The sequence below is a fragment of the Romboutsia sp. MSSM.1001216sp_RTP31141st1_G3_RTP31141_220114 genome (genome assembly GCF_039031195.1).
GTDB classification, from domain to species: Bacteria; Bacillota; Clostridia; order Peptostreptococcales; family Peptostreptococcaceae; genus Romboutsia_C; species Romboutsia_C hominis.
The window spans coordinates 599681-657351 of the sequence record NZ_JBCIUO010000001.1 but is presented as its reverse complement, the minus strand read 5'-3'; the positions used below and the strand labels follow the sequence as shown (position 1 = coordinate 657351).

Sequence of the window (57671 nt, the reverse complement as noted above, 5' to 3'; positions counted from 1 at the left end):
TGATGAGCTTTATTTGATGGATGTTTTAGATAAAGGTGGATTTATAATTGGTTGTTATGTTGAAGAAACTTTAGTTGCTTCAGCTCTTTGTGAAGCTCCTAGTGGAGATTATTTAGATTATCTTTACGAGCTAGGGCTAGATGATTTAGATATTAATTCTAGCTATGTATCTGGATATGTGATGGTAGACCCTGTTTATCGAGGAAATGCTCTTCACAGAACACTTATGGAAACTAGAATAGAAGAATCTTTACTTAGAGGTAAAGACTTTATAATAACTGCTATAGCTACAGAAAATATTTTTAGCTTAAATACAGTTTTAAAACTTGGATTTGAAATACAATTTGAGAGAGAAAATGAATACGGTATAAAAAGAAATATACTTACAAAAAGATTAGTAGAACTTTCTGAAGAAGAATTTACTGCATAGTACTATTTTATGTACTTATCTTGAAGGCATCTTTATGCAACCTAGTTATAACACTTGGCTATATAAAGATGCCTTTTATTTATCTTAATTTAAAAATTATTTGAGTATTTTAAGTGATAAATGTATATCCTAACTTTATAACTTTTTATTTATGTATATTTAGGTAATAAATGGTATAATAGTTATAATTCTAATCATTTTCAAATATATATGGAGGTATATATGAATATTTTAAAATACTTATTAATTTTCATACCTATAAGCTTTGTAGGTGAATTTATGCATTTCCCACCTACTCTTATGTTTATTTTGGCTGCTTTATCGATAATACCACTTGCTGGTCTTATGGGTGAAGCAACTGAAGAAATTTCTTTTTATACAGGTCCTAAAATAGGAGGTTTTTTAAATGCGACCTTTGGAAATGCAACAGAACTTATAATTTCATTCTTTGCTTTAAAAGCTGGCTTATTTGATGTTGTAAAATCTTCTATTGCTGGCTCAGTTATAGGAAATATATTATTAGTTTTAGGAGCTAGCATGCTATTTGGTGGTATAAAGCATAAAAATCAAACCTTTAATAAAAAGGTTGTAGAAGTATCATCTAGTATGCTTTTATTTGCAGTTATAGGACTTTGTATTCCTGCTGTTTTTACACATACTATTGATCCTTCCCTTTTAAATACTAAATATGAAGGTCTTAGCGTGGTAGTTGCAATAATTATGTTTACTATATATATATTAAGTTTAGTTTTCTCATTCTTTACTCATAAAGATATATATTCTATAAACCATAGTGATGATGAAGGTAGCACTAAATGGACATTAAAAAAATCTATTATAGTGCTTGCTCTAGCTACTATATTTATAGCTATTGAAAGTGAATTTTTAGTTAGTGGTATAGATTCTTTAACTAAAACTCTTGGACTTAGTGAATTCTTTGTTGGTATAATTCTTATACCTATTATAGGAAATGCAGCAGAACATTCTACAGCTATTGTTATGGCTATGAAAGATAAAATGGATGTATCAGTTGAAATTGCAATTGGCTCAAGTTTACAAATAATATTATTTGTTGCTCCAGTTTTAATATTTTTAAGCTTACTATTTACTCCTATGAGCATAGTATTTAACCCTTTTGAATTAGTGTCTCTTATTTTTGCAGTTCTTATTGTTAATAGAGTTGCTAGCGATGGAGAAAGCAATTGGCTAGAAGGGGTCCAATTACTTTCTGTGTACTTTATAATAGCAGCAGGCTTTTTCATATTATAAAGTAGTATGATTGTATTAAAATATAAAAGCACCTAAGTAAGTTTTTAGCTACATAGGTGCTTTTATATTTTAATTTATTTCTATTGATTTTTTTAAGTCAATATCATTTTCAAAATTTTCAATTCTATGAGCATTGGAGAAATCTTTTTCATTTTTTATAATTTCTTTATTTTTATATCCATAATCTTTTTTATTATATTTACCTAAATATCCTCCATTTATTATTGTATATAAAGGGTCTCCTTTGACTATATAGTTTTCTATAAATTTATCATAATTTATAAAAAAATCACTACTTCTCCATTTTTTATCATTAATATCTATAAATCCATCTGATTCTATTGATTTATCAAAAAACTCAATTAATTCTTTTTTATCTTTAATTTTTTCATCTGTTTCTGAGAGTATATCTACATAAGCTGATATATAATATCCTACTAAACTTTTTTTGAGTATTAAGGGTCCATATTCACCTTTTATATGATTAGGATTCATATTATTAGCAGCATTAAAAGTTATTCCTTTTATATTTTTATAACCATTGTTGTAAAGTTCATATACAGCGTATTGAGTTAAAAGTCCTCCTAGTGAATGACCTGTTATATATATTTTATCTTCTTTATTTATAAGTGGAGTAAGAAATTCTATACAAGCATTTCTTTGAGGATGAGGCATAAATTGCGTTAAGAAATTACCTAACCAATCCTTATAATCTTTACTAGCTTGATAAGCTATTATCAAAGCATCTCCATTTTTTAAAGCTATAGCAGAAAAACCTTTAGTATGTCCTGTAGTTCTTATTATAGTAAAATCACTTAAAAGATCATAATTTTTTCCAAATACTTCTTTTACTGTTTTTCCTACTTTCATTTTTTCTATACCTTCATAACTTAACTTACAGCTTTCAAGTAACATCTCACCATTTACTTTTACATTTTTATTTCTAAATCGCGGAGTTATAAATTTATCATTTAATTTTGGATTAGTTTTATATTTTAATTCATATTCATTACTTTTACCATCATTATCAAAATCTTCATCTTTATCTTCTACCCCATTATTATCACTATCTTTTTTATTTGGATTAAGATTTAGTTCAATTTCAATCTTATCATTTAATCCATCTTCATCACTATCTTTTTTATATTTATTACTCCCTATTATTTCTTCAAGCGCATCTGTTATTCCATCATTATCACTGTCAATTCTCCATAAAATATTGTCTTCATCTAATAAATTTTCTAACATTTCTTTATTATTTTTGTTTGTTTTTAATTGCCCATTACCGTAAACTACCGTGCTAATAATAAAAAATAAAATTAAAGTTGCACAAAATATTCTTTTTATCATAGTTTATCACCTATTTTTTATATAATATTATTTTGTTAATATTTTATGCTATTTGTAATTTTTTATATAATAACATTTCCCTACATGTAAAAAGTAGCTGAAAAATCAAAAAATTCTTCAACTACTTTTTAATTTATAGCTTTATAATTTTATTATCACTAATACTTCCACTAACTTTACTTTCATAAGCATATCTAATACCTAGATTTTCAACAAATGATTTTATCCATAATTCTCTAAGATTATATAGATATTCTAAATCTCCTTTACCTAGTTCATAATTAGATTTGTGTATATCTTTATTTTCTTGATATTTTATATATTCTTCATTTTTTTCTATTACAGAGCTTGCTCTATCACAAGGCATACCAGCTAATATATAATTATTTAAAGAAACATATACATTTTCTGGTGTATCTATTTTATTAGATTCATTTTTTGCACATTCTATAGCTTGTTGAGTATATGCATTTTTTGTAAGTTCTACACTATCTTCTACATATATCTCTTTATATTTAGTCACTATATATGCAGTTCTACTTTCAACTTCTTTTATTCTTTCTTGTAACCACCCATGTATATTATCTACATCTATTAATTCTTCTAATGGCTTATTTACTAAATATTTTCCATATAAAGTAACTGCTTCTTCTTGTATTTTTAATGCATCTTTTTGATATCTATCTGCGTGTAATCTTACTATATGTTCTTCTAAATCTTGACTTAATTTTACTTTATTAAATAACCAAGTGTGTATTGGTGCTAAAAATCTACTCATATTTTGTCTCCTTTATTAATTAAGATATTGTTTTTAAGTTTTATTTAACTTTATTTAGTAATCTGTTCATTAATTTTAAAATTAATACTATCAATTTATGTATTTATTATATTGCATTATATACCACCCAATCCGTAACATAAGTTACTGTTTTTTCTATTTTTTAAGAGTATCATATTAAATATACTAAATATCAAAAGGAGTAATAAAAATGCAAGATAAAAATAAAACATTAGAAAAACAATTATGTAATTTTACTATAGAGTATACTTCTATTAGATTAAAAGAGCTTGTACAAAAAGTTAAAGAAAATGAAGTAGGTTTTAACGACAATCTATTGAAAGATCTAACAGAAATAACATTCTCTTATAATTTTTTCAATGAGGTTGAAGAACTTGAATTAGATTTTCCTCTTCATAATAAGGTAGAAAATCTTTTAAATGCTCTAAAAACAATAAAAGAATTAAATAACCTTACTGATAAAGAATGTTACTTAGGTCAAATTTATAATACATATTCTAATTATTGCGATAAGTGCAAAAATGTAGATGATTATTTAAAAAGAGATGAACTAAAAAAATATCTATTAACTAATATTTTAAGTTTCAATGATATAGATCCTTCATCTATTGTAAATAGTAAAATTGAGTCAGTAATTGATTTATGGATTTCAACATTAAGTGATTTTAATTGCAAAAATGAAAATGGAGTTTCTTCAAAATTTCAAGAACAATTAGCTAAACTTTAGGTAGTATGTATATTTTTTTATTTACAATTATAATTTTATTTGTAAATAGTAAAATTTACATAACTAAAAAAGAGATTAAAGTTAAATATAGTATCATAGATATAGGATATTAAGTGTATTATATACTTGTCCTATATCTTTTTTATATAATATAATTATATTAATATACAATTATTATATAATACAGATGAAATTATTGTAAATCAGTGGGGGATAAACAAATGAAATCGAAAGATAGAAAAATAATCATAGGAATAGTTTTGATAGTATTAATTGTATTTGCTGGAATTAAAGTTATAGGTTTTCAATATTCAGGTATAGATAAGAAGGCAATACTTACAATAAAAAATATTACAGAATAATATTAATATAATACAAAATTAAAAAATCCAATAGTTTGTCTATTGGATTTTTTAGTATTGCTATATATGTATAATAAATTTAATATAATATTTATTCAATAGTTATTGCACCTACAGGGCAATTTTCCATTGCATCATTAGCTGATTCTATTTCATTTTCAGGGATATCAGTTGTTACTGGTACAGATTTCCCTTCATCATCCATGCTAAATACATCTGGACATATACCTACACAACCTTCACATCCTATACATGTGTCTCTATCTACAAATGCTTTCATTTTATATCTCCTATTATATCTTCTATCTTTTAAAATATTATTGTAACAAGAATTGAACTAAGCTCTCTTGCTATTACATTATGTTCTACCCTTGCATCAAATGGTAAAAAGTCTCCTGGATTTAAAACGAATTTTTCTCCTGTCTTAAATTCAATATCAACACTTCCACTTATAACTTGAACAGTAGCATATCCATTATGAGTATGATTTGGTAAACCTTTACCTTTTTCAAATTTAAAAAGTATATTTTTGAATTTTTCGTTTTGAACTAATATTTCTCTATTTGTTTCTATATTATTTAAGTTTGTAGCAATTAGTTTCATTTTATCCATCTCCTTTTTTTATAGGAAACTTTTTATATTAAGTAATATTAATTATATAAGTAGTAACTTATATAATTAATATTACTTTTATAACCTATTTTTCTCCTAAGAACATTTTTAAATCATCTTCAACATTAGTTATTCCACCTATACCAAAGTTTTCAACTAAAACTTTAGCTACATTTGGTGATAAGAATGCTGGTAATGTTGGTCCTAAGTGTATATTTTTAACTCCTAAGTATAATAATGATAATAATACTATTACAGCTTTTTGTTCATACCAAGCTATATTAAATGATATTGGTAAATCATTTATATCTTCAAGTTCAAATACTTCTTTAAGTTTTAATGCAATAAGTGCTAATGAGTAAGAGTCATTACATTGTCCTGCATCTAATACTCTTGGTATTCCATTTATATCACCTAATGGTAATTTATTGTATTTATATTTAGCACATCCTGCTGTTAATATAACAGTATCTTGTGGTATAGCTTTTGCAAATTCTGTGTAGTAGTTTCTTGACTTAGCTCTTCCGTCACATCCACCCATTACAAAGAATCTCTTTATAGCTCCAGTTTTTATAGCATCTACTATTTTATCTGCAAGTGCAAATACTTGATTATGAGCAAATCCACCTACTATTTCTCCAGTTTCTATTTCAACTGGTGCTTTACATCTTTTAGCATGTTCTATTATTTGTGAGAAGTCTTTATCATCTTCTGAATTTCCTTTTATATGAGTACATCCAGCAAATCCTGCTGCTCCAGTAGTGTATACTCTATCTTTGTAACTATCCTTTGGCGGAACTATACAGTTTGTAGTCATTAATATTGGACCATTGAAGCTTTCAAATTCTTCTTTTTGCTTCCACCAAGCATTTCCATAGTTACCTACAAAGTGTGAATACTTTTTAAATGCTGGGTAATAATGAGCTGGTAACATTTCTGAGTGAGTATATACGTCTACTCCTGTTCCTTCTGTTTGCTTAAGTAATAATTCTAAATCTTTTAAATCATGTCCTGATATTAATATACCTGGATTATTTCTAACACCTATATTAACTTTAGTTATTTCTGGATGTCCATAAGTTCCAGTATTTGCACTATCAAGTAAAGCCATTGCATCTACCCCAACCTTACCTGTTTCTAGTGTTAATGCAACTAAATCATCTGCTGTTAAAGTGTTATCTAAAGTCTTAGCTAATGTACTTTGCATAAATGCATTTACTTCTTCACTATCATAACCTAGTGCATTAGCATGTTTCATATATGCAGACATTCCTTTTAATCCATATATTATAAGTTCTCTTAAACTTCTTATATCTTCATTTTCAGTAGCTAATACTCCTACTTTGCTTGATTTTTCATCCATTTCTTCTTTAGTTGATGCATTCCATAAAGCTACTTCTGATAAGTTTTCTTTATTTTCTAATGTAGCTAATAATTCTTCTTTAGTTGATAAAGTTTTTGCAACTCTTTCATAGAATACTGAATCATCAAAGTTAGCATTAGTTATTGTTGTAAATAAGTTTATAGTTACTAAATTATTAACTTCATCTGCTACTTTTTTTCCTTCATTTCTAAGTCTAGTTGTAACCTCTGATAATCCTTTAGTTACATATATTAATAAATCTTGCATTCTTGCTAGATCTGGTGATTTTCCACATACCCCAAATTTTGTACATCCTGTACATCCTGCTGTTTCTTGACATTGGAAACAGAACATTTTATTTTCCATAATTATTCCTCCATCACTGTTGTGTTTTCTTATCTTTAGGATACTCCTTATTGGTTATTTTTTCTGTAACGTATGTTACATTTTATAAAAATTTATAAGATTTTTTATTAATATAAATCATGATTAGTTATATCTATCACAAAAGTTGTCTTAAAAAATATAATATAGTACAACTAAATTAGGATGTGATAATATTGAGAAATTTAAATTTATCTAAGGTTAATGTAGTTATAGAACCACCATATACATCTACATCACCTATTAGATTTAGAAGGTATAATATACTTCACCTAGATAATCCAAGAGAAGTTAATTTATCTATTTCACCATACTTTTATAATCTAGATTTATATACTACTAGTACAAACTTAATATATAGTCAATGGTATTTTATATATGGTGATAGGTATCAAATAACTTTTGCAGTATTTGTTGGTGATTATCCTTATGATGTGGCTAAATATCGATATGAAAAGTTTTTAGAGCTTCTTCCTATGTCTATAAGTGCTGTAGCTAATGGAGATAAAGGTCTTCTAGAAGCTAATCCTAGCTTATATGAAGCTCCCGTATATGTTAGATTCATCTCCTCCTACCCTCAATTTAATAAAATAGTTCCTTATAAATTTATTAAAGACTATATTGATGATAAAGTAGATGTATCTGTTAAATAAAAATAATTTTTTAATTTATTGGTATTTATAAAAAATGATTAGTACTTTGTATAATTTATAAAATAAGGAGGAACGAATCGTTCCTCCTTATTTTATTTAAATATCTCAATACTTCTATCTAGTATCCCAGTAAAGTAAGCTATAACTAAGCCATAGTTAGTTATAGGTATATTTTTTTCTTTGCATAGATTTATTTTGTTTATTACACTTTTTCTATTAACCATACAAGCCCCACAGTGTATTACTAAATCATAATTTTCTATGTCATTAGCAAAGTCATAACCTACCTTAAAATCAAAATCTAGCTTACCACCTGCTATTTTTTCTAGAATTTTAGGTATTTTAACTCTACCAATATCCTCATGACTTATATTGTGGGTACAACTTTCACACATTAATACTTTTTGACCTGGTTTTAAGTCTTTAAGTTTTCTAGCTCCATTTATCAAATCTTTAAGCTCTCCTTTTTGTCTAGCAAATAGTATTGAAAAACTTGTAAGCTTCATATCCTTTGGTATCATAGCATCTACTTCTTTAAATGCTTGTGAGTCAGTTATAACTAAATCTATATCTTTTAAATCTTTTATTGCGTCAACTAGTTCAGTGTCTCTTACCACATAAGTCTTTATGCCATGATCTAAACAATCTCTTATCACTTGGACTTGTGGAAGTATTATCCTACCTTTAGGAGCTTCTGAATCTATTGGTACTACTAATACAACTTTAGAACCATAATCTAGTAAGTCTCCTACTATTGGCCTATCTTCTTCTTCAGTTTCTAATTTTTTTATAATAGTTTCTTTTAAAGAATCTATATTAGTATTTTCTTTAGCTGATACATATATTGGATTTTTGAATTCTTTATTTATATTATCTATCTCATTGTTTTTTAGCTTATCTAATTTATTTACAACTACTATATGAGGTATATTATATTTATTAGCTTCCCTCTTCCAAGTCTTATATGTACTTATATCGGGATTTTTACCGTCTACTACATACATAGCAAAGTCTAATCTTTTTAAATAGTCATAGCTTTTTTTAATCCTCATTTTGCCTAATTCACTTTTATCTTCAAGACCTGCTGTATCTATTAATAATACTGGACCAAAAGGAATTAACTCCATAGCCTTTTGAACAGGGTCTGTTGTTGTTCCTTCTACACTAGATACTAGTGATATTTCTTGGCCTAATATTTTATTCATTAAAGAGGATTTACCACTATTAGTATTACCATATATCCCAATATGTTTTCTATTTGCATTTGGAGTATTGTTCATAATTACCTCCTAAAGATAGAAATCTCTTTCTCCAGACTTCATTTTCCCTAAACTTTCCTTTGTATAAGATTTAATATCTTCTCTTTCTATACTTTCGACTTCAGTGTTTATTATTTCTTGTGCTTTATCATATAACTCTTTATCTCCATAGTCTAATGTAAACTCATGAAGTGTCATAAGTGCATTAGGTTCACATACATATTTTATATTACCAGACTTGGCAAGTTGCATAAATCTATCTCCAGTTCTACCTTTTCTATAACATGCTGTACAGTAACTTGGTATATATCCATCATTTAATAATTCTTTTAGTATTTCTATAGGACTTCTCTCATCATTAGTCTTAAACTGTTTAGTTTCTTTTCCTTCTTCTCTTTCCTTATATCCACCAACACCAGTTGAAGAACCTGCAGATATTTGACTTACTCCATATTTTAATAGTTCTTTTCTCATAGCTGGAGTTTCTCTTGTTGAAAGTATAAGTCCTGTAAATGGTACTGCAATTCTAAGTATTGCTACTATCTTTTTAAACATTTTATCACTAAGTAAATGTGGATAATTTTCTAACGTAACCCCCTTAGCTTCTTGAAGTCTTGGTACTGATATAGTATGGAATCCTACACCATATTTTTCTTCTAAGTGAGCATTATGCATCATAAGTCCTAAAACTTCAAATCTAGGGTCTGCTAGTCCAAATAATACTCCAGCTCCTACATCATCTATTCCTGCCTGCATAGCTCTATCAAAAGCTGTTAAATGATAATTATAATCTCCTTTTATAGACTTAGGATGCATTAAATCATATGTTGGCTTATGATAAGTTTCTTGGAATAATATATACGTTCCTATCCCTTTCTCATGAAGAGCTTTATAATTTTCTACAGTAGTCGCTGCTATATTTACATTAACTCTTCTTATTTCTCCATTTGCATTTTGAGTTTTATATATTGTATCTAAACATTCTAATACATAATCTATAGGTGCATTAACAGGGTCCTCTCCAAGTTCTAATGCTAACCTTTTATGTCCCATTTGTTCAAGTATTCTTACTTCTTCTGCTACTTCATCCATTGTAAGTCTTCTTCTATTAAACTTATTATCTCTTTGATAACCACAGTACACACAGTTATTTACACAGTAATCACTTACATAAAGTGGTGCAAATACTACTATTCTTTTTCCATAGATGTCTTTTTTAATTTGCCCTGCTAATGAATATATCTCTTCTAAATCTTTCTCATCTTCAGCTTGAAGAAGTATTGCTATATCTTTATAAGATAATCCTTCTCTTTTTTTAGCTTTATTTAATACTTCTTTTATCTCTTCATTTGAAGGATTTTTAGTTTCCTCTAATATTTTGTATATATATTCATGATCTATAAACATTTAAAACATCTCCTTTAGTTAAATTTAAGTAACATTTATTAATTTGTGCTTTTAAAACTTATACTATTTTCATATTAGCCTCTAAAATCAGGATTATCTCCTCTAGTTATTTCAACTTCAAATCCAGCTTCTTTTATTTTTTCTTCAGTTAATCTTCTATATTCTGCATCTTCATCTAATATGTATGCTTTATTATTATATAGAGAATATTTTTTTCTAACACTCATAGGTGATAAATTTGGCATTATAACATTTCCACCAGCTTTAAGGCCTGCATTTCTTCCATTTTTATCAATACTTGATAAGGCAGTTGTTGCAGGAAGTAATACTTTTGGAAGTAATAATCTAACTATAGCTAAACATATTACAGTTTTTTCTAAGCTCCCATGAGGATAGTCCTTAAGTGGAGTATCTTTATGAGGAATAAAAGGTCCTATTCCACACATTGCAGGTTCAAACTCCTTTACAAACCTTAAATCATTAGCTAAATCTTCATTAGTTTGATTTGGTATTCCTACCATAAATCCTGCTCCTGCTTGATATCCTATTTCCTTTAGATTTTTTAAGCAATTAAATCTAACTTCATAGGGTTCTCCTGGATGAATAGATTCATATAGCTTCTTAGATGCACTTTCATGTCTTAATAAATATCTATCCGCACCTGCTTTAAACATTTTTTCATAAGATTCATAACTTCTCTCACCTAAAGATAAAGTTAAAGCATTATTTGGAAATTCATTTTTTATAGCAGTTATAATTTCTACCATAACATCATCAGTATAATATGCATCTTCACCACCCTGAAGTACAAAAGTTTTATATCCTAGCTTATCTCCTTTTCTAACGCATTCTAAAACTTCATCAATATTTAGTCTATATCTCTCGGCACTTTTATTACTCCTTCTAAGCCCACAATACAAACAATCCTTCTTACAAAAGCTTGTAAGTTCTATAAGCCCTCTTAAATAAACTTTATTTGAATAAGTTCTCATTCTCGTTTCATGCGCTTTTTCTATTAGAAGATTTTTTTCTTCTTCATTTATATTATCAAGTAGATAAAGTAATTCTTCTTTGCTTGCGTCATTTTCACTATATAGTTTATTTATTATATCTATAACATTCATTAATATCACCTCTTTAATTGAGTTAAAATAAAATCTCAATACTACTTAAAATAAGTTTTAAGCACTATTAAAATTTCATTTAATATATTCAAATTAAAATTTTATTATTTTAATTAATTTTCAAAAAATTTTTTAATCAATTTATCAGAGTCTCAAAATGCATAAGTTTTATGAATTAACTATAAAACTCATGTATTCTGAGACATATTATATTAAATATTCCTTTGTACTAAATTATTCATATAAATAACTTTTTATCCAATGCTTTTTTCTTCACTTTTAGCATTATCAACTTTAACATCTCCACGACCTAACATATAATATTTAGAATCAAATTCTGTATGTAAAAGTTCATGAGATACATGAGATAATGGTTTTTCAAAGAATTCATCATAAGCTTTTATAACTTCTGGGTTTTCATAGCTACATTTTACATTTATATGAGCATCTTTATTGTATAATCCTTCTATACGCTTTAATCTTATTTCATTAGTTACTTTCTTTTTAGGCTGTTTAGGTTGTCCAGCCCCACCTATACATCCACCTTTACATGTCATTACCTCTACAAATTGATAATCTACTTCACCACTTTTTATTTTTTCCATTAAAGCTTCCGCATTATTTGTAGTTTGAACAGCAGCAACTTTTATAACTTTATCTTCTATTTGAAGTGTAGCTTCTTTAACTCCTTCAAGACCTCTAACTGGCTTAAAATCTAATAATTCTTTAGTTGGTCTCTCTCCTGTTAATACATGATAAGCTGTTCTTACTGCAGCTTCCATAACTCCACCACTATTACCAAATATAATACCAGCTCCACTACCTTGTCCCATTAGGTCATCAAAGTTAGAACCTTCTAAAGCTTCAAAATCTATATCTTCTTCTCTTATCCACTTAGCTAGCTCTTTAGTAGTTAATATGTAATCATTGTCTCTTAATCCTTCTATATTATTGTATTTGCTAGAAGAATTCATTTCAGGTCTACTTATTTCATATTTTTTAGATGTACATGGTGTTATTGTTACATTTACTATTTTAGCTGGATCTATATTTGCTTCTTTAGCAAAGTATGTTTTTATAGCAGCTCCTTGTATACCTATTGGACTTTTAGTTGTAGATAGATTTGGTATAAACTCTGGGTAGAAAGTTTCTACATACTTAACCCAAGATGGACAACAACTTGTAAATTGAGGTAAGTTCTCACTTTTATTGATGATTCTGTCAACTAACTCATTTGCTTCTTCCATTATTGTCATATCCGCACCAAAAGTTACATCAAATACATACTCTCCACCTAATTTTCTAAGTGCAGCTACCATTTTATCTTCAACATATGAACCTACTTCATATCCAAACTCTTCTCCAAGTGCAACTCTAACTGCTGGAGCTGTATTAAATATTACTATTTTTTCAGGATCATTTATAGCTTCTTTAACTTTTTGATAGTCTTCTACTTGAGTTATAGCTCCTACTGGACATGCTACTGCACATTGTCCACAATGTATACATATAGCTACATCACCTGTTTCCTCTAGGTTAAATCTTCCAGCAACAGCTATATCATTATCACAAGTACGTTTACATAATCCGCACTTTATGCACTTATCGTAATCAATTTGTATAGCTGGATTGTCTAATTCTACTGGTACAACTTTTTCTGTAAATAAATGTTTCATGATTTTTCCCCTCTGCTACTTTATTTTATTGTCTAAAAAAATTTAATCATCTTATATGACAACCCTCTAATATTTATAAGGTTGCCATATAGTGCTTTAAACTTTAAACTATGGTTTTTATATATTAGATTTGCCATTTTTCGACATATCTAATATAAATTTATATACCCAAATTTTTAATTTATTATCATATTTTTTAATTTTTTTTTATTTTTTCTTAAGAAAACATTTCCCATTTAATTACAAATTTGTATATTTTCCATTTTACTTTGACTTATATAGCCATTTTCAATTATAATCTACTAATGAATGGATTTTTTTACATGAGGAGGAAAATATGTCTTTTTTAGAGAAATTTAAAAACAAAAAAGTTATGATTGGGGTAAGTGCAGTAGTAATAATAGCACTTGGAAGCGGTTATTTTATTTATAGGAATAATAAAATAAATAATGAAGTAAATGAGTTAAATGCTCAAATAGAAACTTACACTATAGCAGATAGTGAAAAGGTATTTATAAATGGGGTTATAGTACCTACTCAAACAAAAGACTTTAATCCTTCTACTGAGGGTGAAATAAGCAAGTTAAATGTTACAAATGGTAAGATTGTAAAACAAGGGGATTTATTATTTACAACTAAAAATCAAAATATACTAGATGAAATAGATGGTCTTAAAGCTCAAGTTAATGAACTTAAAAAAGCAAATACAGAAAATGACCCTACTATAAAAACAGAAATAAACAAAATAAATGCACAAATATCAGCACTAGATAAAAAAGCCTATGTAAATACTTATGCACCTTTTGCTGGTAAAGTTTATCTAAATAATAATGAATCTGAAAATAATAATATGCAAGGTCAAACTTCATCATTTATGACACTTATAAGTTCAACATTTTATATGCAAGGTCAAGTAAGTGAACAAGATTTAGTCAAACTTCAAATGGATGATCCTGTAGATGTATTAGTATTTTCAAATAACAAAAATTTAAGTGGTAGAATTAGCTTTATATCAGATAGACCAACTACTAATACTAATGAAATGAATATGGGCAATCAAGGAAATATGTCTTACTATGATGTTAATGTATCTTTTGAAAATCAAGAAGGTTTAGTTAATGGATTCCATGTTCAAGGTTCTGTAAAAGTTAATAATTCATTAGTTAAGGTACCAACAACTGCAATATTAGAAAGTAAAGAAGACGGTACAGCTTATGTATTTAAAGATTTAGATGGAATACTAAAAAAACAAATAGTCGAAATACATGACAAAAATGAAGAATTTAGTGTAATCAGTTCTGGTCTTGAACCAAATGATATAGTTATTAGATATATATCACCTGAAATGAAAGAAGGCGACCCAGTAAATACAGGTAATGCAGGTGCTAATAATACACCTTCAAATGTAGATGATTCTACTGAAACTACTACTGAAGGAGCTGAGAATTAATTTGAGTAATGTAATTAGACTAGAAAATATAGAAAAATATTATAAAGTTGGAAAAGATAGGCTTCATGTTCTAAAATCTCTAAATCTTGAAATAGAAGAAGGAGAATTTGTAATGATAATGGGTAAGTCAGGTAGTGGTAAAACTACCTTACTTAATTCCCTAGGTCTTTTAGATAAATTTGATGAGGGCAAGTATTTCTTTTTTGATAAAGATGTTACTAATCTTAGTGAAAATCAAAAATCTGACTTTAGAAATAAAAATATTGGATTTATATTCCAACAGTTTAATCTAATAGAAAGTTTAGATATTTATCAAAATGTAGAACTTCCATTACTTTATAGCAATCACTTAAATAAGGCTCAAAGACAAGAGATAATACTAGAAAAATTAGATTCAGTTGGTCTTGGTGATAAAGCAAAATCTAGACCTCTTCAATTGTCTGGTGGACAGCAACAAAGAGTAGCTATTGCTCGTGCACTTGTTAACAACCCATCATTAATATTTGCAGATGAACCAACAGGAGCACTTGATAGTGAAACTAGTAATGATATAATGAACGTTTTAAAAAAGTTAAATGAAGAAGGTAAAACTATAATAATGGTTACTCATGATAGTGATTTAATAAAATATGCCACTAAAGTCATAAGACTTAAAGATGGTGTATTATCATCGGAGGTATAACCTATGAATATGATGAAAAATGCATTAACTAATTTAAAAGGACATAAACTTAGAGTCTTTATAACTCTAGTTTGGATAATAATAGGTATTACCTCTGTAATACTTGTAAGTTCTATTGGTAATGGTGTTAAAAAAGAAGTTCTAAAATCAGTTAGCAAAGTTAATCCTAACAAAACTCAAATATACTTTGAACCTACTAACTCTAATATGGCAGGTATGACAAGCTTTTTATCTCCATTTAAACTTAAAGATTTAGAAGAGTTATCATTTTTAGAAGGTGTTGAAAAAATTGGACCTGCTAAAGATGATTTTGCTATGAATTCTATGTTTTATTCTGAAGCTTATTTTGATAAAAAAGCTACATATGTTGATGTTTCACCATTAAAAGATGATACTACTTTAAATCCTCTATATGGAAGAAGTTTTTCTTATGAAGACGAAAATAGAAAAGTTATTATAATAACTCTACAAAATGCAACTGATCTATTTGGAACTCCTGAAGATGCTTTAGGTAAAGGTATAAGTATAAATGGAAATATATATGAAGTAATAGGCGTTATAGACGAAAGTTCCGTTGTTAAAAAAGAAAAGGAAAAATCTAATTCTTTTGAATCTATGTATTATGGAGATATGGATTATCTAACTTCATATATGCCAAAAAAAGCTTTAGATGTGCTAATGAATCAAAATATGTATCCAACTGATATATACCAATTAGATTTAGTTGTATCTAATGGATATGATTTATTTGAAACAGCTTCTAGAGTAACACAAAAACTTCATGAACTTCATCCGGATATAGAAGGAACTTATCAAGTTCATGATCCTAGTGAACAAACTAAAGCACTTGAATCTATGGTAAATAATATAAATATGTTTATAACTGTAATAACTGCTATTTCTATGTTTGTTGGTGGTGTTGGGGTTATGAATATTATGTATATATCAGTAATGGAACGTCAAAGAGAAATCGGTATAAGACGTGCTATAGGAGCTAAACCTCGAGATATAATGTTACAGTTTTTAACAGAATCTGTATTTATAACAGTTTTAGGTGGTATACTTGGTATAATAATAGGATTTATAGTTGTAAACTATGCATCTAGTTACCTACCATTTAAAGCTATAGTTAATATAAACAGCTTATTCTATGCCTTTATTGCTACTATTGTAACAGGAGTTATTTTTGGTATAGTACCAGCTTTTAAAGCATCTAGATTAGATCCTATTAAAGCTATATATAAATAAATACTTTAATTTAACGTATATTTCATACTAACTAAATAATAACGATGTTTAAATAATAAAAAAGGAGCGTCTTTAAAAGACACTCCCTTTTTTATTATTACATGCTTATTATCTTTGCTAATGATACTATTACAATTAAGTGAACTGGATAGAACCAATAAAACATCCACTTTATAAACTTATTAGATATTCCTAATTTTCCATTGTACATAAGTATTGGAATTATTGCAAATACCATCATCCATTGGTAATCCCATAAAAATGCAGCATCTATAAAATCAGGTCCAATCATAGTTACTAGTCCAAGTAAACTAAACACAATGTAAGCTAAGACCATACAAACCTTTTTTTCTCTTAAGAAGTAGAATATTAATACCATACCTACTCCATATAAAGATGCTTCTGTAAAAAATCCTGCTATTCCAAATAAAATAGCTAATAAAATTTTCCAATTTAGAATACTAAATTTATTCGTACTTGATTTTGCATATTCTATCATGCTTAACATACAAACTGCAAGTCCTAATGATAAGAATATATTATTTGGTATCTTAAACACTATATCTACCCCTATCATTAATACAGCCATTGAGAAAAGTCTTTGTATATATTTACTTTTACTTCTTGTATGATAAAAACCTTCAACTATTAAATAGAAAAATATTGGTGCAGCTAACTTTCCTAAATATCCAAACCATATAGGTACTTGATTGTTTAATGCTCCATTCATATAAGTATAAATATGATCCATAGCCATAAATATAATAGCCATAATTTTTAATGTAAAATTACTAAATAATTTCATTTATGTCCTCCTGTATTGATTTGTGATATTATTTTATTATTTTTTGTTAATACGTACCATCGATTTAGATTACATTATACTTACAAATTTGTAATGTAATAGTGTTTTAAGTCAAAAAAATAACATAAGCCTAATATTAGGCTTATGTTATTTTTTATTATATACACTCTTTATCAGATAAACTTAGATTACCATCTACTATAGATATTATTCTATCTGCTTTTTTAGCTATATTTTCATTATGAGTTATCATTATAAGAGTTTGATTATATTTTTTTATAGATGTCTTAAGAAGTTCCATAACCTCCTCAGTAGTTTTAGTATCTAAGTTTCCTGTTGGTTCATCTGCAAGTATTATACTAGGTTTTGATGATAGTGCACGAGCTATTGCTACTCTCTGTTGTTGTCCACCTGATAACTGATTAGGAAGATGTGTTTTTCTATCACTAATTCCTAGTAAATCCATTAAGTCATTTATATATTCTTTATCAACTTTTCTATTATCTAATTTTACTGGCAATTCTATATTTTCAGCTACGTTAAGTACAGGTATTAAATTGTATTGTTGAAATACAAATCCAACTTTTTGTCTTCTATATTTTGCTAGTTCCTTATCACTTAAGCAACATATATCTTTCCCATCTACTTTTATAGTTCCACTACTTGGTCTTTCCAATCCTCCTACTAAATGTAGGAATGTACTTTTTCCGCTTCCACTAGGTCCTACTATTGCAACAAATTCCCCTTTGTTTATCTTTAAATTAGCATCATTTAATGCATGTACAGTTGTTTCTTTTTTTCCATATATTTTACCTAAATTAATAGTTTCAAGTATAACCATAATAAATCCCTCTATTCTATAATATTTATAGCATCTACTATATTAGTTTCTTTTATTTTTCTTGCTGGTAAATATGTAGCAAGTAATCCTATTACTATATTAACTGCTATTATAAGTAGATAAAGTTTATAGTCAATAGCAAACTCTATGCCTATAATTTCAAATCCAAGTCTTTTATACATTCTGATTTGAAGTAGTATACCTAACACTATTACTATAGCACTTGAGAATAAACCATAAAGTAGTCCTTCGTATACTATCATGTTTTTAAAGTCTTTATCACTTATTCCAACTGCTCTTAACATTCCAAATTCGCTAGTTCTTGATGTTAGGTTATAACTTACGTTGTTTATTATATTGAACATACTTATTACAAATATAACAGCTACTATACCATAGTTATATATTAAGAATTTTTCACTCATCTTAGCATCATCTTCTTTATCTTTAATCATATCTACAGTAGTAGTTCCAGGTACTTTGCTTCCTATTTTGCCTAGTTGTTTATTTATGACTTCATTGTCTGCTCCATCTTTTATTGTTGCATATACTAAGTCATAATTATCTAAATTAGTTATATTTTTAAATTGATTATCACTAATTATAACGTCTACTCCATTTTCTGAACTATACATACCATCATCTGCATAAGGATAATCAACTATTGCTCCTACTTTAAATTCATATTCATAATAATCATAGTTATCTTTACCCTGCCAATATTTTTGTGTATCTATTTTACCTTTTGGATATTTTACTTTTACAGTATCCCCTACTTTTATATCAACTATTGGTTTTCCATAAGTACTATCTCCTACATCATAATAATCCTTGTAATCTTTATAAGGTTCATAAGCATGTGGAATATATACTACTGCTAAATTTTCTTTTTTCATTTTTTCTTTATTTATCTCACCACTTACTATGTGATTATTTAATTCATCTAGCATTTCATCATTATAGCCTTTTAATTTTTGCTTTAATAGATATCCATTATTTTCTTTATCTTCTATTAAAAGTCCATCTAATACCTCTCCTACATATCCTCCTCTTTTAGCTTGACTTTCATAAAATTTCATATTTAAAATATCGTCTTTTTTTACAGGCATTCTAGTATTTAATATTTTAGCAGTTTGAACTTTATCAATTCCATTTATATTTTTTATGTCTTTTATATCTTCATCTTTTAAACCATTTTCTTCAGCATCAATACTTCCATTAACACTTAGCATAAAATCTCCTTGCCAGTATATTTTTTTATACATATTTTCATTTCGTTCTTTATTACCAGTCAAACTATAATCAGTTTTAATAATCATTATTCCACCTATACTCATAGAAAACATAATCATTATAAATGCTTTTTTATTTCTAAATATATTTTTTAAAGATATATTTTTAGTAGGTGATATATTCTTACTTAGTCTTGATATTATAAAATTACTTCTTTTGATTTTATCTTTATTAAAATTTCTTCTTATAGCTTCAATTGGTGATATTCTTCTTATTTTTATATAAGTTAGTATACTTATAACAAACATTACTAAAAGTATGCATACTATAGATAGTAAAATAACTTGTGTTGGTATAACAAATGGTGTTTCCTTTACTGGTCCTTCAAACTCTATATTCCCTGCAAATTTATTAAATAATTGTGCTCCACCAATTCCAAGTATTATGCCTATAGGAATTGATACTACACTTAATGTTAAAAGTTCATATAACATAAGTAAAAATACTTTTAAATTTGTAGCTCCTATTGCTCTTAATACTCCATATTCTCTTATTCTTTGATATATTGATGTAGTGTATATACTATATATTACAAGTCCTGCAAATAAACTAAGTACTATAGATGTATTTTTGCTTTCTGAATCTAGTCTTCCATTATTTCTTGCAGAATCTATAAGCATAGAGTTTTTACCAACTTGTTTTTCTTTATCGATTTTAGCTTCTTTTGTTATATTTGATATATTTTTACTTATATCACTATTTTCATTAAATTCTACATGAGCTGTAAAATTATTAAGCTTATTTTCATCTAAACCTAAAAACATTTCACATCTTCCAACACTTTTATCTTTATACCTATCTTTAAGTATTCCAACTACCTTAAATGTTTCAGGTTTTTCTTTATTGTATAATTTAAAAGTTATTTCTTGATTTAGTTTGGGCTCAATCCCCATACTATTTAAAATCCACTCTTCTACTACTACTTCATTATTTCCCTTTGGAAATCTTCCTTTTAAAAGTTCAGTATCACTATTTAAGTAATTTTTATCTGAATAAAGTATATTTATAGGTAGTTTTTCACCAACATCACTAGATGCATAATAAGATGTTATGCCTAAATCTTTTATGTCTCTTCCATTTTTAACAGTTTTAAGTTGGTCTTTGTTTATATCTTTAAAATATGCATGATACTTTCCAGTTTCTCTTTTTAATCTATCCAAGTCTGCTTGTTGTGCGCTTCTTGATAATGTCCCAACGCCTACTATTAATGCACTAGCAAGTACTACACTAAGTACTATAGCCAATGATCTTGATTTGTAGCTTTTTATATATTTAAAAACTATCTCCAAATCATTTTTCATATTCACCACTTCCTTCCTTTTGATTAATTTGATTATAGCTTCTTTAAAAAAATGTATCAAACTGCATTTTTTCAAGTTTTTAACGGTTTTGTGTACAAATTCATATATCTATATTCAAGTTTAAAACCTTTGTTTGCAAATTTCCACTTTTTACATATTTTTTTATAAATGTTATAATTTAATTAAAGAATCGAAAACTTAGGGGGAATTATGAATAATATTTATATCTTACCTGTATACATACTTCTTTTGTTTATAGGTACTAGCCTTTTATTTAATAGATATGAATTTTATAGGAAACTTTCTTTAAATAAAAAGTCTTTGTTATCATTTTTTGTATCATTTATAACATTTTTATTATTTAATATTTTATATAAACACATATTGTTTGAGGTTATAAATGATTATTTTTTAAGGGGCATTATTAAAACTTCATTATCTTTTGTTTTAATAATTATTTGTATATATATTGGAAATAAATTTATCAAGTTAGTAGATGATAATATTATTAAAGAAAAAAATCTAAATGCTTCAAATAATAAAATAGAGCATAAAGACAATATTATTGCAAAACTTCGAAGTCAAAAACATGATTATCTAAAGCATCTTCAAGTAGTATATTCTTTATTAAATACTGGGCTTACTAATGATGCTAAAGAATATATAACAAATATATCTAATAACTTTAGAAGTAAAACTTCAAGATATGGTAAAGTATCTTACCTTGATGCTATAGCTTCATTAAAATATGAAGAATGTCTTATGAAAAATATAACTTTTGATGTTTATATACAAGATTTTATAGACAATCTAATTATAGAGCCTAATGAAATGAGCTCTGTACTTCTTAATATAATAGATAATGCAATTGATTCATTATCTACAATATCTAAAGATAATAAATACATCAAACTATTTGTCTATGAAGATGAATTTCAATATGTTATATCTATAAAAAACAACGGCCCTAAAATATATAACACTGATGCAATATTTTTAGAAGGCTACTCTACTAAAGATGGTACAGATAGAGGTTATGGTCTTTATTTAGTAAAAAATATATTAGATAAATATGGGTATTATATATTTGCAAATAGTGATGATTTTTTAACAGAATTTACTATACTAATACCCAAATATAATTAACTAGGAGATTTATATGATAAAAGTTTTAATATGTGATGATGATAAAGCTATAAGAGATGATATAGAAAATATATTAAAAGAATCTGGATATGTAGATTATATAAAAAAAGTTAAAAATGGAATTGAGGCTATAGAGTTTATTAAATCTGAAAAAATAGATTTACTTATAATTGATATTGATATGCCTTATAAAAATGGAATTGAAACTGCTAAAGAAATAACTTCTATTGACAAAGATATTCATATAATTTTTGTTACTGGCTTTTCAGATTATAGCTTAGAAAGCTTTAAAGTTCATCCTGTTGATTTTATAGTCAAGCCATTTACTAGGGATAAAATAATTGATTCTGTAAATATAGCTATTGACCATATAAATTCTCATAAGTTAGCTAAAACAAATTTTATAGATGATACCTTATTTGTATATAAAATAAGAAAGCAAATACATATGCTAAATTTTGATGATATAGTTATGTTTGAAAAGAATTCTAGAGCTATAAACTTATATACTAAAGACCACGATATTATAAAATTTTATGAGAACTTTGATGATTTAGAAAAAAGAATACCTCCAAATTTTTTCAAATCACATAAAAGTTACATAGTTAATCTAAAATTAATTCATAAAGTTATTCCTACTAATAGGTCTTCTTTAGAAATAAGGTTTATTAATTTTCAAGAAAGTGCAACTCTAAGTAAAACCTTAGAAAAAGATTTTTTATACAGATTTTATAGAACTAAAAGATTTTAAATATAAAGAAGGTATATAAATTATTGTAATTTATATACCTTCTTTCTCAATTCAATTGTATTTGTTACTCAAATCTTTCATAAAATAGAGAATTTATAATTTCATTCCAATCAAAAATACTATATTCAGATTAAACTTTTCTGTATATAGTATTGATATTATTTTTATTATATTATTCAAATATAGCTGATTGCTCTTTGTCTTTTATTTTAGATATAACCTCTTCACCTTTACTTATAATATATACAACACATATTCCTATAGTTAAAAATCCAATTCTTAATGCTATAGATATTGGCGTATTAAATATAAACATAGATGCCACTAAAGCATTTATAGCTACGAAAAACATTTTTATTTTATATTCGTATATGAATGTATATATATATCCTAAGCTAAGAGTTACAAAAGTAAAGTATTTTTCTGGCACCAATACTTTAAATAATATAACAAAAGCTATAGCTCCTAATATTGTACTTATAAGTCTTTCTTTCATACGCTGTTTTGAATCTTCATGTTGTGGTTGAGTTAGTGACATTACTGCTATAGTAATCCACATAGCCTTTTGAGTATTTAAAAATCTCCCTATAAGTATTGCTATACTTATACCTATTGCCATTTTTACTGAAAATCTAAACCTTTCACTAGAAAAATCTATATTTTCTTTACATAAATCTTCTTTTATAGATTTTTTTGATATTTGTTTTTTATAATGACTTATATAAAGTGTTAAAGCCATTATAACTCCACCTATAAAAGATGCTACTACCCTCATGATAGCTTGTGTTTCATCAATAGGTGTTCCATCTAAGAATACATAAAGTAAAATAAATGGTAAAAATACTTTTGTTTGTAAATTTTCTGATGTTATATAGATTACCATAAATACTGATATAAGGTTTATTAATATTCCAAGTAATATTCCAACTTGACTAGTTAAATATGTAACTATTCCTATAAAAGTAAATAATCCTATAGTTATAAATACAGATTCTTTAACATTGTATCCTAAATCTATATCCTTAAACATTAATGCACCTGTTATTACTGTTACCCCTGTTAGGGTGTTTTCCGTTCCAAATAAAAAAGAGAACATATTTACAAATGCTATTATGATAATAAGTAAAATTAACTTATTAATCATTAATCTTTTAGTAATATTTGTTTCCAAATTCATCCCTCATTTCATATTTTTTAAGCTATTATACCAATATAAATTTTTAATCAGTAATCAATTTTTAATTAAAATTATAATTACTTTTCTTATAATCAAGGAGTAATTATACTACTATAAAACTTTAATTTCAAGTACGTAAATTTTTATAAAATTTTTAATGGCTAATACTTATGTTATATGCGCTTATATTATGAAATGTTAAAATACTTGTATAATAAATTAAAGGCACATAACTGTGCCTTTAGTAAAATTTTATATCTACTATTTTCCCTAAAGCTATTAGCTCTTTTTTAAGTTCATTCATAAGATATAGCTTTATACTTAGCTCATTTGGGAAATCAGGATTTTGGTGTGCTGGATTTATTGCCCTTCCAACTATTAAAGTTATATGTGTACAATCCTCATAAAGCATTCTAGCTAATTTTGATGCACCATCTTCTTTATATAAAAAGTTTAAATTAGTTTCATATTTTATTCTTTTAAGCTTTTTTAGTGTTTCCTTAATAGTTAATACACCTTCTGTTACCAAGTCAATCCCCTTTATATAACCTATAGGTGGTATATTTTTATCAAAAATATCAAAACTAGTTTTTAGTTCTACACCTAGTTCTCTTGCTACTATATTTGCAGTAGTACCTCCACATACTATCTTTTTGCCATGAGTATTCATTATAGTATCTACTATTTTACTATCTATAGCATTATCTATTGGAGGACCTGAAAATAATACTGAATTTTTGCGCCTTATGGCCTTTATAGTAGCTACCGTTGTGTCATCCCCTGGCTTTTGCATATATAATTGATCGCAAGCACCTAATAATAAATCAGTTACTTGTTTAGCCGACATAGATTTATTTATATTTTTCTTTAGGTATTCATCTACATTTTCCCACTGCCACCCTAAATTTAGGATAGTTCCAACTCCAGCATGTATGACTCCATCGCTGACAAATACTAAAGTATCTTTTTCATGAACTTTAAACTGACTTTCTTTTACCTTGCGTCCATCTATATCAATAGTACTCCATTCTATTTTTTTGATTTCTCTATCACTTAAAAAAAATATACTAGGATTGTCAAACTCTGCAATATAGGCAATATTATCTTTTGCTATTTTAACTATTGTAAAAGTTGAATATGCTAAATTTCGCTCTGAGCATACTGGTAAAGTTTTTACTATTGTATCTACAACCTCTTCTATTTTAACTCCTTCTTTTAGCATAGTTATAGCTATTTTAGATGTTAAAGTTGCTAATATATTTGCTTTTACTCCACTTCCAAGTCCATCTGATAGCACTGCGATAAACATCTCTTCATCATTATAAAACTCAACTTTATCGCCACATAATTCTTCACCATATTTGTTTAAGCTACTACTAGCAAAATCTATAAAAAAATCCATTATAAATTCTCCTCTTCTTTTATAAGTTGTTTAAGATTTGTTAGTGTAACCTTAGTTTGAGCCGTTGTTTCCCCAAGAAGACTTGCTATTTCTTGTGCTACTATCATTTGTTTGTCTATAACATCTTGAGCCATATTAACAGCATCTATTTTCATATTTTTTATTTTATTTTTTAGTTTTTCATCCTCTGTTATGTCGTCTCCTATCCAAAGCAATACCTGATTTTTATCTAACCATATTATACTTTGAATTATAGTTGAGTTACTTTCTTTTAGTATTATCCTTTCTTTGTATATATTTTTCTTACTTGTTTTTACATTTTTAAATTTTTCTTCTTCTAGAAACATTCCTATAGGAATATTCTTAGCTTTATTGCTAGACATATTAAAAAAATGTTCTGCCGCTGGATTTAATCTAGCTATTTCTAATTCTTTATTTACTACGGCTATCATATTTGGTGTCATCTCAAATATAGTACTAGTTAGATTTTCTGCTTTTTCCCTCATAAATGGTAAACACATATTTATTTCAGCCATATTATTATATACTGCTATTGCTTTTTCCCTACAAGAATGATATCCACATCCACCGCAGTTTAGCTCATCACTTTTATCGTATTTTCCCATATCTTTTAATATTTCCTTAAGTTCATTTTCACTTGGTTGTTTTAATTTATAATCTTTTGCTGGGAATTCTTTATAAATTGATATATTTATGTTTTTATTTTTTGAAGTGTCATTTTCAATTATTAAGCTCTTATTTTCATCTAAGTATTTTGAAAATTCTTTTATATTTTCTTTTTTTTCATAAACACTATTATTGTCCTCAGGCATACCAGATCCACCAATACAACCATGTCTACAAGCAGTCATTTCAAATAAAGTATTTTTAAATTTTCCTTTTTTTATTTCATCTAAAACCTCTATACACTCTCTAACTCCATCCACTTGTATTATAGTTCTTTTTGGTTTCTGACTTTTTATTTTATCTGTTATGCTTCCTATTATAGGCAACATTCTTTTTTCTTCTTCTATATATTTAAATTCTCCATCCTCTAGACTTTCTAAATCTATATTCTCCTCTTTAAACCACTTATCTAATTCTTCAAAAGTTATAACAGAATTTATAGATTTTTCATCGTGTGCGTCAGTTTTTTTAGATAAGCATGGACCTATAAAAACCACTTTAGAATCTGGATATTTTTCTTTTAGTATTCTTCCATGTAGTATTGACGGTGATGTTACAGGTATTATATTTTTAGTTAGTTCAGGATAGTGTTTTTGGATTAGATTATTTATAGATGGGCAAAAGCTTGTTATATACACATCATCATTTTCTTTATTTGCATATTTTATGTATTCATCTAATACTAAATCAGTAACCTCTACAGCTTCTTTTACATAATTAAATCCTAACTTTTTTAGTGCTGTTGGAATTTTTAAGCTATTTTTGCCATATATTGCGCTAAAGCTTGGTGCAAGTGATGCAACTACAGTTTTCCCCATTTTATTGTAGTGCTTTATCATAGATACTTCTGATTTTATAAGCTTGGCATTTTGTGGACAAGCTTTAAAACATTTACCACATATTATACATCTCTCCTTTATAATATGTGCTTGTTCTTCTTTTACTTTTATAGCATGTACAAAGCAAGTTCTTATACATGCATAGCAATTTTTACAATTTGCTTTGGAAAAGCTCATAAACCACATAGTCTATTCCCCCTGATAGTTAATTTTATATCTTAAACTCACGCTCAAATATATCTTTTGCATTTTCTTTATCAACAGAAAATACTACTCCGTCCCATCTCATAACTGATACTGCTTCTTTACAATTTCCTATACAAAAAGATGCGCATAATTCTATCTCTTGTTCTAAGTTATTTTCCTTTATTAGTTTTTTAAATGCCTCTATAACTTCATATGATCCTTTTAAGTGGCAAGCACTTCCTATACATATTTTTATGGATTTCATATTATCTTCCCCTTAAGCTTTCTTTATAATATAATTTTAGTTAACTATGTAGCTTATTTCTATAATATTTTTTAATTTTATATAATTTATTTTTAGTTTTATTTATATATCATAAATATATAGTCTTAAATCTTGTAGTTTATCCCTAACTAAATAAGCAAGTTGATTTTCATTATTTATACTTATAGAACCTATCCTTGTTATTCCACTTATATTTCCTACCTTACTTAATTTAGTATTTTCACTTCTATTTTTAACATCATATATTCCTATTTCCATCTCATAATTGTTATTTGTAGTTATTATCACAAGTTTACTTCTATTGTTATTTAAATAAATTGATTCTACATTTTTTATATCTAGTTCTTCAGATTTATTTTTAGTATTTATATATATTCTATTTATTCCATCTCTATGTTCTAAAGTTAATATACTTCCATTATTGAATACTTCCATATCTATAATATTATTGCTATTTATTTTAATAGTTGACTTATTCATTTTTAAATCATATTCTAGCAAAATACTTTTTGTATGATTATTTTTCAATAGCTTTTCCATAAACATATATAACTTTGTTCCATCACTAGAAAATTCGACTTTATGTATAAACTCATCATCTTTAAATTTATATATCTCTCTTTTAGTTCCATTGATTATATCATAATAAATTAAGCTATTATCTATAGTATATATAAATCCACTACTATCTAAAACCCAGCTTAATATTGTAATAGGCCTACTTTCTAATATCTTAGAACTATTTTCTTTTAAGTTTAATATACTAGTTACTGGTTTATTTTTATAATCTTGTATGCATAGAAGTACTTCTCCATTTGGAGATATACTTCTATAACCATAGTACATAACTTTTCCAGCACTACTGCTATTTATTAATTTTTTTTCTTTGCTTTTAATATCTATAGATACTATATCAGTTTTGCCCTTTTCTGATTCAAATAGTAATATATTATTATCTAAAATCTTCATGGATAATACATTTCTACTTAAAGATATTACTGAGTTAAGCTTTATAGGTTCATCCTTTTTTTTTAATTTATTCTCATTATATATATATTTACTAGAACTTAAATTTACATTTTTAGTGTATTCCTTATCTTTATTTATACCAAAGTATATTATCATAGAAAGTATACCTACAATACAAAACAAAACTATTAAATTACTTTTCTCTTTTTTAAAGATATTAAAATTTTTCATGTCTCCTCCTTAACTTATTGCAGGCAATTTAACTAAAACCATGGTTCCTTTGTTTACTTCGCTTTGTATTTCAATAATGCCGTTATAACTTTCAACTATAGATTTTACAATAGCAAGACCTAAACCTGTACTACCAATCTCTCTAGTATCACTTTTAGATACTCTATAAAATGGTGATAATATATTTTCTAGTTCACTCTCACAAATTCCTTCACCACTATCAACTACTTTTATATTTATATATCCGTCATTAACCTCTGCTTTTACATATATGGTTGTATTTATTTTTCCATATTTAATAGCATTATCTAATAGATTTATTAATATTTCCTTTATCTTATCTTCATTTCCAATTATTTTTAAATTTTCCTTAACATCTACATCTATTTTCATATTATATTTTTGAGACTTGTGTATCATGTCCTCACAAATACTTATTATGATTTTTGATACATTTATTTTTTTAAGTTCATAGTCAAAATCTTTTTTAGAATTTCTAGATATTTCTATTAATTGAACTATCATTCTATTTAACCTATTAGCCTCTGATATAATTCTATCTATACCTTTATTAAAAAATTTTTCATCTGTAAACTGATTATCCTTTAAAACTTCACTATATCCTATTATAGTGGTCATTGGTGTTTTAAGTTCATGGGTTACATTATCAAAAAATCTCTTTTGTTTTTTTGATAATTCAATTAAATCATCTCTATCTTTTTCTATTATCTTAATTTGATGTTTTATTTTTTTTGCCATGGTTTCAAAATCTAAGCTTAAACGACCTAATTCATCATCTGAATTAATATCTATATCTATATCAAAATTACCACTTGCTATCTCTTTAGTTTTATTAGCTAAAGTTATTATAGGCTTAGTTATCTTTTTAGATATAATGTATGCTATTAGTATACTTATAAAAAATACGCCTATAGAAAAATAAGCTATCTTTTCTATAAAAGATTTACTTTGATTATATAAATATGTGTAATCACTTTTATACCTTATAATTCCTATTAACTTATCATCATGTAGTATTGGATATGATGAATATACATTGGTTTTAGAATTACTATGCTTTATAGTGTAAGATACCTTTTGATCTATAGCCTCATCTAAATCTTGCGTTTTCTCTAACTTTTGAGAATTTTTGGTTCTTGGATATACTAGCTTACCTTCACTATCATATATATATACCATACTTTCTAGTCTGTAGCTTAAATCCTTTGATATGTTACTAGAAGCCGCTCTAAAAGATATATTATTAAGGTTTAGTCTATTAAATTCAAAATACTCTTTTAGGTATAAGTCAATGCTTTTAGATTTTTCTTTTATCTCTTTATCAATTATAAATTCATTGTTATTTTTGAGTACTGAATTGCTATATGTTACTATGGAATATATTACAAAAAATATTATTCCTAAGAAAAATAGCATTATTTTATTAGTTATAGATTTTTTCATATTTACCTACTCTTATCATTTAGTTTGTATCCTGTTCCTATTACAGTTTCAATACAGTTATATTCTTTTAATTTTTTTCTAAGCCTTTGAACATGAGTATCTACTGTTCTTGTTTCACATTCAAAGTTTATCCCCCATATATTTTCTAAGAGCTGATTTCTCGTCAATACTTTATTTTTATTATTTATAAAATAAAGTAGTAACTCATATTCTTTACTAGTTAAATGAATTGCTTCATCTTTATCATTTTTTACTCTCATCTCACTTTTATTTATTTCTAATCCATTTTGTAGCTTTATTTTATCTTCTTCGCTTTTAATAGATTTTGATAGCAAATCTATTCTCCTAAATATAGACTTTACTCTTGCTATAACCTCTCTTACATTGAAGGGCTTTGTTATATAATCATCAGCACCTAATTCTATCCCTAGTATTTTATCTATTGTATCTGATTTTGCCGTCAACATTATAATAGGCGTTGAATATGTAGTTGTAACTTTTTTACATATATCTAATCCACTTATATCTGGAAGCATTAAATCTAGCATTATTAAATCTGGATTAAAACTTTCTATAAGCTCAAAAGCCTTTTTCCCATTTTCTGCTACTTCTGTTTTGTATCCTTCTTTTCCTAAAGAATATGCCAGTAAATCTGATATATTTTCTTCATCTTCAACTATTAGTATTTTTTCCATAGATACTTCACTTCTTTCTTTTAAATAATTCTACCTACCTATTATATATTTAACTATAAACTATTTATATATTATGTATGTTACATGAATGAAACAATTTTGTAACATTAATAGGATTTATGGTTATATTTTTTGTATATATATATCTTACTATATTTTAACAACTTATTTTTACCTTAAATGATAAATTTTGACACAAAACTGACACATCATTGACACACCATTGCTATATAAGTTTTGTAAAATTTATATATGTTAAAAAGATATAAAAAATTAGTTTAATATAGATAATAATTAGAGGTGTAATGTTTATGTGCGGATTTGTAGGATTTATTGATAAAAATTCAGATAAAGAAAATATATTAAATAATATGCTAGAAGCTATTGTTCACAGGGGTCCTGATGAAATGGGAACTTTTATTAACGAAGATATAGCCCTTGGATTTAGAAGACTTAGTATAATCGGAGTTGATAATGGGTTACAACCTTTATATAATGAAGATAATAGTTTAGTATTAGTATTTAATGGTGAAATTTATAATTATAAAGAATTACGTGATGAACTAATTGAAAAAGGTCATATATTTAAAACTCAAACGGATAGTGAAGTTTTAATACATGCATATGAAGAGTTCGGAAAATTTATGGTAAAAAAACTAAGAGGTATGTTTGCTTTTTCTATATGGGATAAAAAAGCTAAAACCCTTTTTGCTGCAAGGGACCCTTTTGGTATAAAACCTTTTTACTACTCTAGAATCGATAATGATAAATTATTATTTGGTTCAGAGATTAAAAGTTTTTTAGCTTATAAGGATTTCAAAAAAGAAGTCAATAAAGAGGCTCTAAAACCCTATTTAACTTTTCAATACTCAGTACTTGATGAAACTTTCTTTAAAGGAGTTTATAAATTAAAGCCAGGACATTATATGATTTATAAAAATGGTGAATTGAAAATAAGAGAGTACTTTGATGTAGAATTTAAAAATGAAGAAATTTCACTTGATGAAAGTATTAAAAGAATAGAAAATGTTGTAGCTGAATCTGTTGATATTCATAAAAACAGTGAAGTACCTGTTGGTAGTTTTTTATCTGGTGGTGTTGATTCTAGTTATATAACTGCATCTTTAATGCCTGCTAAAACTTTCTCTGTTGGTTTTGAAGAAGACAATTTTAATGAGTCTGGACTAGCTAAAGATCTATCTGACATGTTAGAAATTAAAAATATACAAAAGCTACTAACTTCAGAAGAATGTTTTGAAAACTTATCAACTATTTTGTATCATATGGATGAACCTCAATCAAATCCATCATGCATACCACTATACTTCTTATCAAAACTTGCTAGAGAACATGTTACTGTTGTATTATCTGGCGAAGGTGCTGATGAAATTTTTGGAGGATATGAATGGTATGATGATGATGATAGATTAAAAAAATATAAAAAACTTCCTTCTTTCATAAGAAAACCATTAGCAATGACTGCAAAAAAACTACCTTATTTTAAAGGTAGAACAACAATAATTAGAGGTGGTTCTAAAGTTGAAGATTACTTTATAGGACAAGCTTTTATATTTGAAGAAAAAGAGGCTAATTCTATATTAAAGCCAAACTATAAAAATGCTCCTTCTATAAAAGATATAACTAAACCTATATATGATAAAGTTTCACATATGGATGACTTAACTAAAAAACAATATCTTGACTTAAAATTATGGTTAGCAGGAGATATATTACTTAAAGCTGATAAAATGAGTATGGCTCATTCTCTAGAACTAAGAGTTCCATTTTTAGATGTTGAAGTTATGAAAGTAGGAGAAACTATCCCTCCAAAATATAGAGTTAATAATGGTACTACAAAACTTGCTTTAAGAGAAGCTGCTAAAAATAAGCTTCCTGATGCTTGGGCTAAAAGAGAGAAAAAAGGATTCCCTGTACCTATAAGACATTGGTTTAAAGAGGAAAGATATTATAATACAATAAAGGAAAGTTTTACAAGTGATTATGCTAATGAATTTTTTGATACTAATGAAATAGTGAAACTTTTAGATGACCACTTTAATGGCAAAACTAATAATGCTCGTAAAATATATACTATATATACTTTCTTAGTTTGGTATAAAAGATTTTTTATAGACCAAATATAAGAAATTGAAAATATAAAAAATTTAAAAGAAGTGAATTATTATAATAGTTCACTTCTTTTAATATTTTAATTACAATACAGTTTTTCTTATTATATAAATTAAATATATTTTTACTTTATATGAAATTTAGTTTATTAAAATAATCAATACTTAACCTTATTAATCCAAATTATTTTTTATTTGAAAGATATAACTTCACTACTTTTTTCTATTACCTTCCAACCATTTTTTACTTTCTCTAATTGGAGTTTAGAATGAGCTATTGCCTCTGAATGTTTTCCACCTTGAGTTACTATTACTTCTTTACCATCTTTGTTAGTGTATTTATTTTCATCTATTGTCTTATGAGTATGCCCTGCAAATATAACATCTATATCACTAGTTTCTCTTGCTAATTCTTTTATTTTATTTCCTGGATTTTTGGGCTTTTTAGGTTCTTCCCCACTATGAACCACACTTATTATTATATCAGCCCCATCTTTTTTCATTTTAGGTACCCATTTTTTAGCGTCTTCTACTAAATCATTCATATATAGCTCACCATTATATCCATCTTGATCTTTTAATTCTCTTGACTTAGTAGGAATCAATTTTTCTCCATCCCATTCTTTTAATTCCCCTACTTCTTTTATGGTTAGTCCTAATATTCCTATTTTTAAGCCTCCATATTTTGTATTAATATTTTTTATTATGTATGGCTTTGTATAGTTTTCATTATTATTTTTATATGTATTTGCAGATAATATTTCCATATTATTATCTTTAAAATCATTTATTAATGTATCTAAACGACTTTTATTATTAGATACACACTCATGGTTTCCAAGAATAACAGCATCATATTTTAATCTTCCCATATTAGTTACTATTGGAGCAACTCCTTCTACTTGATCTTTAAGTCGTAAAATAGGAAATCCATTTTCTTCAACTATTACACTATTTTTGTTAAACCACGCGTTCATTTCTGGAGTTTGCATATCAAAAAAATCTCCACTATCTACTAATACCAAATTTTCATCTTTTTTTCTTTGTTCATTTACATAACTTTCTAAATTTTTACTTACTATCCCATGCAAATCTGTTGTTCCAAGTACATTTACCTCAATATTTTCCTTTTTCCCAAATCCGATGCTAGTTAGTGCTAATACTCCTGCTACTACTCCTAATATAACCCTTTTTTTCATAACATCCCCCTCATTATGCTTTCTAATTAGAGTATATCATAGATATTTATATATTTAATATGCTTGTGTTAATAGTATAAAGTTCTTAATAATTTTGTAATAATTAATACATTAGTTTATAAATTCTTAATAAATCTATAATTTATTGTTAAAATATGTTTTTTAGTTGTATGATATAATTGTTTTAAGGGAGTGATAAAATGAATGAAAATATATTAATAGTTGATGATGATAAAGAAATAGTTGATGCGATAGAATTTTATTTAAAACCTGAGAGTTTTAATGTATTAAAAGCTTATGATGGAATTGATGCTATTGAAACTTTAATAGATAATAATGTAGATTTAGTTATTATGGATGTGATGATGCCAAATCTTGATGGTCTTAAAGCGACTTTAAAAATAAGAGAAAATAATAATATTCCTATAATACTTTTATCTGCTAAAAATCAAGATATTGATAAAATTTTAGGTCTCAATATGGGGGCTGATGATTATATTACAAAGCCATTTAATCCACTAGAACTCATTGCTCGTATTAAATCTCAATTAAGAAGATTTATTAACTTAAATAATAACTCTAGTAATAAGAATATTAACGATTCTAACGTATTAAAAAGTGGTGGTCTTAGTTTAAATAAAGATACTAAGGTAGTTAGCTTAGATGGAGAAGTTATTAAAGTAACTCCTATTGAGTACAGGATACTTGAATTTTTACTTTTAAATAAGGGAATCGTATTTTCATCTACAGAAATATATGAAAATGCTTGGGATGATATAGCTTATAACTGTGAAAAAACCGTTGCTGTTCATGTTAGAAGGATAAGAGAAAAAATAGAGATAAATCCTAAAGAACCAAAATATTTAAAGGTGGTGTGGGGAATTGGATATAAAATTGAAGACATTAAATAAATCTATTAATATAGAAGACTCAAAATTAAAGGTAGCTTCTTTACTAATTTTATTTTTATCTATGTCTATATGTTTTGAATCACTATTTAATTTAGCATTTAGCTTTCATAACATATATGAATATTCTCCAATAGCAAGATATATATTCTTTGGAAATGTAATACATTTAGATAATCGGAGTATTTTAAGTATTGAAGTGATAGTTACTATAGTTTCTTTAGCTATATCTATAGGTTGTATTGTAGTTTATAACATAACTAAAAAATCTAATATAAAAATATTTGACTCTTTTATAAATCTAACTTCAAATGTTTCTATTGAAGTATTTTTATTTATAATAGGTTTTATATTCTTTATAAGATTTCATACTTGGTCATCTGCACCAGATTTTTTTGATAATTCACTTATAGTATGTGATTTTTTAATCCTTACAACTACTTATATAGCTTATAAAAGTTTTAAATTATCATCTAATAATTTATTATCTAGATTAATAGTACTTTCTATGATTAAGGATTTTTTAGATAAACAAAATAAAAAAACGATAAACAATAAAATAGCTAGTATATTAGTAATATCTATAATAATACAGTTTATAATTATGTTTATATTTTTATCAGTTATAAGCTATTTTTCTATTTTTGCAATGATTTATGCTATGCTATTTTCTCTATTTAGTATTATACCTTACTCTTATATATACAAATTATTAACTAAAAAAACAAAATATATTGAATATATATCTAAAAATATAAAAACTATAGAAAATGGTGACTTAAGCCATAAATTAAAGGTAATTGGTAATGATGAAATATCATCTATTGCAAGCAGTATAAATAATATAAGCTTAGGACTTGAAAAGTCTCTTAATGAGCAACTAAAAAGTGAAAAAATGAAAACAGAGCTTATAACTAATGTAAGTCATGACTTAAAAACACCACTTACTTCTATAGTTAGCTATATAGATATACTTAAAAATAACGAATTAGATTCTAAAACTACTAAAGATTATATAAATATCCTAGATAAAAAAGCTACTAGACTTAAAGATTTAGTTGAGGACATATTTGAAGCATCTAAAATAAGTAGTGGTGATATAGAAATTAATCTAAAAAAAACTGATATAAAGGAACTTCTAATTCAAAGTATCGTTGAATTAGAAGATAAAATAGAGTCTTCTAAGCTAGATTTTATAATAGATACGCCTGATTATCCTGTATTTACCAATATAGATGGTAAAAGAATGTTTAGGGTTTTTGAAAATCTTATAACTAATATTACTAAATATTCTTTAGCTAATACTCGTGTATATATAGATATTAATGTTAAAGATGACTATATATTTATTACTATGAAAAATATATCTAATCATAGATTAAATATTTCTTCCGATGAACTATTAGAGCGATTTGTCCGTGGTGATGTTTCTAGAAATACTTCTGGAAGTGGATTAGGATTATCTATTTGTAGCAATTTAGTGGATCTTCAAAGTGGTAGTCTTAAGCTTGATATAGATGGAGATTTATTTAAAGTTATATTAAAATTTAAGATTTACTAAATTTATTAATAAAATTATAAAGGGCTATATTTTAATATAGCCCTTTATAATTTTATTTTTTCTCTTCAAATACGGCCTTACCGCCACATATAGTATATTTTACTTTACCAAATAATTTATGTCCTTTAAATGGAGTATTTTCACATTTTGATACAAATTTATCTACTACAAACTCTTCGTTTTCATCAAATATAACTATATCAGCAACTTTCCCTTCTTCTATGCTCCCACTTTCTAGATTGTATAATCTAGCTGGATTTATAGTCATTTTCTCTATTAACTTCATCATATCTAAATGATTGTTTTTAACTAAGCTAGTTATACCAAGAGAAAGTGCAGTTTCAAGACCTATTATACCACTTGGTGCTTTCGTAAATTCTACATTTTTCTCTTCATATGTATGAGGTGCATGATCTGTTGCTATTATTTCAATTGTATCGTCCTTTAAACCTTCAATTATTGCCATCTTATCTTCTAATGTTCTAAGTGGTGGATTCATTTTAGCATTAGTACCATAAGTTAATACATCATCTTCAGTTAGTGTAAAATGATGTGGTGTTGCTTCTGCGTATACATTAGCACCTAACTTTTTTATAAATCTTACCATTTCTACTGAATTTTTAGAACTTATATGTTGTATATTAACTTTTGCCCCACTTTTTAAAGCTAACATACAATCACGACTAACCATAACATCTTCAGCAACATTTGGCGCACCCAATATTCCCATTTGTTTAGATATTTTACCATTATTTATACCAGCACAAGTTATAAGCGATGGGTCCTCTTCATGAAAACTAAGAGGAACGTTTCGTTCCTTCGCCATGTTCATAGCCTTAAGTATAATATCACTATCCATTATAGGTAGTCCATCATCAGTAAAGCCTACAGCACCAGCTTTAATCATTTTATCCATATCAACTATTTCTTTACCTTTAAATCCTTTAGTTATTGCACTTGCTTGTAATACATTTATTGATGATAGTTTAGCTTTTTCATTTATATAATCTAAAGTTTCTTCATTATCAACTATAGGATTAGTATTTGCCATACATACAACTGTTGTAAATCCTCCCTTAGCTGCTGAAGCTGAACCTGTTAATATATCTTCTTTATGAGTAAATCCTGGATCTCTAAAATGAACGTGTACATCTATAAGCCCAGGTGATACTATACATCCTTTAGCATCTATTATTCTATCAACATCATTTTCATCTATATTCCCTATTTTTTCTATTTTATTATCTTTTATAAGTATATCTACTACTTCATCTCTTTTTGTTTTTGGGTCTATTAGTCTTCCATTTCTTATAAGTATCATATTTATCTCCCCTTTAGCTGATTAATGTATAACTAAATTTACTATATTATACATTAAGTTGTGTATATTTTAAATAGTTTTACGAATTTTATACTAAAATTTTTTTTTATAGTTCACCTTTAAATATATTTTTTCTAAAAAAACTCATATATTATAGTAGAAAATTTTAAATTAGATATTAAATAATAATTATTATACGAATATTTATATAATCTACTTTATTAATTTGAATATTATACTTCTCTTTATATCTATAGCTTTTTTAGGACATAATTCATGGCAACAAAAACATCTTATACATTTATTTAGGTCTATTTCTATTTTATTATTTAAAGTAATAACCTTGGCCGGACATACTTCTATACATTTTTTACATTTTATACAATCTTTATGTGATACAAAAGGCTTTGGAGTTATCATCCTTGTAAGTGGCTCGTGTATAAATTTAGGCATAGTTGATGATAACAGCCTAAAATCTTTACTAGTTTTAGGTATCTTAAAATCTTTTATTATAAATCTTTCTATGTTATCACCCACTATAGATATATCACTTAAGTCTTTTTTTATATGTTCTCTTTTTATACTCCCTCTTATAGTAGGTACTTTATTTATATCTAGATTTATAACTTTACATGCTACTATATCTATCATATAAGGACTAGGCGATGCTAATGTTATGCCAATTTTTCTTGGTGTTCCAGCTGAAGGCCCTTCTCCTTCCATGCCTACAATTCCATCCATAATAGTCAAACTTGGGTTTACATAAGAACATATATCTAATAATACATCTTCACAAAATCTTTCTTCATTTGGAAATCTATAATGTATTTCTGCTTTTTGAAGTCCTGCTATAGAGCCATATAAATTTTTAACTCCACCTGTAAATGTTGCCATTCCATGAGTTTTTAATTTACATATATTTATTATATGATCTACTTTAGTTATTGGAGTTATAATATTCATGTATTTTAAAGCTTTAGCATTTTTATTTTCTACCTTAATTTCACTTATATCATAATTTAGTTCTACACCTAGTTCATCCGCTATATCTTTCATACCAGTTGACTTATATATACTTTTTAATGAAGGTACTGTATACGGACCACCTGGGCTATCTCCTATTATTATTTTACAATTTAACTTAAGTAACATTTCACACACAACTTTAACTACCATTGGATGAGTAGTTGTTGCTTCTTTAGGACTTTTTTTCATTAGCAAATTTGGCTTTATTAGTACTTTGCTATTTGCTTTTATATACTTTTCTAACCCACCTAAATCTTCTAAATTTTTACTTATTGCATGTTTTACACTTTCATAGCCATAATCATTACATTCCCTAATTGATACATTCCCCATTTGTTTCCCCCTTGATAAAATTGTTATCCTATATCTTTACATAATTATATCACAATGAAAAAATCTTTCTTGAAATTCTCACATTTATACCTTTTTTAGTTATTATTTTTATATAATGTATAAAAAGTTTTCTATAAAATAACTATATCTTTTAAATTTTAATAATACTTTATATATAATTAGATTATAATTAAATACATAAGGAGGGATATTTTATGAATTCTCATGAAATAGATTATAAACTACATGGACATGACATGCAATTTGTTGAAATTGAGTTAGATAAAGGTGAAAGTGTAGTAGCTGAAGCTGGTTCTATGATGATGATGGATGAACACATTTCTATGGAAACTATATTTGGAGATGGCAGTAAGAAAGGTGGTTCTAAGCTATTTGGTGCTGCTAAAAGAGTTTTAACTGGTGAAAGTCTTTTTATGACGTCATTTACTAATACTTCTAACAATAGAAAAAAAGTATCTTTTGCATCACCATATCCTGGTAAAATAATACCAATTGACTTATCTGAAATGAACGGTAAACTAATATGTCAAAAAGATTCATTTTTATGCGCTGCTAAGGGAGTAAGTATTGGAATAGATTTTAGAAAAAAACTTGGTGTTGGATTTTTTGGAGGTGAGGGATTTATCCTTCAAAAGCTAGAAGGAGATGGACTTTGCTTTATTCATGCTGGCGGTACTATTAAAAAAAAAGAATTAATGCCTGGTGAAAAATTAAAAGTTGATACTGGATGCTTAGTAGCTATGACAAAAGATATAAAATATGATATAGAATTTATAGGTGGTATAAAAAATAGCTTATTTGGCGGTGAAGGGTTATTTTTTGCAACTCTTACAGGTCCTGGATATGTTTGGATTCAAAGCTTACCATTTAGTAGACTTACTTCTAGAGTATTTGCATCTGCTCCTCAAGTTAGTGGTGATCAAAAAGGCGAAGGAAGTATATTAGGAAGTTTTGGAAATTTATTTGAAAAATAAGTAATAGGAGCGAATCTCTACTTGGAGATAGCTCCTATTTTAAGTTAAAGATTAATTTTTAAAAAGGAAATTGTAATAATGATAGGGCAAGTAAAAGATTAAGTGGGAATCTTCTACGTCTAAAACGTCTAAATCTTCTAGGTCTTCCAAATTGTCTGCCACGTCTTAGTTGATTATTATCTTCATCTACAATTACATCTTCCCCAACTAATACAGTAACACCATCTTCATCCACACTCTCAATAATTCCATCAAATACTTGTCCATCTTCCATCATTAATACAACGTGGTAATTTAAAAATCTTTTACATTTATCTCTTAAACTTTGTAAATCTTTATTTTCGTCAATTCTTTTTAAATTCATTTTATTAATCCCCTTTCTAATTATATAGTATTTATTTTTAGGATAAATGGTGATAGTTTTTATTAATATATATTAGATTAATATAATAATATTTTTAATAAAAAAATGTATAGTTACCAATTTTGGCAAGTATACATTTTTCATTTATATATAAATATTGTAATATTTTTATAAGATATCTTCATTAGGAATAAATTTTAATTTTAAATAAAAATTCCCTAATGTAGTATAATAATATGGTGTATACCATAAAAACCCTATTCCTAAAGTAAATACACATAATATAGCCCAACCTAGAAAACTTAGTTCTAATATAAACAATTCCCACTTAAAGCCTTTCATCATATTTGCACTTTTCTTTAAACAATCCATTATTGATAACTCTGGATTTTCTGCTAATATATAATATGCTTGTGAGAACATTAACATCACTATAATACCTGGTATTACAAATAAAAATGTTCCTATTACTGAAGCTATAGTTATTATTAAATTTATTACAAAAGATTTTATAAAAACATTAAATCCAGAGAATAAATCTGTAAATTTAGCTTTTTCATTATCTGTTGCTAAGTTTAATATAAATCTACTAAATCCTAATTGTATTGGACCTGCAAATATTAATCCTATTATATTCAAGGTAATAGCTATATTTTCATTTAGCCAAGATGAACTTGTTCCTATTTCAACACTTGTTCCTTCTACTATTATAGTATATATTAAACATGTTAATATCGCTAATCCCCAATGACCCTTTAATTGCATTTTAGCACTATTTTTTAATTCAGCTCTTGAAATCATATGCCTTCCCCTCCAATTATATTGTTAGTTTATTATATTCTAACAAATACTGGATATATTTTATACTATATTAACAATATTGTAATTAATTTATTTTAGCCTCTTTATTAGTCTATTTAATATTTAATTCCGCTCCAATATACATTATCCTTAACAATCGTAATATCATCAAATTCAACACCTTCTAGTGCCCATTTTTTAAACTCCATAAATCCTGTTCTGTCAACAATATATCCAATATGTTCTTTTGGTAAACTTTTATCTATATATTTTTCTACATACTTATAAGTATTTAGTATTATCTTAATTATATTTTCTTCATCTGCCCATATTAAAAAATCTTCTGCTAACCTTGGATTCTTCTTACCGCTTCTTCCCATTATAGCTAATCTATAATATTTCTTAGGATCTCTACTCCATGCATTTGTAGGACAATTAAGTACACATTCTCCACATCCTATACATTTACTGTGGTCTCTTATTACCCTATAGTTTTCTGCATGTAATGCACCTGTTGATAACTGCTTACACTTTTTAACACAAGCCCCACAAGATACACATCTATCTCTTTCGTAGTGCGGTAAAGTCATTCCTATTATTCCAAAATCATGAGTTCTTGCTTTTATACAGTCATTTGGACATCCTGTCAAAGCTATTTTTACATGTAAATCATTTGGAAATACTGCTTTTTCTATTTTCTTTGCAAACTCAGTTGTATTGTATTGCGCTTTCGGACAAACTTTATTACCTATACATGATGCTATATTTCTAGTTCCTGCAGCAGAATATCCTTTATCCTTTTCTTCTTGATTTATTTCCATTTTTTCTATAATTGGTTGGACAAGCTTATTGACCTTTTCCATATCTTCCATTTTTATACCAAGTATTTCAAACCCTTGTCTAGTAGTCATATGTATTTGACCATTTCCATACTCATTTGCTATCTTTGATACTATCATTAAACTTTCAGAGTCAACACATCCTCCAGGAATTCTAACTCTTAATGCTGTTTCGTATCTATTTTTAGTTATTCTATAAGCATTTTTCATTGTCTTTTTAGTATTTAAATCTCTTATCATAACATTCCCTCCTAATCTATAAGATTTTTAGCATAAGAATAATCAAATACAGGCCCATCTATGCAAATATAAGTATCATCCATTTTACAATGACCACACTTACCTACTCCACAACACATTTTTCTTTCATAAGAAACCCATATATTATTTTCTGCCAAATCTCTTTTTAAAAATTCGCCTACTGTAAAATGCATCATCATAGGAGGACCTACTACTATTGCTGATGTATTATTTACATCTTTTATTTCTAAATCTGGTATATATTTTGTAACTAAACCAACATTACCTTTATAATCGTTTTCACCTTTATCCACAGTAACTATTACATCTAATTTTTCACCCCATCTTTTTAAATCATCTTTAAATAATATATCTTGTGGTGATCTAAATCCAGCTATTAATTTAAAGCTTTTGAATTTTTGAGGATTATTATAAAAATATTCTACAATTCCTCTAACTGGTGCAATTCCACTTCCTCCTGCAACTACTATTATTTCTCTATTTTCATATATACTTATATCAAAACCATTTCCATATGGTCCTCTTATGAAGAATTTATCTCCTATTTTATAATTAAATATTTCATTAGTTACTTTTCCTACACTTCTTATTGTAAAATCTATATAATTATCACCATATCCACTTACAGATATTGGACTTTCTCCATATTTAGGTATTGATATCTCATAAAATTTTCCTGGAAGTACATCTTTAGTACTACATTCTACTCTAAAAGTCCACTCTATATCTGTATGTTTAACTATATCTATTATCTTAGCTCCTACTGGAATATACGAATTCATATTACTTTCTCTCCTTACTTATTTCATTTACTTTTTCTATACATTTTGAAAATGATATATATTGAGGGCAAGCATCATCACATCTTCCACACCCTACACACATGTTGTAGCCAAATCTCTTATTGAAATCATATATTTTATGCATTGTTTTAAATCTCATTCTTTCACCCTTAGTTTTTCTAAATTCATGCCCTCCAGCCATACTTGTAAAGCCGTCAACTTGACATCCTGCCCATATTCTTCTTCTTTCACCTACTTTTTCATTTTCTTTGTAAAAAACATCTTGCATAGTAAAACAAGAACATGTTGGACATACAAAGTTGCATCTTCCACAAGCTATACATCTTGAGTTATACTCTTGCCACATTTCATGTTTAGATATTTCTTTAGAGTTTATTTTATCTATTTGTGGCACTTCTATATTAAATAAGTTTTCCTTTACAAAATCTATTTCAAATTCACATTTTTCTCCATTAAATATTTTTAAATCCTTATCTTTTATTTCTAGGAAAACTTCATTATCGTCTATTTTAATTCCCATAGAATAATTATCCGTTTTATTTGAATCCATACTTACACAGAAACAATTTCTAAAACTTTCTCTACATCCAACAAGAACAAATTTTACTTTCTCTCTTAATTTTTTGTAATAATAATCTTCATCAATTCCATTTTTTAAATATATCTCATCTAGTCTTTTCATTGCATTTATATCACATGCTCTTAAAAAGATTAATAATTTTTTATCATCAATATCGCTTTCCTTAAATTCATTTTCTGTAAAATAAAATAATATTTGTGTTATAGGAAATACTATTTCCTTGGCAGAAAAGTTTGATTTTCTATTTAGTTCCATTTCATCTAAAGAACTTACTTCTTTATATCTTACAACGTCTGTATCTGAGAAAGTTCCCATATATTCTAATGATACTGGTGCTAATATTTTATATTCATTACTAAGTGTTTTCAATTTTTCATTAAAATTTTCTTTGCTTAATTTTATCTTCACAACAATCACCTTTTCCCTTTTCTATTGATAAAATTTTAACATTTATTATAATTATTTTCCGTGATTAATATCACGTTTTTATAAAAATAAAAAGAAATAGCAAAACTTTAATGTTTTACTATTTCTTAAAGTACTCTGATAATCCTTTTTCTTTAACAAATATTTTTTTATTTTCTAATTTAACTAATCCTTCATTTTGAAGTGTTTTCATTGCCCTTGATAAAGTTTCTCTTTTACATCCTAGCATATCTGATAAATAAGTTATGCTTATATTTACATCTATTAATGTCCATTCTCCTTTATTTGTTCCAAATTCTTTGCTTATTCTATATAATTTAGCTGCTAACTTTTTATCCATTTTTATAGAAATTGAATTTTTTAGTTGTCTATATAATCTTCTATTTCTTCTTTCCATGTAATTTATTATATTTTTAGTTAAGTAAAAATCTTTCTCCATAACCTTTATAAAATCATTTATATTATATTTTAGTATAGTGGCGTTCTCAAAGACTTCACAAAATACTGATGATTCTCTTTTTTTATCTGTAGTTATTTCATTAATCATTTCGCCTTCATTTAATATAAATATTACTTTTCTATCGCCATTTTCATTTATTTTAAATATAGATACTTTTCCATCTATAACAAAGTATATATTATTTATTTTTTCTTTTTCCTCAAATAAAACTTCATTTTTTTCTAATTTTATTGTGTTGCTATATTTCTTAAGTTCTTCTTTTGTTTCATCTTTTAAATTTTTAAATATATTTATATTATCTATATAACTGCTTTTTATCATCTCTTCACCATATTCACTCTTATTATAGTTTTATTTATCTACTTAATTAGTATATCACATATTATTATAAAAATTAAAAAAGGCCATCTCATATGAGATGACCCCTTTATTTAAACTATAATTAGTTTTGCTTTCCAAAATGTCTTTCTAATAATCCTAAGAATGCTTTACCATGTCTAGCTTCATCTTTACACATTTCATGAACTGTATCATGTATAGCATCTAATCCTAATTCTTTAGCTCTCTTAGCTATTTTTAATTTTCCTTCAGTTGCTCCATATTCAGCTTCTACTCTTGCAGTTAAGTTAGCTTTAGTATCAGCTACAACAACTTCCCCTAATAATTCAGCAAATTTTGCAGCATGTTCTGCTTCTTCAAATGCTATTCTCTTGTAAGCTTCTGCAACTTCTGGGTATCCTTCTCTATCAGCTTGACGACTCATTGCTAAGTACATTCCAACTTCTGTACATTCTCCAGTAAAGTTAGCTCTTAAACCTTCTAATATTTCTTCGTCTACACCTTTAGCAACACCTATTCTGTGTTCGTCAGCCCAAACCATTTCACCCTTCATTTCTTCGAACTTATCAGCTCCAACTCCACATACTGGACATTTTTCTGGTGCAGTTTCTCCTTCATGTATGTATCCACATACTGTACAAACAAATTTTTTCATGATTATACTCCTCCAATTTATATATTAATTTAATTTAAATTCATTATTTAACTACTATACTATATACCCTAAAATACATTAACTAAATAATAAATTCTTATTATTTATAAACAAGATATTTAATATCTTATCGATCATATTTTATATATACCCGGTGTAGCATCCCCTAAACAATAAATTTAAATTTTTTACAAATATAAGTTTACCATCCATACAGTCATAATTACAACCTTATTTTCCCATTTTTATATTAAATTATTAATTTTATATAATGTATATTAAGATTTACTTGTATCTTCGTTAGATTCTATACATGCTTCTTCTATGTATATGTCTTTTTTCTTTAAAAAAGATAGTTTAGTTTCAGCCATTATGATGGCTACAAATATTATAAAACTTCCTAAAATCATTCTTAATGTTACTAGTTCTTTTAATATAATTACAGAGAAAATTGTTCCAAATACTGCTTCTGTTGAAAGTATTATAGCAGCCTTATTTCCTTCAACACTTTTTTGACATATAGTTTGCACCAAAAAACAAACAGTAGTACTAAATACTCCTAGATATAATACACCTAGATATCCATCTATACCAGCATTTATACTTCCCTCTCCCATAAGTATTTGTGTAAATAATGAAAGTATAAATGCCACACTAAATTGTATAGCTGTAAGTACTATTGGATTATACCTTACAGCATATTTACTTGTAAAGAATATATGAAATGCAAATCCAAAAGCACATACTAAAGTTAAAAAGTCTCCAAAATTAATAGAAAAATCTGATTCAAGCGATAGTATACCTATTCCTATAACTGTTAATATACTACTTATTATACCCATTTTATCAAGTTTTTGTTTATACATTAAAAATCCTATAAACGGAACTATAATTACATTAGTAGCAGTTATAAATGCATTTTTTGATGGTGTTGTATAAACTAACCCTATAGTTTGGACAACAAAGGCTGTAAATAGAAAAAATCCTAATATACAACCATACTTTATTGCATCTTTGCTCACATTTTCTTTTATCTGTTTAAAAAAGATTAAATTTATCAAAAGCGCTCCTATAAAAAATCTAAGTGTTATTATTTGCAGTGGGGTAAGTCCCCCATCTAGCGCCAATTGTGTTCCTACAAATCCACTTCCCCAAATCATAGCAACTATTAGTAATCCTATTTGTGAAATATATGTTTTTTTCATCTTTTTCCCCCTTTTTTTTGATATAACTCACTATTAACATTAATATACTAGACATATTTTGTAAATACATTAACATTTCTTTTATTCATAATTTTCAAATAATTTTATTTTTATATATAATTTAATTAGTACATAAAAAAAGAACTACATAATATATTAAATGTAGTTCTTTTTATTTTATTTTATAATGTTAAGTGTAAATGGGAAATCATAATCTCTATATGATCCATATCTTATCATAGCTATTATGTTAAGTACTAAATAGGCTATTGATACTAGTGGTAATAATACCATTCCAACTAGCAAAAATACTAATAATCCAGATATTATTTCATATATAAAAAATGATATGTGAAAATTCAAAAGTCTTCTACCATTTCTAGCTATAAAGTCTGAGTCTTTACTATAATCTTTCCATACAAAGTATGATATTATAAACCCTATAAAATTAAAAACTATAATTCCACCTGCCATTAAAAGCATTATAATATTTTCTCTAGATATTGATTTTTTATAATCATCCATAATTATATCCTTTCTTACATAGTTTATAAACTATATAAAATTTAAGTATTAAAAATTTCCCAGGAAAACATTTTTATAAAATTTCCCTTCTCCTCATGAATACATGTGTATTTCTAGTCATATCCACTTCCAAAAATATTATATTCATATTAAAGATATATGAAATATGATTTTTGTATATATCAAAAATTTATTTTATATATCTAGCTTTAATTGTTTATATAGATCTTCTTCTTGATTTTTGTTAGATTCTTTTTGATTTTCATTTATTATATTCATTTTAGATAAAAACCTTTTAACATCTGTTAAGCTATCTACTGCTATTTCTTTATAATTTATCTCTAAAAAATATCCAGTTGCAGTTTTTTCTATCTTTACACTTGGTTTATCCATTATAATAGATATTACATTTCCATTTAAATACTCAACAGCAAATGTCTTTTCATTTTCAGCAAATAACTCAACTAAATTCTCTGATATCTTAAAACTTTTGCTTTTATCAACTTGACTTGTGCTAAACTTCATAAGTAAAGGTTTGATTGATTTTAGATCATTTAATATAACTTTAGAACCTTTTATATCTATTAAATATCCTTTTGTACTAGCACTTATAGTTATATTTTTATTGTCAACTACTACAGATGTTATTTTTCCTTTACTATAGTATATGATATAAGACCTATTCATATTAGATAATATTTTAGTTATTTTACTTGGTAAATACATATAGCTCCTCATCTCTTTTTCGTCTTTAATAGATAAAATATAACATTTATCATTATTTTTTACAACTGCTTTATTCTAATTAGTACTTGTTATATCATCTATTAATCTTTAGTATAATATATTTTATCATTTAGTATAATGTGAGGTATATTAGGATATTAATCCAAAAAGAGATATAAGTTAGTTTCTTATATCTCTTTTAATTATATTATTTTACAACTACTTTTATAAACTTCTTCTTACCTATTTGAACTACTAATTCACCCTCAGCTACTACTTCTTGTAAATCAGCTATTTTTTCACTATTTACTTTAACTCCACCTTGCTTAACTAATCTTCTTAATTCACTTTTACTTGGAGTTAACTTGTTATCAACTATTATTTGAGCTAAATCAAAATCATTAGCATCTGCTTCTACTGTTAATATATCAACAGGTATTTGTCCTTTTTGGAATACTGATTTAAATCTTTCTTCAGCGAAGTTTGCTTTTTCTTCTCCGTGGTATAATCTTACTATTTCTTTAGCAAGTTCCATTTTTATATCTCTTGGATTTTTTCTATCTTCTTTTAAATCTTTTTCTATTTCAGCTACTACATCAGGGTGAACATCAGTTACTAAGTTGTAGTATTTAACTATTAATGAATCTGGTATTTCCATAGCTTTTTGATACATTACACCAGCTTCTTCATCTACTCCTATGTAGTTTCCTAAACTCTTACTCATTTTATTAACGCCATCTAGTCCTTCTATTATAGGCATCATTATAACTACTTGAGAATCTTGACCAAATTCTTTTTGTAGTGCTCTACCCATAAGTAAGTTAAATCTTTGGTCAGTTCCACCTAATTCTATATCAGCTTTTATAGCAACTGAATCATATCCTTGCATTAATGGGTAGAAGAATTCGTGTACTGATATTGGAGTATGGCTTTCATATCTCTTTTTAAAGTCTTCTCTTTCTAACATTCTAGCAACAGTTATAGTTGCAGCTAATTTAACAACATCTTCAAAGTTTAACTTTCCTAGCCATTCACTGTTAAATCTTACTTCTGTCTTTTCTTTATCCAAAACTTTAAATATTTGTTCTTGGTAAGTTTTTGCATTTTCTAAAACTTGCTCTGTAGTTAATGCCTTTCTAGCTTGAGATTTTCCAGTTGGATCTCCTATCTTTCCTGTAAAGTCTCCTATTATTATTACTACCTTGTGTCCTAAGTCTTGTAATTGCTTCATTTTTCTAAGAACAACAGTATGCCCTAAGTGTATATCTGGTGCTGATGGGTCAAGACCTAACTTAACAACTAACTGTCTTCCCTCTTTGTGAGCATTAGTTAATTTTTCTCTTAAGTCCTTTTCATCTATTAAATCTTCTACACCTTTTAATATAATTTTTACTTGTTCATCTAAATTAAACATATTTACCCTCCTGTTATTTTATATTTATAAATTTGCTTAAGTCTTATTTTTTAGCAAATCGTTTTTTAAGGATATAAAACTTTTTTGTATTAAAAAAGCCTTCATCCTTACAAAAGGACGAAAGCTTGTGCTTACGTGTTACCACCTTAATTTATTAATACCTCACAGTATTAACCTCATTAGGTACAAAATTATACCCTAGCATTATAACGTATGCTACTCCGTTTTTCCCTAGTGGTTGTTATCTTTCAGGAAAACTGCTCCAAGATGTATTCAAATTAACTTTTCTTGCTCCTCTCACCTACCGGAAACTCTCTGTTAGAATACATTAATCCTACTAATTCTTATCATAGCTTTATATTAATATTTTTTCATTTATGTCTATAATATATTCTTAAAATTATATTTTGTCAATACTTTTTAACATTTATTTGGATCTATACCTTCAAATATTATATTATCTGCATATTTGGATGCTTTTTTATATTGATTACAATCAAGTATAGTCCAAGTTATAACTGGCATCTTCTTTCTAATTAACTGAATCCTTTGACTTTGAATACTTTTTATATCATAAGATACAAAATCAGGCTTTGTTTTGATATTTAGTATCATTCCCCTTAAAAATAGTTTTTTGTACCATTTTATTATTGTGTCTTTGTAATCAAATGATATTTGCCCTCTTATTAAATTATTTGCATTTTCTTTGTACCATAGAAGTACCCTTGGATTAAAAGACTGTATAGCAAACTTACCTTCATAATTTTTTACTATCTTATAAACCTCACTACTCATATCTATAGCATCTCCAAGAGCCTTTAATTCTATTAAGACTGGTACCCTGTTATTTACAATATCTAATACGTCCACTAAAAGAGGTATCTTTTCATCAGTGTTTAATAGCCTTAGTTTGCTTATTTCATTATAAGTCATATTATTTATAGTACCTTTATATCCTGTCATTCTTTCTAAAAACTCATCATGAAATACTACTGCCTTTTTATCTTTTGTAAGTTGTACATCTAATTCTATACCATAGTTATATTTTATAGAATTTATAAAAGCCCCCATAGAGTTTTCTGGATATATATCATTATGAAGTCCTCTATGTGAAAAGGGACATTTTTTGATAAAACTTACATCCTTAACCACATTTTCACCCTCTACTTAATATATTATTTAATATTCCTATTTGTTGATTTCTTATATTTATCTTTATATCTAATATTATATTAATTATGATTATAATAAATGTAGTTATCTTAAATATTAATACTAATGCTATTAACATTAAAATCGATAATATTCTTATATGAGCTACTTTCTTATTTTTAGATAATAAATAATTTTGTATTGCTGTATATCCATCTTTTATCACAAAGTAAAATGATAGATACTCTATACTTATTATTATAGTTTTTAGATATGTATTATCTATGTTTATATTAAACGCTTTAAAAGTTTCTACTATAAAAATGTATACTGATAATACATAAAATACATTTTTAGAACAACATACAAATCTTGAAAGTCTTCTAAAGTTAGCTATAATTTCAAATTTTTTATTTATATTTCCTTTTAACATATTTAATTTCTTGCACATAAATAAGGATAATATATATATAGAAAATACAGTTCCAAAAGGAAATGCAGCTATAAGTATATAATAAATAACTTGTACATATTCTCCGGATTTTAGTATATTTATATATCCTTGAAACTCTTTCATAAAGCTGTATCCTATTAATTTAGATGCATATATATCTACAAATACCATAAGTACAACGCCTATAAAAGAAGTATATACCATATCATCCATAATAGATGTATCCTTACTTATAAAGTAGCCACAAAGTATTCCAAGTATTACACTTTGGCTACACCATATAGCTATACCTATATTCCCAAGTATCAACCATACTATTAAAAGTGATGTTATCCCAGAAAGTACTGAATACTTAAAATCACATCTAAGTACTACTATTGAAAAAAATACAGGAACTATAAAATCTATGTAAAGTGCATATCCAAAACCAATTCCTATAAATAGTAAGGTACTTATAACAAATAGTGCGGATAGTATTGCTGACTCTGTTAACTTTTTAGTTTCATTCATCAAATTACCTACCTTTTAATTTTTATTTAGTTTATCCGTATATTATAATACTTCTAAAAAAAATAATAAAGCATGCTTTATTATAATATAAAAGAAACTGTGAATATTCACAGCTCCTTTTATTAATATATATGAGTTTATTTGTTGCCTACTTTAAATTTATAGCTTCAAGTGCTACTTTTGTATCATCAAAAGGATGCTTTTTCTTACCTATTATTTGATAATCTTCATGTCCTTTTCCCGCTATTATAACTAAGTCTTTATCATTTGCCATATCTATTGCCTTATATATTGCTTCTTTTCTATCTTCTATAATTATATAATTATCCTTTTTTATATTAATACCTTTTAATATATCATTAATTATTTTATGGGGATCTTCACATCTTGGATTATCTGATGTTATTATAGCTACATCAGAGTATTCTTGTGCTATTTTTCCCATTATAGGTCTTTTTAGTCTATCTCTATCTCCTCCGCATCCAAACACTGTTATTACCTTGCCTTTTGTAAATTCTTTTGAAGCTTTTAATATATTTTCTAAAGCGTCTGGAGTATGTGCATAGTCTACTATAACATTTAGATTTTTATTATTTTTTATACTTTCAAACCTACCCTTAATGCCTTTAGTATTTCTAAATACTTCTTTAACTATGTTTATATCTATATCTAATATGTAGCAAATACTTATTATTCCCAATGTATTATATACACTAAACTTTCCTGGTATATTTACATAGATATAATCTTCATAAGTTGGAGTTTTTACTTTATATTCTATATGATCTTTTTCTAATATAATATCACTTGCCATAAAATCAGCATGTTCATTTATAGCATAAGTGTATACAGGTATATCTAAGTTTTTAATATTATTTAATATAATTTTGCCATGTTCATCATCTATATTTATTATATTTGCTTTTGTTGTCATATAAAATAGCTTTTCTTTAGAGTTTCTATAATCCTCTATATTTTTATGAAAATCTAAATGTTCTTCAGTTAAGTTTGTAAATAATCCCATTAAAAAACTAGTATCTTTCACTCTACCTAAGCTAAGTGCATGAGAAGATACTTCCATAGCGCAATATTTACAGTTATTTTTTAACATATCATTGAAACTTTTTTGAAGGTCTAAACTTTCTGGAGTTGTATTTTTAGGTATTATTTTTTCCTTTGAGTTGTCTATTTCGATAGTTCCTATAAGACCACATTTATTAACTTTATTTAATATCTCCTTTAAAAGAGTTGATACACTAGTTTTCCCATTTGTTCCTGTTATTCCTATTACATCTAATTTTGTACTTGGCTCATTATAAAAATTAGATGCAATTTTTGCCATGGCCTCTTTAGTATTACTTACTTTTATAAATGTATACTTATCCATATTATCTATATTTATATCTTCTTCTATTAAAAATGCCTTAGCTCCAGATTTTATAGCATTTTCTATATATAAATGTCCATTAGTATTATATCCTTTTATACATATGAACATGCTGTTTTTTGTTACTTCTCTTGAATCATAATATATATTATCTATATCAATATTTGTGTCTCCATATATATTTAAAGTATCTACATTCTCTAAAATTTTATCTAATATCATCATATCCTCCTTATCTATTGTTTAATACAGTATATTTTACATATGATTTTTTTATGATATATAATTTAAGGTGGGTCTCCCCACCTTATCTTTCTTTTATTATAGAATTAAAGTACTTTTCATTACATTTTACACATTCATCATTTGGATTTAATTCCATACATTTTTGATGGTGATAATAAGCCCTTGGTAAATCTTTCAATTCATAATAACAGCAACAAAGATTTAAATGAGGTTTAAATCTTAAGTAACTCATATTAATGCATTGGTTAGTATCACAAGATATATCAGTATTAAGTATTATTTTATACCAACTTATAGCTTGTAAATATTTTTCCTCCTCTTCAAATGAATAAGCTATATTATACATTATATCAGCTCTTGGTATATCTTCTTCAAAGGCTTTATATAAATATATCCTTGCTAGTTTGTATTCTTTTTGTTTTATATAACATTCTCCTATTTTGCATAATGCATCTACCGTTTCTTCCTTAAATTTACTTACCTTTATAAATTCTTTTAATATTTCTATAGATTTTTCATATTTTAAATTACAATATAATTCTCTTCCATAATAATACAAATCTCTATTGCTTAATATTTTGCCATCTTTTAGTTTTTTTTCGTATATTTTAAGATTTCTATCATCTATATTTTTTACCTTATCATGTATTATACAAATATCACTATCATATACATTACTTTCATTTATACCCTCTATAGATATATATTCATGAACATATCCTACCCACTTAAAACCTTCATTTCTTTTGATTATTCTATTTCTTCTAGCTACTATTTTAGGATTATTATTTTCATCTATACACATATGAGTCTCTGTAGATATAACACTTATACTTTCATTTAAATTTTCTTTCAAGTTTATAAGTCTTTTTCTATTTTTCTCATCTAAATACTCGTCTGCATCTAACCAAAGTATATAATCTTTGGTTGCTTTATCAAAGGAAAAATTTCTAGCCTTTGAAAAATCATCAATCCACTTAAAATCATATATATTGTTAGTATAATTTCTACAAACTTCCTTTGTTTTATCTACTGACCCTGTATCTACTATTATTATTTCATCTACTATATCATAAATACTATCTAAACATCTTTTTAAAATATTTTCTTCATTTTTTACTATCATACATAAACTTATAGTAATCATACTATTTACTCCCTTAATTAAAAGTTATACTTCAATGTATGATAAAATGACATTTTTTGTGTTTATTGTACTGAATTTTCATTAATGTATATATGTTTTTAATTTATCTATATATATATTTATTTCTTTAATTGTATCTTCTATTTCGTGTTTGTTAGTTTGTATACCTTTTATATTTTTTAGTATTTCTAGTGTTGTATAGTTTATCTCTATACTATAATTTTCATATATATCTTTTAGATTCTCACTTATTTTATACTTTAGATTTTCTATAAAAGTATCTATATCATTTAGCAATTCCTTGCTTTTTTTATCATCTTGTACTTTATCATATATAACTTTCCCTACTGCTCCACTTATAGTCCCTGCTATTAATAGCGGTGGACAATAAGTCATTAGTGCTGCTGATATAGTAGTTGAAGTTGCCGATGCTCCAAGTATTGCACTATACATTGAAACAACTGTACCCGAAGTTGCCCCAAGCACTGCACCTGTTCCTACTACTGCTAATAATTCATTTACTGTTGCTTGGTTTTTTTCTAATTTAAAGCTTTGGGTATCTATGCATTCATTTTTATATGTTATATCATTTATATATCTTTTTATATCATCATCCATTTCATTGCTTATTTCTTTTAAACACTGACTCCACTCATTAAAAAATAAATTATCCAATTCTATTTTTTTCTTGTTTACTAATTCATTTATATATCCTTCATTTATGTATAACTTAGCTAAATCTATATTTAATTTAATTTTTTGTATTTCATCACTAAAAAATATTCTATCTACCCAATCCTTTATCTCAAAATCCATCTTTGAACTTATATAGTCTCTTTTGTTTTGAAGTAATTTATTGTATCTTAATAATTCATCATCTAAAACATATAAAGTCTTTAGATAATCATTATGGCAAACTATATCTTTGTGTATTATTCTATCTAAAGATGATTTTATACTACTATTTTTTTCTTCTTGAGAATTTTTTATTAGATAATTTATATAATCATTTAATCTATTAAATTCGTATTTTAAATCATTATAGTTTGATAATACTAAATCAGTACTTTTTGTTTTTACCTTAGGTAATACCTTCTCTTGGTATTCAAGATATGAAGATATCATAAAAAATTCATCTATATATATTCCATATTCATCTTTTATATAATCTATAATTTCTTCTTTATCAGAACTTAATAAATCACACTTATTTACTATACCTATAATGTTATTTTTATACTCACTTATCAAATCAAGCGCTTCTATTACATCTTCTTGTCCTAGGTGAGTTGCATCTATTACAAATAATATCAAATCAGCATTTTTTATATAGTTTAAAGTTTTTTCTTCATTGTTTACAGTTATGCTCTTTAACCCTGGTGTGTCTACTATATTTATCTTTTTTAAATAATCTATATTAAGACCCACCTTTGTTATGTCTTTATATGTTTTAGTATATGGCATGTTACTATATACTATTTCTATTATACTAGAAGTAGCTTCAAGTACATCTACTTCACTTATATCCCCTCCTATTAATGAATTTACTAAGCTTGATTTTCCTGATTTAACTTCTCCTAACACAACAATTTTTAATGGTTCTTCCTTATTACTTTCTATAGATTTAATAAGTTCAACCACTTCTTGTAATGGTTCTTTTATTGTATTTTTATATGGTAAATTTAAATCTTCAATTAACTTTTTTCTTATTGGTGAATTTAATATTTCTTCTTTAACTATACATATACCTTTATTATTTTCCAAAATATCACCCCAAAGTATTTAAAATTCTTTCTATATTGTTTAGGAAGTCTATATAAATATTTATATACTTATAGTCTATATATACTTTTTCAAAACTATGATTTTTTATATATTCTATGTTTGAAATTATAGTATTTATATTATCTTTTAATATTTTTTCTATGTCTTTTGTTATGAGTTCTTTATTTATAGATAGGTAATTTGGTTTATAATTTACGTCTTCATTAAATGCTTTAACTAAAAATTTATTAAATAAATTTTCTAGTTTATCTTCTTTTGCTTTATCTTTTAATTGTTTTTGAATTGGTACCTGGATTTTATCTAAATTTATATTAGTATCTATTTTTTGATAAATGGAGTCTTTATTGAAATTTGATTTTTTATAAATTATATCATATATATTACTAAAATCATTATTGCATTTATTTTGCAAACTTATTATATGGTCCTTTATTTCTATATCTATATCTTTTATATAACTTAGAGCATCCTTTTTTATATTATCTAAGGTGTATTTTAATTCATAATCTATTTCATTATATATAGATAAGTCTTTGTATAATTCTCTCTTATGTGAGTATATAGATTGTATTATATTACTTTTAGTTATATATAAATTTTTGTATTTGGATTCTATTTGCTTATTTTCACAAAGTTTTTTAAAATTAACATCTATACTTTTATATAATTTTTCTATATTGCTTTTCTGTATATAGTAATAATCTTTATTTAATATTCCTTTTATAGCATCTTTAGCTGATATGTATACAATGTCTTTAAACTTATCTTTAAATAATTCTTCACATTTATCTTTAACTTTATCTAGATCTTTTTCTTTTATTATATCAATCTTATTTACAACAGCTATTATATTTTTGTTAGTGTAATTTTTATCTATATCATTAATTTCATTTATAAGCTTTGTATTTTCACTAGATACTATATTTTGAGCATCTATTACCCATATAATTCCATCTGCTATCTCATAATATCGCTCTACTTTTTTATCAGTATTTAATAGACTTTGGTTAAGTCCCGGTGTATCTACTATAGTAAAATCATTTATTAAATTTCCTTCTTTTAAGTAATATTTAACCTTACATATTTGAGGTTTATATAAATATTTCTCTTCTAATTCTCTTTTGTATTCTTTAAGTTCTTTTTTTGTTTTTGTATTTTCTTTTTTAAGCTCTTGAACTAATCTATATATTTTTTCTTTAGATTTTTTGTACTTATCTTCTTCATCTTTCAGTAATCTATATCCACCTTGTAT

53 protein-coding genes and 1 other annotated feature (2 of these 54 running past the window's edge) are annotated in these 57671 nt (G+C 26.1%); of the genes, 14 read left to right on the top strand and 39 right to left on the bottom strand.

Annotated elements, in window-relative coordinates; translation table 11 throughout:
• Together ABCP60_RS03345 and cax are read left to right on the top strand one after the other, a co-directional pair.
• A protein-coding gene (locus ABCP60_RS03345; RefSeq protein ID WP_092926190.1) for a GNAT family N-acetyltransferase crosses the window boundary here: on the top strand, positions 1-430 show its 3' portion. 158 nt of this gene lie to the left of the window's left edge; 430 of the gene's 588 nt are visible here — the last part of the coding sequence; its start codon lies off the left edge, out of view; it ends in the stop codon at positions 428-430.
• A gap of 222 nt (positions 431-652) precedes the next feature.
• Positions 653-1699, top strand: a complete 1047-nt coding sequence (cax, locus tag ABCP60_RS03340; RefSeq protein ID WP_343101235.1) for a calcium/proton exchanger — start codon at positions 653-655, stop codon at positions 1697-1699.
• Positions 1700-1768: 69 nt separating this feature from the next.
• On the opposite strand, the gene ABCP60_RS03335 is transcribed toward cax, so the two are convergent.
• Positions 1769-3049: a DUF2974 domain-containing protein gene (locus ABCP60_RS03335; RefSeq protein ID WP_092926194.1), complete on the bottom strand. Its 1281-nt coding sequence runs from the start codon at positions 3047-3049 to the stop codon at positions 1769-1771.
• A gap of 133 nt (positions 3050-3182) precedes the next feature.
• Positions 3183-3827 (bottom strand): hypothetical protein, encoded by a 645-nt coding sequence (locus ABCP60_RS03330; RefSeq protein WP_343101234.1) that lies wholly within the window; start codon positions 3825-3827, stop codon positions 3183-3185.
• A 211-nt stretch (positions 3828-4038) separates the two neighbouring features.
• On the opposite strand from ABCP60_RS03330, the gene ABCP60_RS03325 reads away from it, so the two are divergent.
• Both ABCP60_RS03325 and ABCP60_RS03320 read left to right on the top strand, forming a co-directional pair.
• Positions 4039-4575, top strand: coding sequence for a hypothetical protein (locus ABCP60_RS03325; RefSeq protein WP_343101233.1), 537 nt, complete (start codon positions 4039-4041; stop codon positions 4573-4575).
• A gap of 221 nt (positions 4576-4796) precedes the next feature.
• Complete coding sequence (locus tag ABCP60_RS03320) at positions 4797-4937, top strand: hypothetical protein (RefSeq protein ID WP_343101232.1); 141 nt, start codon at positions 4797-4799, stop codon at positions 4935-4937.
• Between the two features lie 91 nt (positions 4938-5028).
• On the opposite strand, the gene ABCP60_RS03315 is transcribed toward ABCP60_RS03320, so the two are convergent.
• The 3 genes from ABCP60_RS03315 to hcp form a co-directional block, all read right to left on the bottom strand.
• Positions 5029-5217 carry a ferredoxin gene (locus ABCP60_RS03315; protein ID WP_092926200.1) on the bottom strand — a complete coding sequence of 63 codons (189 nt, stop codon included), beginning with the start codon at positions 5215-5217 and terminating at the stop codon, positions 5029-5031.
• Between the two features lie 29 nt (positions 5218-5246).
• Complete coding sequence (locus ABCP60_RS03310) at positions 5247-5540, bottom strand: cupin domain-containing protein (protein WP_195237097.1); 294 nt, start codon at positions 5538-5540, stop codon at positions 5247-5249.
• Between the two features lie 94 nt (positions 5541-5634).
• A complete protein-coding gene (gene hcp / locus ABCP60_RS03305) occupies positions 5635-7278 on the bottom strand; it encodes a hydroxylamine reductase (protein WP_343101231.1) in 1644 nt (547 codons plus the stop codon).
• 194 nt (positions 7279-7472) lie between these two features.
• Between hcp and ABCP60_RS03300 the strand changes: the two genes are divergently transcribed.
• Entirely contained in the window at positions 7473-7949 is a 477-nt protein-coding gene (locus tag ABCP60_RS03300) for a staygreen family protein (protein ID WP_343101230.1), read from the top strand.
• A gap of 92 nt (positions 7950-8041) precedes the next feature.
• Here the strand turns inward: ABCP60_RS03300 and hydF are convergent, their stop codons facing one another.
• The 4 genes from hydF to ABCP60_RS03280 all read right to left on the bottom strand — a co-directional run bounded on the left by hydF (position 8042) and on the right by ABCP60_RS03280 (position 13415).
• Positions 8042-9229, bottom strand: coding sequence for a [FeFe] hydrogenase H-cluster maturation GTPase HydF (gene hydF / locus ABCP60_RS03295; protein ID WP_343101229.1), 1188 nt, complete (start codon positions 9227-9229; stop codon positions 8042-8044).
• Between the two features lie 9 nt (positions 9230-9238).
• A complete protein-coding gene (gene hydG, locus ABCP60_RS03290) occupies positions 9239-10615 on the bottom strand; it encodes a [FeFe] hydrogenase H-cluster radical SAM maturase HydG (protein WP_092926210.1) in 1377 nt (458 codons plus the stop codon).
• Between the two features lie 74 nt (positions 10616-10689).
• Entirely contained in the window at positions 10690-11739 is a 1050-nt protein-coding gene (gene hydE, locus ABCP60_RS03285; protein WP_092926212.1) for a [FeFe] hydrogenase H-cluster radical SAM maturase HydE, read from the bottom strand.
• A gap of 254 nt (positions 11740-11993) precedes the next feature.
• Positions 11994-13415, bottom strand: coding sequence for a [FeFe] hydrogenase, group A (locus ABCP60_RS03280; protein WP_092926214.1), 1422 nt, complete (start codon positions 13413-13415; stop codon positions 11994-11996).
• Positions 13416-13752: 337 nt separating this feature from the next.
• On the opposite strand from ABCP60_RS03280, the gene ABCP60_RS03275 reads away from it, so the two are divergent.
• From ABCP60_RS03275 to ABCP60_RS03265, 3 genes are read left to right on the top strand one after another with little or no spacing between them, the layout of a single operon-like run.
• A complete protein-coding gene (locus ABCP60_RS03275) occupies positions 13753-14865 on the top strand; it encodes an efflux RND transporter periplasmic adaptor subunit (RefSeq protein ID WP_343101228.1) in 1113 nt (370 codons plus the stop codon).
• On the top strand, positions 14825-15547 hold the full coding sequence (locus ABCP60_RS03270; protein WP_166505272.1) for an ABC transporter ATP-binding protein: 723 nt from the start codon (positions 14825-14827) through the stop codon (positions 15545-15547). Before ABCP60_RS03275 ends, ABCP60_RS03270 begins: the two co-directional genes overlap by 41 nt.
• Positions 15548-15550: 3 nt before the next feature.
• Positions 15551-16795, top strand: coding sequence for an FtsX-like permease family protein (locus ABCP60_RS03265; protein WP_166505271.1), 1245 nt, complete (start codon positions 15551-15553; stop codon positions 16793-16795).
• Between the two features lie 97 nt (positions 16796-16892).
• Here the strand turns inward: ABCP60_RS03265 and ABCP60_RS03260 are convergent, their stop codons facing one another.
• From ABCP60_RS03260 to ABCP60_RS03250, 3 genes are all read right to left on the bottom strand, one after another.
• Positions 16893-17600 (bottom strand): TraX family protein, encoded by a 708-nt coding sequence (locus ABCP60_RS03260; protein WP_195237091.1) that lies wholly within the window; start codon positions 17598-17600, stop codon positions 16893-16895.
• Positions 17601-17757: 157 nt separating this feature from the next.
• On the bottom strand, positions 17758-18441 hold the full coding sequence (locus ABCP60_RS03255; protein ID WP_166505269.1) for an ABC transporter ATP-binding protein: 684 nt from the start codon (positions 18439-18441) through the stop codon (positions 17758-17760).
• An 11-nt stretch (positions 18442-18452) separates the two neighbouring features.
• Positions 18453-21035 carry an FtsX-like permease family protein gene (locus ABCP60_RS03250; protein WP_343101227.1) on the bottom strand — a complete coding sequence of 861 codons (2583 nt, stop codon included), beginning with the start codon at positions 21033-21035 and terminating at the stop codon, positions 18453-18455.
• Positions 21036-21245: 210 nt separating this feature from the next.
• Here ABCP60_RS03250 and ABCP60_RS03245 point away from each other — a divergent pair, with 210 nt between their 5' ends.
• Both ABCP60_RS03245 and ABCP60_RS03240 read left to right on the top strand, forming a co-directional pair.
• Positions 21246-22181, top strand: a complete 936-nt coding sequence (locus ABCP60_RS03245) for a GHKL domain-containing protein (RefSeq protein ID WP_092926228.1) — start codon at positions 21246-21248, stop codon at positions 22179-22181.
• Between the two features lie 13 nt (positions 22182-22194).
• Positions 22195-22932 (top strand): LytTR family DNA-binding domain-containing protein, encoded by a 738-nt coding sequence (locus tag ABCP60_RS03240; RefSeq protein ID WP_092926230.1) that lies wholly within the window; start codon positions 22195-22197, stop codon positions 22930-22932.
• Positions 22933-23104: 172 nt separating this feature from the next.
• On the opposite strand, the gene ABCP60_RS03235 is transcribed toward ABCP60_RS03240, so the two are convergent.
• From ABCP60_RS03235 to ABCP60_RS03205, 7 genes are all read right to left on the bottom strand, one after another.
• Positions 23105-24103: an FUSC family protein gene (locus ABCP60_RS03235; RefSeq protein WP_343101226.1), complete on the bottom strand. Its 999-nt coding sequence runs from the start codon at positions 24101-24103 to the stop codon at positions 23105-23107.
• A gap of 247 nt (positions 24104-24350) precedes the next feature.
• Positions 24351-25511: a SpoIIE family protein phosphatase gene (locus ABCP60_RS03230; RefSeq protein ID WP_343101225.1), complete on the bottom strand. Its 1161-nt coding sequence runs from the start codon at positions 25509-25511 to the stop codon at positions 24351-24353.
• On the bottom strand, positions 25511-27223 hold the full coding sequence (locus tag ABCP60_RS03225) for a [Fe-Fe] hydrogenase large subunit C-terminal domain-containing protein (protein ID WP_343101224.1): 1713 nt from the start codon (positions 27221-27223) through the stop codon (positions 25511-25513). Before ABCP60_RS03225 ends, ABCP60_RS03230 begins: the two co-directional genes overlap by 1 nt.
• A 25-nt stretch (positions 27224-27248) precedes the next feature.
• A complete protein-coding gene (locus tag ABCP60_RS03220) occupies positions 27249-27488 on the bottom strand; it encodes a (2Fe-2S) ferredoxin domain-containing protein (protein ID WP_166505265.1) in 240 nt (79 codons plus the stop codon).
• A 102-nt stretch (positions 27489-27590) separates the two neighbouring features.
• The gene (locus ABCP60_RS03215; RefSeq protein ID WP_240275919.1) at positions 27591-28709 is read right to left on the bottom strand and encodes a hypothetical protein; all 1119 of its coding nucleotides are present in this window, start codon (positions 28707-28709) and stop codon (positions 27591-27593) included.
• A gap of 9 nt (positions 28710-28718) precedes the next feature.
• Entirely contained in the window at positions 28719-30173 is a 1455-nt protein-coding gene (locus tag ABCP60_RS03210) for a HAMP domain-containing sensor histidine kinase (RefSeq protein WP_092926242.1), read from the bottom strand.
• Between the two features lie 2 nt (positions 30174-30175).
• Positions 30176-30868: a response regulator transcription factor gene (locus ABCP60_RS03205; RefSeq protein ID WP_092926244.1), complete on the bottom strand. Its 693-nt coding sequence runs from the start codon at positions 30866-30868 to the stop codon at positions 30176-30178.
• A gap of 311 nt (positions 30869-31179) precedes the next feature.
• Here ABCP60_RS03205 and asnB point away from each other — a divergent pair, with 311 nt between their 5' ends.
• Positions 31180-33012: an asparagine synthase (glutamine-hydrolyzing) gene (asnB, locus tag ABCP60_RS03200; protein WP_166505263.1), complete on the top strand. Its 1833-nt coding sequence runs from the start codon at positions 31180-31182 to the stop codon at positions 33010-33012.
• A 176-nt stretch (positions 33013-33188) separates the two neighbouring features.
• Here the strand turns inward: asnB and ABCP60_RS03195 are convergent, their stop codons facing one another.
• Positions 33189-34196: a metallophosphoesterase gene (locus ABCP60_RS03195; RefSeq protein ID WP_343101223.1), complete on the bottom strand. Its 1008-nt coding sequence runs from the start codon at positions 34194-34196 to the stop codon at positions 33189-33191.
• Positions 34197-34396: 200 nt separating this feature from the next.
• Here ABCP60_RS03195 and ABCP60_RS03190 point away from each other — a divergent pair, with 200 nt between their 5' ends.
• Together ABCP60_RS03190 and ABCP60_RS03185 are read left to right on the top strand one after the other, a co-directional pair.
• Positions 34397-35107, top strand: coding sequence for a response regulator transcription factor (locus ABCP60_RS03190; RefSeq protein WP_343101222.1), 711 nt, complete (start codon positions 34397-34399; stop codon positions 35105-35107).
• Positions 35079-36665 carry a sensor histidine kinase gene (locus ABCP60_RS03185; RefSeq protein WP_243248178.1) on the top strand — a complete coding sequence of 529 codons (1587 nt, stop codon included), beginning with the start codon at positions 35079-35081 and terminating at the stop codon, positions 36663-36665. Before ABCP60_RS03190 ends, ABCP60_RS03185 begins: the two co-directional genes overlap by 29 nt.
• A gap of 52 nt (positions 36666-36717) precedes the next feature.
• Here the strand turns inward: ABCP60_RS03185 and ABCP60_RS03180 are convergent, their stop codons facing one another.
• Positions 36718-37986 (bottom strand): dihydroorotase, encoded by a 1269-nt coding sequence (locus ABCP60_RS03180; protein ID WP_343101221.1) that lies wholly within the window; start codon positions 37984-37986, stop codon positions 36718-36720.
• A gap of 213 nt (positions 37987-38199) precedes the next feature.
• Positions 38200-39345, bottom strand: coding sequence for a DUF362 domain-containing protein (locus ABCP60_RS03175; RefSeq protein WP_343101220.1), 1146 nt, complete (start codon positions 39343-39345; stop codon positions 38200-38202).
• A 215-nt stretch (positions 39346-39560) separates the two neighbouring features.
• On the opposite strand from ABCP60_RS03175, the gene ABCP60_RS03170 reads away from it, so the two are divergent.
• Positions 39561-40340: a TIGR00266 family protein gene (locus ABCP60_RS03170; protein WP_343101219.1), complete on the top strand. Its 780-nt coding sequence runs from the start codon at positions 39561-39563 to the stop codon at positions 40338-40340.
• Positions 40341-40398: 58 nt separating this feature from the next.
• Here the strand turns inward: ABCP60_RS03170 and ABCP60_RS03165 are convergent, their stop codons facing one another.
• The 17 genes from ABCP60_RS03165 to ABCP60_RS03085 all read right to left on the bottom strand — a co-directional run.
• The gene (locus ABCP60_RS03165; RefSeq protein ID WP_166505259.1) at positions 40399-40704 is read right to left on the bottom strand and encodes a hypothetical protein; all 306 of its coding nucleotides are present in this window, start codon (positions 40702-40704) and stop codon (positions 40399-40401) included.
• Positions 40705-40872: 168 nt separating this feature from the next.
• A complete protein-coding gene (locus ABCP60_RS03160) occupies positions 40873-41505 on the bottom strand; it encodes a DUF975 family protein (protein WP_343101218.1) in 633 nt (210 codons plus the stop codon).
• A gap of 116 nt (positions 41506-41621) precedes the next feature.
• Entirely contained in the window at positions 41622-42584 is a 963-nt protein-coding gene (asrC, locus tag ABCP60_RS03155; protein ID WP_343101217.1) for a sulfite reductase subunit C, read from the bottom strand.
• Between the two features lie 11 nt (positions 42585-42595).
• Positions 42596-43387 (bottom strand): anaerobic sulfite reductase subunit AsrB, encoded by a 792-nt coding sequence (asrB, locus tag ABCP60_RS03150; RefSeq protein ID WP_166505257.1) that lies wholly within the window; start codon positions 43385-43387, stop codon positions 42596-42598.
• Between the two features lies 1 nt (position 43388).
• Positions 43389-44396 carry an anaerobic sulfite reductase subunit AsrA gene (asrA, locus tag ABCP60_RS03145; RefSeq protein ID WP_166505256.1) on the bottom strand — a complete coding sequence of 336 codons (1008 nt, stop codon included), beginning with the start codon at positions 44394-44396 and terminating at the stop codon, positions 43389-43391.
• Between the two features lie 118 nt (positions 44397-44514).
• Positions 44515-45195, bottom strand: a complete 681-nt coding sequence (locus ABCP60_RS03140; RefSeq protein ID WP_092926266.1) for a Crp/Fnr family transcriptional regulator — start codon at positions 45193-45195, stop codon at positions 44515-44517.
• A gap of 121 nt (positions 45196-45316) precedes the next feature.
• Positions 45317-45868, bottom strand: a complete 552-nt coding sequence (locus ABCP60_RS03135) for an NADH peroxidase (RefSeq protein ID WP_092926268.1) — start codon at positions 45866-45868, stop codon at positions 45317-45319.
• A gap of 278 nt (positions 45869-46146) precedes the next feature.
• A complete protein-coding gene (locus tag ABCP60_RS03130; protein WP_092926270.1) occupies positions 46147-47073 on the bottom strand; it encodes a DMT family transporter in 927 nt (308 codons plus the stop codon).
• A gap of 177 nt (positions 47074-47250) precedes the next feature.
• Positions 47251-47598 carry a DUF4870 domain-containing protein gene (locus ABCP60_RS03125; RefSeq protein ID WP_092926272.1) on the bottom strand — a complete coding sequence of 116 codons (348 nt, stop codon included), beginning with the start codon at positions 47596-47598 and terminating at the stop codon, positions 47251-47253.
• Between the two features lie 195 nt (positions 47599-47793).
• On the bottom strand, positions 47794-48324 hold the full coding sequence (locus tag ABCP60_RS03120) for a hypothetical protein (protein ID WP_166505253.1): 531 nt from the start codon (positions 48322-48324) through the stop codon (positions 47794-47796).
• A 208-nt stretch (positions 48325-48532) separates the two neighbouring features.
• A complete protein-coding gene (tyrS, locus tag ABCP60_RS03115; protein WP_092926276.1) occupies positions 48533-49738 on the bottom strand; it encodes a tyrosine--tRNA ligase in 1206 nt (401 codons plus the stop codon).
• Positions 49739-49848: 110 nt separating this feature from the next.
• Positions 49849-50098, bottom strand: a binding site (T-box leader).
• A 60-nt stretch (positions 50099-50158) separates the two neighbouring features.
• On the bottom strand, positions 50159-50890 hold the full coding sequence (locus tag ABCP60_RS03110) for a glycerophosphodiester phosphodiesterase family protein (RefSeq protein WP_092926278.1): 732 nt from the start codon (positions 50888-50890) through the stop codon (positions 50159-50161).
• A gap of 4 nt (positions 50891-50894) precedes the next feature.
• Positions 50895-51854 carry a DUF2232 domain-containing protein gene (locus ABCP60_RS03105; RefSeq protein ID WP_343101216.1) on the bottom strand — a complete coding sequence of 320 codons (960 nt, stop codon included), beginning with the start codon at positions 51852-51854 and terminating at the stop codon, positions 50895-50897.
• 148 nt (positions 51855-52002) lie between these two features.
• Positions 52003-53463, bottom strand: a complete 1461-nt coding sequence (locus tag ABCP60_RS03100; RefSeq protein WP_343101215.1) for a UDP-N-acetylmuramoyl-L-alanyl-D-glutamate--2,6-diaminopimelate ligase — start codon at positions 53461-53463, stop codon at positions 52003-52005.
• An 85-nt stretch (positions 53464-53548) separates the two neighbouring features.
• Positions 53549-54634 carry a glycosyltransferase gene (locus ABCP60_RS03095; protein WP_195237076.1) on the bottom strand — a complete coding sequence of 362 codons (1086 nt, stop codon included), beginning with the start codon at positions 54632-54634 and terminating at the stop codon, positions 53549-53551.
• A gap of 81 nt (positions 54635-54715) precedes the next feature.
• Complete coding sequence (locus ABCP60_RS03090; RefSeq protein ID WP_195237075.1) at positions 54716-56398, bottom strand: dynamin family protein; 1683 nt, start codon at positions 56396-56398, stop codon at positions 54716-54718.
• 4 nt (positions 56399-56402) lie between these two features.
• A protein-coding gene (locus ABCP60_RS03085) for a dynamin family protein (RefSeq protein ID WP_195237074.1) crosses the window boundary here: on the bottom strand, positions 56403-57671 show its 3' portion. The gene runs 369 nt beyond the window's last position; the window shows 1269 of its 1638 coding nt (coding positions 370-1638); the start codon falls outside the window, past its right edge; its stop codon occupies positions 56403-56405.

Coding starts and splice junctions, on each gene's coding strand:
- ABCP60_RS03310 (WP_195237097.1), bottom strand. CDS start 5,540: ATGAAACTAATTGCTACAAACTTAAATAATATAGAAACAAATAGAGAA.
- hydG (WP_092926210.1), bottom strand. CDS start 10,615: ATGTTTATAGATCATGAATATATATACAAAATATTAGAGGAAACTAAA.
- ABCP60_RS03140 (WP_092926266.1), bottom strand. CDS start 45,195: ATGATAAAAAGCAGTTATATAGATAATATAAATATATTTAAAAATTTA.
- ABCP60_RS03325 (WP_343101233.1), top strand. CDS start 4,039: ATGCAAGATAAAAATAAAACATTAGAAAAACAATTATGTAATTTTACT.
- ABCP60_RS03250 (WP_343101227.1), bottom strand. CDS start 21,035: ATGAAAAATGATTTGGAGATAGTTTTTAAATATATAAAAAGCTACAAA.
- ABCP60_RS03240 (WP_092926230.1), top strand. CDS start 22,195: ATGATAAAAGTTTTAATATGTGATGATGATAAAGCTATAAGAGATGAT.
- ABCP60_RS03210 (WP_092926242.1), bottom strand. CDS start 30,173: ATGAAAAAATCTATAACTAATAAAATAATGCTATTTTTCTTAGGAATA.
- ABCP60_RS03135 (WP_092926268.1), bottom strand. CDS start 45,868: ATGAAAAAATTTGTTTGTACAGTATGTGGATACATACATGAAGGAGAA.
- ABCP60_RS03100 (WP_343101215.1), bottom strand. CDS start 53,463: ATGATATTAGATAAAATTTTAGAGAATGTAGATACTTTAAATATATAT.
- ABCP60_RS03195 (WP_343101223.1), bottom strand. CDS start 34,196: ATGAAAAAAAGGGTTATATTAGGAGTAGTAGCAGGAGTATTAGCACTA.
- ABCP60_RS03180 (WP_343101221.1), bottom strand. CDS start 37,986: ATGATACTTATAAGAAATGGAAGACTAATAGACCCAAAAACAAAAAGA.
- ABCP60_RS03330 (WP_343101234.1), bottom strand. CDS start 3,827: ATGAGTAGATTTTTAGCACCAATACACACTTGGTTATTTAATAAAGTA.
- ABCP60_RS03230 (WP_343101225.1), bottom strand. CDS start 25,511: ATGGATTTTTTTATAGATTTTGCTAGTAGTAGCTTAAACAAATATGGT.
- asnB (WP_166505263.1), top strand. CDS start 31,180: ATGTGCGGATTTGTAGGATTTATTGATAAAAATTCAGATAAAGAAAAT.
- ABCP60_RS03275 (WP_343101228.1), top strand. CDS start 13,753: ATGTCTTTTTTAGAGAAATTTAAAAACAAAAAAGTTATGATTGGGGTA.
- ABCP60_RS03130 (WP_092926270.1), bottom strand. CDS start 47,073: ATGAAAAAAACATATATTTCACAAATAGGATTACTAATAGTTGCTATG.
- ABCP60_RS03280 (WP_092926214.1), bottom strand. CDS start 13,415: ATGAAACATTTATTTACAGAAAAAGTTGTACCAGTAGAATTAGACAAT.
- hydF (WP_343101229.1), bottom strand. CDS start 9,229: ATGAACAATACTCCAAATGCAAATAGAAAACATATTGGGATATATGGT.
- ABCP60_RS03245 (WP_092926228.1), top strand. CDS start 21,246: ATGAATAATATTTATATCTTACCTGTATACATACTTCTTTTGTTTATA.
- ABCP60_RS03205 (WP_092926244.1), bottom strand. CDS start 30,868: ATGGAAAAAATACTAATAGTTGAAGATGAAGAAAATATATCAGATTTA.
- ABCP60_RS03315 (WP_092926200.1), bottom strand. CDS start 5,217: ATGAAAGCATTTGTAGATAGAGACACATGTATAGGATGTGAAGGTTGT.
- ABCP60_RS03270 (WP_166505272.1), top strand. CDS start 14,825: ATGATTCTACTGAAACTACTACTGAAGGAGCTGAGAATTAATTTGAGT.
- ABCP60_RS03215 (WP_240275919.1), bottom strand. CDS start 28,709: ATGAAAAATTTTAATATCTTTAAAAAAGAGAAAAGTAATTTAATAGTT.
- ABCP60_RS03225 (WP_343101224.1), bottom strand. CDS start 27,223: ATGTGGTTTATGAGCTTTTCCAAAGCAAATTGTAAAAATTGCTATGCA.
- ABCP60_RS03170 (WP_343101219.1), top strand. CDS start 39,561: ATGAATTCTCATGAAATAGATTATAAACTACATGGACATGACATGCAA.
- ABCP60_RS03120 (WP_166505253.1), bottom strand. CDS start 48,324: ATGTATTTACCAAGTAAAATAACTAAAATATTATCTAATATGAATAGG.
- asrB (WP_166505257.1), bottom strand. CDS start 43,387: ATGAATTCGTATATTCCAGTAGGAGCTAAGATAATAGATATAGTTAAA.
- ABCP60_RS03335 (WP_092926194.1), bottom strand. CDS start 3,049: ATGATAAAAAGAATATTTTGTGCAACTTTAATTTTATTTTTTATTATT.
- asrC (WP_343101217.1), bottom strand. CDS start 42,584: ATGATAAGAGATTTAAATACTAAAAAGACAATGAAAAATGCTTATAGA.
- ABCP60_RS03125 (WP_092926272.1), bottom strand. CDS start 47,598: ATGGATGATTATAAAAAATCAATATCTAGAGAAAATATTATAATGCTT.
- ABCP60_RS03260 (WP_195237091.1), bottom strand. CDS start 17,600: ATGAAATTATTTAGTAATTTTACATTAAAAATTATGGCTATTATATTT.
- ABCP60_RS03160 (WP_343101218.1), bottom strand. CDS start 41,505: ATGATTTCAAGAGCTGAATTAAAAAATAGTGCTAAAATGCAATTAAAG.
- ABCP60_RS03105 (WP_343101216.1), bottom strand. CDS start 51,854: ATGAATGAAACTAAAAAGTTAACAGAGTCAGCAATACTATCCGCACTA.
- ABCP60_RS03220 (WP_166505265.1), bottom strand. CDS start 27,488: ATGAAATCCATAAAAATATGTATAGGAAGTGCTTGCCACTTAAAAGGA.
- ABCP60_RS03095 (WP_195237076.1), bottom strand. CDS start 54,634: ATGATTACTATAAGTTTATGTATGATAGTAAAAAATGAAGAAAATATT.
- tyrS (WP_092926276.1), bottom strand. CDS start 49,738: ATGTTTAATTTAGATGAACAAGTAAAAATTATATTAAAAGGTGTAGAA.
- cax (WP_343101235.1), top strand. CDS start 653: ATGAATATTTTAAAATACTTATTAATTTTCATACCTATAAGCTTTGTA.
- ABCP60_RS03165 (WP_166505259.1), bottom strand. CDS start 40,704: ATGAATTTAAAAAGAATTGACGAAAATAAAGATTTACAAAGTTTAAGA.
- hydE (WP_092926212.1), bottom strand. CDS start 11,739: ATGAATGTTATAGATATAATAAATAAACTATATAGTGAAAATGACGCA.
- ABCP60_RS03265 (WP_166505271.1), top strand. CDS start 15,551: ATGAATATGATGAAAAATGCATTAACTAATTTAAAAGGACATAAACTT.
- ABCP60_RS03320 (WP_343101232.1), top strand. CDS start 4,797: ATGAAATCGAAAGATAGAAAAATAATCATAGGAATAGTTTTGATAGTA.
- ABCP60_RS03175 (WP_343101220.1), bottom strand. CDS start 39,345: ATGGGGAATGTATCAATTAGGGAATGTAATGATTATGGCTATGAAAGT.
- ABCP60_RS03190 (WP_343101222.1), top strand. CDS start 34,397: ATGAATGAAAATATATTAATAGTTGATGATGATAAAGAAATAGTTGAT.
- hcp (WP_343101231.1), bottom strand. CDS start 7,278: ATGGAAAATAAAATGTTCTGTTTCCAATGTCAAGAAACAGCAGGATGT.
- ABCP60_RS03255 (WP_166505269.1), bottom strand. CDS start 18,441: ATGGTTATACTTGAAACTATTAATTTAGGTAAAATATATGGAAAAAAA.